The organism is Dyella sp. SG609 (genome assembly GCF_012275375.1).
GTDB lineage: Bacteria > Pseudomonadota > Gammaproteobacteria > Xanthomonadales > Rhodanobacteraceae > Dyella_D > Dyella_D marensis.
Genome location: NZ_JAAZQJ010000008.1, coordinates 171,817 through 229,487 on the forward strand (window position 1 = coordinate 171,817; position 57,671 = coordinate 229,487).

The window sequence follows — 57,671 nt, forward strand, 5'->3', positions numbered from 1 at the left end:
GGTCGTCGGCGGTGAGCGCGCCGTCGTTGTAGATCAGCTTGCGCACGATGCGCCGCGCATCCGTCGCGGCCAGGCCGAGCAGGTTGCGCACGATAGTGCGCGCGGCGTCGCCGTCCACTTCCACGCGGCGGCCGTGCTCGCGCTGCCAGGCCAGCGCCTCGGCGCGCAGGATCGCCGCCAGCTCCTTGATGTCCGGCAGCGACAGCGGCACGCGCATGCACAGCGCTTCCAGCTCCTCCGGCAGCTCGATGCGCGCGCCCACCAGCACCACCGTATGCGCCGCCGAGCGCTGGCGCTGCACGATCTCGCGCAGCTGGCGCAAGGTCATGGCGTAGCGCAGGAACGGGTGGAAATCGAACAGCAGGTAGATGCCGCGCTCGGGCGCGTCGCGGATGGCGTCCAGGGTCGCGTCCGCGTCCGGCGCGAAAGCCTCGCCGCCCTGGGCGAAGTCCAGCCGGTTCAAGCCGTCGGTCAGGGTCCAGCGCCACAGCGGCCGCAGCGACTGCGCAATGACGTGGCGGAAACACTCGATCACCCGCTGTTCGTCCACCGTCTCGATGACCAGCAGCGGCGTGGCCGCGCGCACCAGGGTGGTCAGGTCCTGCAGTTCGCTCATGGCTATGGGGGATCCCTTCTCAGCCGGCGCACGATATCAGAGCGGCAGAGGCAACTTCACGCGCGTCGGTATAGGCTTCGGGGCTCCGCCCACCCGGAGGTCACCCATGCGTCCGTTCCTCGCTCTCGCGCTCGGCCTGCTTGCTCTGCCGGCCCTGGCCGATCCCCAGCTGGACAAACTGACCCTGCCCAAGGGTTTCCATATCGCGGTCTATACCGACCAGACCCCCAATGCGCGCGAGATCGCGCTGGGCGCCAAGGGCACGGTGTTCGTCGGTTCGAACGATGCCGGCAAGGTCTATGCGCTGACCGACAGCACCGGCAGCGGCAAGGCCGACAAGGTGCGCGTGATCGCCACCGGCCTGCAGCTGCCGGTGGGCGTGGCGTTCAAGGACGGCGACTTGTATGTGTCCGCCGTGAGCAAGATCGTGGTGCTGCGCGATATCGAGAACCACCTGGACAACCCCCCGAAGCCCGAGGTGGTGTACGACAAGTTCCCCACCGAGACGCACCACGGCTGGAAGTTCATCGCCTTCGGCCCCGACGGCAAGCTGTACGTGCCGATCGGCGCGCCCTGCAACATCTGCGACAAGGGCAAGGACTACGCCAAGCTCACCCGCCTCAACAAGGACGGCACCGGCCTGGAAGATGTCGCCTACGGCATCCGCAACACCGTCGGCTTCACCTGGCGCCCGGGCAGTAACGACCTGTGGTTCACCGAGAACGGCCGCGACCTGCTCGGCGACGACCTGCCCAGCGACGAGCTCAACCGCCTCACCCGCGTGGGCGAGCATTTCGGCTATCCCTATTGCCACCAGGGCGACACGCTCGATCCGGAATTCGGCAAGGGCAAGAACTGCAAGGACTACACGCCGCCGGTGCTCAAGCTCGGCGCCCACGTAGCCTCGCTGGGCCTGCGCTTCTACGAGGGCAAGCAATTCCCCGCCGCCTACAAGGGTGCGCTGATCATCGCCGAGCACGGCTCGTGGAATCGCACCAAGAAATCCGGCTACCGCGTGATGACGGTGCGCCTCAACGGCAACAAGGTGGCCTCGTACGAGCCGCTGATCGAAGGCTTCATGCAGGACGAGAAAGCCTGGGGCCGCCCCGCCGACGTGCAGCCGCTGCCGGATGGCAGCCTGCTGGTGAGCGACGACCTGAGCGGCGCGGTGTACCGCGTCACCTACCAGGCAAAGTGATCAGCGACTACCGAGGAGACCGCCGTGCAACTTCGCAGTGACAGCTTCCAGGACGGCCAGCCGATTCCCGCGCGCTGCGCCTTCGGCAAGCCGGGCGATCCGGTCGCCCTGTCGGATAACCTGAGTCCGCAGCTGGCGTGGAAGGATGCGCCGCCGGCCACCCGTTCCTACGTGCTCACCTGCATCGACACCGACGTGCCCAGCCGCGGCGACGACGTCAATCAAGCCGGCCGCACGGTGCCGGCGGATCTTCCGCGCGTGGAGTTCGTGCACTGGCTGATGGCCGATATTCCGGTCGAGTACACCGAGCTGGCCGAAGGCGCCTGCAGCGACGGCATCGTCGCGCGCGGCAAGCGCGCGCCGTCCGGCCCGCCCGGCAGCGTGCAGGGCAAGAACGACTACACCGGCTGGTTCCATGGCGACAAGGACATGGGCGGCGAGTACCTCGGCTACGACGGCCCGTGTCCGCCATGGAACGACGAGCGTGTGCATCACTATCACTTCCGCGTGCATGCGCTGGACGTGGAAAAGCTCAACCTCGCCGACGGCTTCACCCTCGACGAGTTGCGCAAGGTGATGCACGGCCACGTGCTGGCGCAGGCGGAGCTCGTCGGCACCTATGCGATCTACGCGAAGGCGGCGGTGCACGCTTAGATCCATTCAAGCGAAAACGCGTGTGCCGCAACGATGTGGTGGCGGCGTGGAGGCTGCGGCGCGCAGCCTTCACGCTCGCGAGGCGCGTGCTATGGATGAATGCGCACCAGGGGTTCCCGTTCGCTGATATCAGAGGAATCGCGCCATGCTTCACTACGCCCTGGTCTTTCTGGTCATCGCCATCATCGCGGCCCTGCTGGGCTTCACCGGAATCGCAGGCACGGCCGCGGGCATCGCCAAGATCCTGTTCATCGTTTTCCTGATCCTTGCCGTGATTGCCTTCTTCCGGCGGGCCAGCTGAACAGACGCGCCGCACGGCGCCCATCCGGGCGGGATTTTCGCTACAGTCGATAGCCCGCAGTCCACGATCCCGTCCCCAAGGAGAACGCCATGAACAAAGAAGTCCAGGCGAAGGAAACGGCTCCCGAGCAGGCCCTCGGCACGGGCGGCAGCCGCATCGAGGAAAGTGCCGAGCGCTTCAAGCGCGCCACCTCCGACGCGGTGGCCACGGCCAAGGACAAGGTCGACCACGTCGCCGACCGCGTCGAGGACGGCCTGCATCGCGCCACCGACAAGGCCGCCGATGCCGCCACCCGCGCCACCGAGAAAGCGGGCGAATACAGCGAGCGCGGCCGCGAAGCCTATGACGAGGCGATGGACCGCGCCGACGTATGGCTGGAACGCGCACGCGACTACGTGCGTGAGAAACCCGTGCAGTCGGTGGCCATCGCGCTCGGCGCGGGCTGGCTGCTCGGCCGCATCCTGCGTCGCTGATCCGGCAAAGAGTCCAGGCGGATGCATGATCCCGGCCGCGAGGGCGGCGGGCGCGAGGACACCGGTCCCGATCCCGCCCGTCCCGACCCACCGTCGCAGGGGCAGGCGTCCGCCGACGCGGACGCCGCCGCGCCGGGCATCCTCGACGATATCGGCCGCGCCGGGCGCGCGGCCAGGCACCTGTTCGGTGCGCAACTCTCCCTGCTGGTGGCGGAACTCGGGCTGGCGCGCAGCGCCGTCTCCTGGATGCTGCTGGCCGGTCTCGCCGCCACCGTGGCCGGCGTGGGCCTGGGTCTCACCCTGATGGCGCTGGCCGGCGTGCTGCTGGCTGCCTGGCTGCATTCCTGGCCGCTGGCGCTGGGCATACTCGGCGTGCTGCAGCTGCTGTTCCTCGGCGGCATGATCATGCTGTTCCGCCGCTGCATGCATTGGCTCACGCTGCCCGACTCCCGCAACGCATGGCGTGAGACCATACGGCAGGCGATGCGCCGCTCCGAAGGCGCAGCGCCGGATCCGGCCGCCGCGCGGCCGGGCGCGAACGGGGAGGAGAGCCTATGAGTCTGTTCAAGCATCTGCGCGCCGTGCGCGAAGCGCGCGGGCGGGTGGCCGATGCGCGCGAGGCGCTGGCGGAACCGGCCGGTGCCCTGCTTGCGCGCGGACGCCGGCATCCGCTGGGCACGGTAAGCGTCGCCGCGGGCCTGGGCTTCGTGCTTGGCCAGTTGAACGTGCATCCGCTGCGCATTCCCGGACTGGGCGCGCTGCTCAACGGCACCGTCGCCGAACTGGTCGCGCAGGGCGTGCGCCTGGTGGCCGAATTCAGCGAAGGCGGCTTCGACCCGTCATGAGCGCCATCGGTCCCCTCGTGCCGCCGCCGGAAGGCAGCGGCGAAATGGCGCCTGCACCGCTGCCGCCGGCCGACGAACCGCCAGCGCGCCATCGGCATCGACCGGCGGTGCGCTTCACCCAGCGGCATCTGCTGGGCATCCGCGCCGTGCTCAACCTGCTGCTGCTGCTGGCCCTGCTCTATACCGTCACGCTCGCCCGCGACCTGCTGATCCCGCTGGTGCTGGCCGGCTTCATCGGCCTGGCCTTCAATCCCATCGTCGCCTTCGCCGCGCGCCGGCGCGTGCCGCGCTGGCTCAGCGCCAGCTTCCTGGTCATCGCGCTGATTGCCGGCATCGGCAACGGCATCGCGCGCCTGACGCCGCCGGCGCTGGAATGGTTCCACGACGCGCCCAGCCTGGTGCGCAACTTCGTGCCCAAGCTGCGCACCATCATGCAGCCGCTGGAAGCGGCCAACCGGGCCACGCAGAGCCTGGTCGGCGGCCAGCTGTCGCGTCCGCCGCCGCGCGCCGCGCCGGTGACGATCGACGCCTGGGACGTGCTGGCCGGCACGCCCAAGGTGCTGGCCGCGGTGCTGACCGTGGTGCTGCTGGTGTTTTTCTTCCTGATCTACGGCGACACCTTACTGCGGCGCCTGGTCGAGATCGCGCCCAACTTCCGCTACAAGCGCCGTACGGTATCCATCGTGCGCAGCATCCAGGTGGAGGTGTCGCGCTACATCCTCACCACGGTGGTGATCAACGCGACGCTGGGCGTGGTCACCGCGACGATGCTGTGGGCCTATGCCGTGCCCGATCCGCTGCTGTGGGGTTCGGTGGCGATGATCGCCAACTTCATTCCCTACGTCGGCTCGATCACTACCACCGCCTTGCTGGCAGTGGTGGGCCTGATCCATTTCGACCAGCCCGGCCAGGCCTTGCTGCCCGCGCTGACCTTCGCCGGCATCACCGCGGTGGAAGGCAACCTGATCACGCCGCTGATCCAGGGGCGCCGCATGCGCCTGAGCCCGGTGGCGATCCTGCTGTGGCTGCTGGTGTGGGGCTGGCTGTGGGGCATTCCCGGCGCCTTGCTGGCGGTGCCCATGCTTACCAGCGTGAAGCTGATCGCGGAGAAGATCCGCGGCTGGCGCTGGTTCGCCATGGTGGTGCAGCGCTAGCGGATCACCAGGCGATCGGCGCGCGGTCGCGGAAGAAACCGCCGGTGATCGCGCCCTGCGAGGGCAGGCTGGCCGCCCACACGATGCCGGCCGCGCCGTCGGCGACGGGCCGACCGCCCGGACCGCCCATATCGGTGGCGACCCAGCCGGGGCAGACCGCATTGACCAGGATCCCGCTGCCTTTGAGCTCGGCGGCGAGCATGCGCGTATAGCTGTTGAGCGCGGCCTTGGACACCCGGTACGCGGGGCAGTCCTCGCCCTCGCTGTCGATCGCGCCGCAGCCGCTGGAGACATTGACGATGCGCCCGTAGGCATGGCGCCGCATGAAGGGAATGGCGGCTTCGCTGAGCCGCCAAGCCCCGAGCAGGTTGGTGTCCAGTGCGCCGCGCACGTAGGCCAGGTCCACCGAGGACGCGCGCTCGTCGAGATTGAAATACGCGCCCGCGTTGTTCACCAGCACGTCGAGCCGCCCGTAGTCGCGCCCGATGCGTTCGGCCAGCGCATCCACGTCCGCTTGCGCCGTCACGTCCAGCTGCACGGCGGTGACGTCGCCGCCTGCCCGCCGCAGCGCCTTCGCCGCCTTTTCGCCGGCGGCGAGCTGGCGGGCGCCGAGCAGCACGGTCATGCCGGCCGCGGCGAGCTGGCGCGACACCTCCAGCCCGAGTCCGCGGTTGGCGCCGCTCACCAGCGCCACGCGCTGGCTCGGTGGCGGTTCGGTGCCGAAGCGCTCGCGCGGCGCGCGGCGCGGAAACGGGACAGGAGGACTCATGGCGCTACACCCTCACGGCACCTGGGCAAGGTTGCTGCAGCTCTCGTCGCCGCAGGCTTCCCAGCCGCCGCCGATGGCCTTGTACACCGCCACGGCGCGCAGGTTGATCGCCGCTTCCGCTTCGGCCAGCGCGTCCTCGGCGGAAAGCTGCGTGCGCTCCGCATCGAGCAGCTGCAGGAAGTCCGCGGCGCCTTCGTTGTAGCGCACCCGCGCCAGGTCGGCGGCGCGGCGGCTCTGCGCCACCTGGTCGAACAGCTTCTGCACGCGCTCGCGCTGCAGATTGAAACCGACCAGGGAGTTGCTGACGTCTTCCACCGCCTGCAGCACGGTGCGCTGGTAGTTGGCCAGCGCCGCATCGGCGCGTGCTTCGCTCGCCTTCACGTTGTTGCGCACGCGCTGCACGTTCAGGCCCGGCCAGCTGATGCTCGGCGCGATCGACCAGGCGCGCGAGGACGGACCGCCGAAGTCGTTGCTGCGTCCGGCCAGGAAGCCCACGAAACCGCCCAGCGTGATGTGCGGGAACCAGTCGGCCTTGGCCACGCCGATGCGCGCATTGGCCGCGGCCAGTTCGCGTTCGGCGATGCGCACGTCGGCGCGGCGCGCCAGCACGTCGCCAGCGTTGCCGATCGGCAGCGCCACGTCGATCGGCTTGAAGCTGCCGGGCGACAGGTCGATGTCCAGTTCGCCCGGACGCTCGCCCAGCAGCACCGCCAGATGTGCTTCGTCCGCATGCGCCTGCGTTTCCAGCACCGGCAGCTGCGCTTCGGTGGAGGCCAGCCGGGCGTTGGCGCTGGCCACGTCCTGCTCCGAACCCGTGCCGATGTCGAAGCGTGCGCGGATCAGCCGCATGGTCTCGCGCTGGTTGTCGATGTCGCGCTTGGCTACGTCGATACGCAGCTGGGTGCCGCGCAGGTCGAAGTAATAACGCGCCACTTCGGCGAACAGCGTCACCTGCGCGTCCTGCAGCGAGGCCGCGCTGGCCTGCGCCTCGGCGCCGGCCGCCTCCACCGAGCGGCGCACGCCGCCGAACAGGTCCAGCTCCCAGCTGGCGTCGAAGCCGGCGCGGTAGCTTTCGGTGGTCACGCGGTCGGTGGTGAAGCCCGGCTGCTGCTGGCGGCTGCGCTGGTAGCCGATGTTGGTGTCGACGGTGGGCCACTGGTCGGCGCGGGTGACGCCGAGCAGGGCGCGCGATTCCTTCAGGTGCGCAATGGCGATCTTCAGGTCCGGCGCGTTCTTCGCCGCGCGCTGGATCAGTGCATCCAGCGCGGGGTCGTTGAACTGCTTCCACCACGCGGCCTGGAAGCCTTCGGCGGTTTCCTGCTTCGCATCGGCTTCCTGCAAGGTGAGCGGTTTCTCGTCGGGCCGGTGGTAATCCGGCCCGACGCTCACGCAACCTGCCAGCAGCAGGGCGGCGGCCATCGCACTCAGGCGTGCCTGCCTGGGCGCGCGGCGCGCGAACCAGCCCTGCACGGTTTCAATCAAGGTAAGCATCAGTGTTCCTCCAGCGCGGGCGTGTTGAGGCCCTTGGCAGCGCGGCGTTCGGCGCGGCGTTCGGCGGCGCGCTCGCTCCAGCCGCGGATGATCACGTAGAACAGCGGGGTGAAGATCAGGCCGAAGAAGGTGACGCCGAGCATGCCGGCGAACACCGCCACGCCCATGGCATGGCGCATTTCCGCGCCGGCGCCGTGCGAGGTGACCAGCGGCACCACGCCCATGATGAAAGCGATCGAGGTCATCAGGATCGGGCGCAGTCGCAGGCGGGCGGCTTCCAGCACGGCCTGCTTGCGGTCCATGCCTTCCAGGATCTGCGCTTCGCGGGCGAACTCCACGATCAGGATGGCGTTCTTGCAGGCCAGGCCCACCAGCACGATCAGGCCGATCTGGGTGAAGATGTTGTTGTCGCCGCCGGAGAGCCACACGCCGGAGATCGCGGACAGCAGCACCATCGGCACGATCAGGATCACCGCCAGCGGCAGGGTCAGGCTTTCGTACAGCGAAGCCAGCACCAGGAACACCAGCAGTACGCACAAGGGGAACACCAGTACCGCGGTATTGCCGGCCAGGATCTGCTGATACGTCAGCTCGGTCCATTCGAACGACATGCCGTTGGGCAGGTTCTCGCGCGCCAGCTTCTCCATCGCATCCTGCGCCTGGCCGGAGCTGAAGCCCGGGCCGGGGCCGCCGTTGATCTCGGCGGTGGGATAGCCGTTGTAGTGCTGCACGCGGTCCGGGCCCACGCCCTGGTGCACGGTCAGGAACGAACCGAGCGGGATCGCATCGCCGCGCGCATTGCGGGTGCGCAGCTGCAGCAGGTCTTCCGGTTCACGGCGGAAGTGCTGGTCGGCGGACACGTTCACCTGGTAGGTGCGGCCGAAGCGGTTGAAGTCGTTGACGTAGAGCGAGCCCATATAGGCCTGCATGGCCTGATACACGTCGGCCAGATCCACGCCTTCGGCCTTGGCCTTCTCGCGGTCCACGTTCGCGTCGATCTGCGGCACGCTCACCTGGTAGCTGGAGAACAGGCCGGCCAGGGTCGGCGTCTTGCGGCTTTCGGCGATCAGGTTCTGGGTCTGCTTGTACAGCTCCTCGAAGCCGACGTCGCCGCGGTCCTCGATCTGGATGCGGAAACCGCCGATCGTGCCCAGGCCCATCACCGGCGGCGGCGGGAACACCGCGATGTACGCGTCCTGGATACCGGCGAACTTCTGGTTCAGCGCCATCGAAATGGCACCGGCCGACAGCGAGGCGTCGCGGCGCTCCTCGAACGGTTTCAGCGTGGCGAACACGATGCCGGAGTTGGTGCTGTTGGTGAAGCCATTGATCGACAGGCCCGGGAAGGCCACCGCGCTCTGCACGCCCGGCTGCTTCAGCGCGATGTCGCTCATGCGGCGGATCACGTCTTCGGTGCGGTCCAGCGAGGCGGCATCGGGCAGCTGGGCGAACGCCACCAGGTACTGCTTGTCCTGCTGCGGCACGAAGCCGGTCGGCACGTGGGCAAAGCCCAGGAAGCCCAGCGCCACCAGGCCGCCGTACACCATCAGGGTGACGGTGCCGGCGCGCAGCACGCGCTTCACGCCGCCGACGTAGCGGTTGGCGCCGCTGCTGAACACGCGGTTGAACGGACGGAACACCCAGCCCAGGCTCTTGTCCATCCACACCGTGAGCTTGTCCTTCGGCGCGTCATGGTCGCGCAGCAGGATGGCGGCGAGCGCCGGGCTCAGGGTCAGCGAGTTGAACGCCGAGATCACCGTGGAGATGGCGATGGTCAGCGCGAACTGGCGGTAGAACTGGCCGGTCAGGCCGCTGATGAAGGCGGTCGGCACGAACACCGCGCACAGCACCAGGGCGGTGGCGACGATCGGGCCGGTCACTTCCTTCATCGCCTGGCGCGTGGCTTCCTTGGGCCGCATGCCGTGCTCGATGTGGCGCTCGACGTTTTCCACCACCACGATGGCGTCGTCCACCACGATGCCGATCGCCAGCACCAGGCCGAACAGCGACAGCGCGTTGAGCGAGAAGCCCGCCAGGTACATCACCGCGAACGTGCCGATCAGCGACACCGGCACCGCCACCAGCGGAATGATCGAGGCGCGCCAGGTCTGCAGGAACAGGATCACCACCAGCACCACCAGGGCGATGGCTTCGAACAGCGTATGCACCACCGCTTCGATCGAACCGCGCACGAACACGGTCGGGTCGTACACGATGTGATAGTCCACACCCTGCGGGAACTCCTTCTTCAGCTCCGCCATGGTGGCGCGCACTTCGTCGGAGATCTGGATGGCGTTGGAGCCCGGGCGGGCGAAGATCGGAATCGCCACTGCCGGCTGGTTGTCCAGCAGGCTGCGCAGCGCGTAGTTGTTGGAACCCAGTTCCACCCGGGCCACGTCGCGCAGATGCGTCACGCCGCCGTCGGCGGTGGTGCGCACGATGATGTTGAGGAAGTCTTCCTCGGTGACCAGGCGGCCCTGCGTATTGATGTTGAGCTGGAACGCGGCATTGCCGGGGCCGGGCGGCGCATTCAGCGCACCGGCGGCCACCGCCACGTTCTGCTCCTGGATGGAATGGACCACGTCGCCGGTGGTGAGCTGGCGCGAGGCCAGTTTCTCCGGATCCAGCCACACGCGCATGCTGTATTCGCCGGCGCCGAACAGCTGCACGTCGCCCACGCCGTTCAGGCGCGCCAGCTGGTCCTTGATGTGCAGGCGCGCGTAGTTCGACAGGTACAACATGTCGTAGCGGTTATCGGGCGAGGTGAGGTGCACGACCATGGTCAGGTCGGGCGAGCTCTTCTGCGTGGTCACGCCCAGGCGCTGCACTTCCTGCGGCAGCTTGGTCAGGGCCTGCGCCACGCGGTTCTGCACCTGAACCTGCGCGTTGTCCAGGTCGCTGCCCAGCGCGAAGGTCACCGTCAGCGTCATGGCGCCGTCGCTGGTGGACTGCGAGGAGGTATAGAGCATGCCTTCCACGCCGTTGATCTGTTCTTCCAGCGGCGTGGCGACGGTTTCGGCGATCACCTTGGGGTTGGCGCCGGGGTAGCTGGCGCGCACCACCACGGTGGGCGGCACCACTTCGGGATATTCGGAGATCGGCAGCTTGAACAGCGAAATGCCGCCCGCGATGACGATCAGTACGGAGAGGACGCCGGCCAGGATCGGCCTGTCCACGAAGAATTGGGCGATTTTCATCGGATCGGTCCTGAGAGTTCTTTAGGACAAGCCGGCCCCGAAGGCGCGTGTTCCACGCGCCTGGCGATGCCGTTCGTTCCATCCCCGCGCCGGGTTCGGCGCGGGGCCATGTCCATCGATTAGTGCTGCGCGGCAACCTTGTTGCTGCCGCCGCCGCCGAGGGCGAGCTGCTTGTCCGGGTCGAGGCTGCGGGTTTCCATCGCTACCTTGGTGGCGTTGACCTCGGCGCCGGGGCGCACGTGCTGCAGGCCGTTGACCACCACCACGTCGTCCTTGTTCAGGCCTTCCTCGACCACGCGCAGGCCGTCGAGCAGCGGGCCGGTGACGACGCGGCGGTATTCCACCTTGCGGTCCTTCAGCACCAGCACGTACTTGTTGCCGAGGTCCGAAGCCACCGCGCGGTCGTCGATCAGGGCGCGCGGGCGCTGGCTGTCGCTGCGCAGCTGCACGCGCACGTACAGGCCGGGGGTGTAGCTGCCGTCGGCGTTGTCGAACACCGCGCGCAGGCGGATCGTGCCGGAGCCGGCGCGCAGCTGGTTGTCGACGAAGTCGATGCGGCCGGCGTGCGGGAAGCCCTGCTCGTTGGACAGCGCCATGGCGACCTTCGGCGCCACGCCGCGCTCGCGGCGCAGCTGCTCGAGCTTCAGATAGCTGTGCTCGTCGACGTCGAAGTAGGCGTAGACCGGGTTCACGCTGACCACGCTGGTCAGCACGTCATTGCTGGTGACCAGGTTGCCGGGCGTGATCAGGGCATTGCTGACGCGGCCGTCGACCGGCGCGCGCACCTCGGTGAAGCCGAGGTTGAGCTTGGCGGCGTCCAGCGCGGCGCTGGTGGAGGCCAGCTGCGCCTTGGCGCTCTGCGCGGCCGTGCTGAGGCGGTCGCCTTCCTCGCGCGAAATGGCGTGCTGCTCCAGCAGGCGCTGGCCGCGGGCGGCATTGGCGTCGGCCAGGGTCAGCTCCGAACGGGCCTGGCTGAGATTGGCCTGCAGCCGGTCCACTTCGGCCTGGTAGGGGCGCGGGTCGATGCGGAACAGCAGCTGGCCCTTCTTGACCAGGGCGCCCTCGGTGAAATGCACCGAGTCCACATAGCCGCTCACGCGCGGCCGCAGCTGGATGGTGTCCACCGCCTGCAGGCGGCCGGTGAACTCGTTGGAATCGTTGACCGCGCGCACCAGCACCTGGGCGACGGTCACTTCCGGCGGCCCGCCGGCGGCGGCCTGGGCGTGGGTTTCGCCGCGGCTGCCGAGCACCGCCCAGCTGCCGGCCACGGCAACCACGGCGAGGGTGGCGAAGATCCATCGTTTCTTCATGATGCGCTCCGAGAATTAGTGAACCGATCGGTTCAAACCGTTCGAGGCGCGAGAGAATAGGTGTACCTTCCGGTTTAGAAAATCCCTCCCTTGTGCAATGCAGTAGTGACTGTCAGTCACGAATGGGCGCAGAATCGACGCTATGGAAGACTTTGCCGCAATATCCGCCTTCGTTCGCGTGGTCGAGGCCAAGAGCTTCGCCGCCGCCGCCTCCCAGCTCGGCATGACCCCCTCCGGCGTCAGCCGGGCGGTGTCCCGCCTGGAGGAGCGCCTCGGCGCCCGGCTGCTGTTCCGTTCGACCCGTTCGCTGCGGTTGACCGACGATGGCGCCGCGTTTCACGCACGTTGCAAGGAAATCCTTGCCGATCTGGCCGAAGCCACCGAGGCCCTGAACTATGCCACCCGCAAGCCCACCGGCCGCCTGCGCGTGGGTATTTCGCTGGCCGTCGGCCGCGCCGCCGTAATCCCCCGCCTGGACGAATTCGAGCGCCGCTACCCGGATATCCGCCTGGAACTGTCCATGAGCGACAGCCCGGCCGACCTCAACGAAGAAGGTATCGACTGCGCCATCCGCGTCGGCGAGCTGGAGGATTCCAGCCTGATCGCCCGCAAGATCGGCTACCTGCGCAACGTGGTCTGCGCCTCGCCCGAGTACCTGGCCAAGTACGGTGCGCCGCGCAGCATCGAGGACCTCAAGCAGCACCGCATCATCAACTACGTCTATCCCAACCGCCGCCCGCGCCAGTGGCAGTTCGACACGCCCAGCGGCCAGGTCGGCGTGGACGTCGATGCACACCTGCTGATCAATGACGGCGAGTCGGTGATCCAGGCCGCCGCCGCGGGCCTGGGCATCACCCAGGCCCCCCACATGCTGCTGTGCTGCATGCTCGACAAGGGCATGCTCGAGCTGGTCATGACCGACACCATCTCCACCGGCAAGCCGGTGTGGATCGTGTACCCGCAGAAGAAGCACCTGTCGGCGCGCGTGCAGGCCTTCATCGAATGGGTGCGCGAGCTGTTCGACCGCACCAACGAGCCGGGCTACAAGAAGGCGCCGGTAGCGGGGAAGGTGGAAGCGCCGGAACGCTTGAGCGCCGCCTAAGTCGTTGAAGCCCCGCGGCTTCATAAATCTTCATCCGGCCTTCCGGCGCTTCATTCGCCGCCGCGCTGGACTCCATGGGCACCTCAACCATGGAGTCCGACCATGCACCATCCCAGGCCTTACCTGCTCGCCGCCCTGCTCGCGGCCTGTTCGCTGTCCCTGTCCGCGGCCGGGTACCGCGCTCCTGACGCGCATGACGATGGCTGGCCCGTCGCCGATGCCCGCGCCGGACACATCGACACCACCCCGTTCGCCGCGCTTGAGGGCAAGATCGCCGACGGCAGCTTCAAGAACATCACCAGCGTCCTGGTCGCCCGCGACGGCAAGCTGGTCTATGAGCATTACTTCAACGGCAGCGACGCCGGGCATCTCAACGACGTGCGCTCGGCCAGCAAGAGCGTCACCGCGCTGCTGGCCGGCGCAGCCATCGATCGCGGCCTGATCCCCGGCGTGCAGGCCAAGGTCTACGGCTTCTTTCCGGACAAGCAGCCGGTGCAGCACGCCGACCCGCGCAAGCAGGCGATCACGCTGGAAGACCTGCTGACCATGAGTTCGCTGTGGGAATGCAACGACGAGAACGAGTTCTCCGCCGGCAACGAGGAGCGCATGTACGTCAGCGAAGACTGGCTGCAGTTCGCGCTGGACCTGCCCATCAAGGGCTTCGCGCCATGGATGGCCAAGCCGGCAGACAGCCCGCACGGCCGCGCGTTCTCCTACTGCACGGCTGGCGCCTTCGTCTCCGGCGCGGTGGTGGAGCGCGCCGCGCGCATGCCGCTGTCGCGCTTCGCCGCCGACGCGCTGGAAAAGCCGCTGGGCATCGAGCACGTGCAATGGAATGCCTCGCCGCTGGGCATCGGCATGGGCGGCGGCGGCACCCGCTACCGCAGCCGCGACCTGGCCAAGCTCGGCCAGCTGGCCTTGGATGACGGGCGCTGGCACGGCAGGCAGGTCATCTCCGCGGCGTGGATCCACGCCATGCTGACCGTGCATGCGCAAGCGCGCGACGACGCCGACTACGGCTACCTGTGGTGGTGCTTCCGCAAGCCGGTCACCGGCATCGACGAACCGGTATGGGCAATGAGCGGCAATGGCGGCAACTACGTGTTCGTGGTGCCGTCGCGGCGGCTGGTCGCGGTGGTCACCAGCACGGCCTACAACCAGCGCTATGCGCATCCGCAGTCGCAGGAAATCCTGCGCGAATATCTGCTGAAGGCGGTGTCCGGCGCACGCTGACGCGCACACCCGGGTTACTGAAAAGTAACCAATTTACAGCGTGCTCCGGCGCGCTCAGACTGATGCCTCGCTTATCGACGGAATCTTCCCGGTGGCTCCTTCAGGAGCCGCCGACGTCGATTCACACCCACCAGGAGGCACGCATCATGACGACCCGAAAGACCGCATTTGCCCTGGCGCTCGGCGCGGGCCTCGCCCTCGGCGGGCTGGCGGCGGCACAGGCCGCGGAGCAGGATCACTGGCCGGCCAGCAAGAACGGCCAGGCGGTGCCGAAGGTGGCCGGCATGCCGGCCGAACTGGCGAAGAACCTGGCCAACTTCGACGACCTGGATTTCCGCGTCTATACCAGCCAGCAGTGGGAAAACCTGCACAAGAGCCATGGCCAGGACATCGTCGTGCACTACCCCGACGGCCACACCACCAAGGGCATCCCGGACCACATCAAGGAACTGCAATTCATGTGGACCTGGGCGCCGGACAACCGCATCACCGAACACCCGGTGCGCTTCGGCACCGCCGATGCGCAATGGACGGCGGTGATGGGCTTCCTCGATGGCACTTTCACCAAGCCGATGGTGCTGGCCGACGGCACCGTGATCCAGCCGACCGGCAAGGCCTACCACCTGCCGATGGCAACGCTGGGGCACTGGAACAAGCAGGGCACGATGGACGAGGAATATCTGTTCTGGGACAACGCAACCCTGCTGAAGCAGATCGGCGTGGGCAAGTAATCCCGTCGACATTCGTACGGGCCGGCGATTGGCGCCAGCCCGGCGAGCTTCCATACTCGCGCTCATGGCCACCGACCCTTTGAACATCTGCGCCGCCGAAGTGGTGCTGCGCGTTCTGCGCGGACGCTGGGCCATGACCATCCTGATGACGCTGGCCGAACGCGGCCCCGTGCATTTCGGCGCGATGGAGCGCTCGATCAAGGGCGTCTCCGCCAAGGTGCTGTCGGAACAGCTGCGCTATCTGCGGAATGCGGGTGTGGTAAGCCGCAGTTCGTCCGCGCAGCGGCGCGAGGTCTATTACGAACTCACGCCGCGCGGCCAGGAACTGACACTCGCGCTCGATGCGATCAACGACCTGGCGCGCCGCTGGCCCGACCTGTAGCGCTCAATGCGTGTCGTGCAGGTCCGCCGGGCGCCAGTCCGCAGCCAATACCTGGGCGCGCTGCGCGGCGACGCGCCGGCTCAGCGTGTCGATCGAGGCGGCGTAGGCCGGATCGCTGGCAAGGCCGCGCCATAGGGGCGAAGTCTGCAGATAGGCGCGGTCGCTGTAGCCGCCCTGCACGGCCGCATCCACCGAACGCAGCGCGTCGGCATGCCGTCCGCGCGCATCCTGCAGCAGGGCCAGTTCGAGATAGTCGCCGGGATAGCTCGCGCCGCCCAGGAACTGGCGCTGCATCTGCGCGATGCGCTCGTCCAGCCACGCCGGCGCGGGCGATGCCGCGCCATACAACGCCGTCAGCGTGATGGGCAGGCTCATCTGCGGACGCAGCTGCCGTGCCTGCTCGAAGGCGTGGCGGGCACCGTCGCGGTCGCCGCGCAGCAAGGCGAGTTCGCCGCCAAGCACATAAAGATCGACGTGTGGGGTATTGCGCGCGAGCGCCTGATCCAGCGCTTCCTGCGCCTCCTTGAAGCGCCCCTGCAAGAACAGATGCCGCGGCCAGGCGATATTGGAGAACACATTGTCCGGATAGAGCTGGAAGCTCTCGCGATAGCGCCGCTCCGCCGCGTCGGTGAAGCCCAGCAGCTCCAGCTCGCGCGCCACCTGCACGTCGCGGAAGCGCACGCGCGCCGGATCGCCGTGCATCTGCAGGTTGGCATGCAGCGCTTCGGCCAGTCGCCCCTGTTCCTGGTAGAGGTAGGCGGCCGAGGCGCGCGTTGCATCGTCGCCCGGATCGAGCGCCAGCGCTTTTTCATAGGCGCGCAAGGCGGCGGCGAGTTCTCCCGCGCAGTCGTGCGCATAGGCGAGCGCGGACCACGCGGCACTGTTGTCCTGCTGCGTTTTCAGCACCAGCTCCGCTTCAGCGCGCGCCTGTTGCGTCCATTCGTAAGGGAAGTTGTAAAGGCAGACCCGCGCGCTGTAGGCGCGGCTCAGGCCGATATGCGCAACCGCGCTGGCCGGGTCGCGCGCCAGCACCTGCTGATAGAGCAGGATCGCGCGCTCGTTGTTGTCCTTCTGGCCGATGCCGGCGTAGTAGGACGCGCGAACGGTCAGCGTTTGCGCCGGATCGATGCGGCCGTGCTCGATGGATGAGCGATACCACCACGTGCCGGCCAGCCCCAGCGCGGCAAGCACACCGAAGCCGATCGACCATGGGCGCAAAATCCGCTGCCGCATCACCGGCTCGTCGGCGATCAAGGCCTCTGCCGTCCGCGGCGCTTCGCACAACTGATAACCCCGCCCGCGCACCGAGCGGATATAGCGCGGATTGCGCCCGTCATCGCCCAGCGCCTGGCGCAGCAGCTTCACGCGCTGGGTGACGGTCTCCTCGTTCACCACCGCGGGCGCCCACACTTCGGCCATCAGCGTGTCGAAACCCACCACCGCATCGCCATGCCGCAACAGGCAGGCCAGCAGCTGGAAGTTCAGGCCCTGCACGTCGAGCGCGCCGCCGTCGCGCGTCACGCGCTGGCGCGCGAGGTCGATATGCAGGTCGAGCAGGCGGTAGTGGGATGACGGTTCCATGGCGCGCGGAACTATGTCATGGAACGTAGGTTGGGGTGAGCCATAAGGCGAACCCCAACATGGCCAGGCGCATGGAGCTGGCGTTGTTGGGGTTCGCCTGGCGGCTCACCCCAACCTGCGAAGTGTGCCCTCAGGCGCCGGCCGGCATCAGCAACAGCAGGGCGATGCCCAGCGCGATGCGGTAGAGCGCGAACGGCGTGAAGCGGTGCGTGCGGATATAGCCCAGCAGCCACTTCACCGCGATAAAGGCGACGATGGCCGAGACCACGAAGCCGACGATCAGCGCGCTCCAGTCCTCGTGCGCCACGCCGCCGCTCTTCACCACCTTCAGCAGCTCATAGCCGGTGGCGGCGTACATGGTGGGAATGCCCACCAGGAAGGCGAACTCCGTCGCCGCCGCGCGATTGCTGGTACCGGCCAGCATGGCGGCGAAGATGGTGGCGCCCGAACGCGAGGTGCCGGGAAACACGCCGGCCACGATCTGCGCGATGCCGACCAGGATCGCCACCGTCCAGGTCACTTCGGTGCGGTCGGCCTGGCGCGCCGCCATCTGCTCGGCGCCGATCATCCACAGGCCGCCGATCACCAGCGCCCAGGCGATCGGAGTCACCGCCTCGGGCAGCTTGAAGCCCATGTGGGTGACGATGAAACCCAGCACCGCGGTGATCATGAAGGCCACGAACAGCTTCAGCACGTAGTCGCGGTTGGCCGGATCGCGCCACTGCGTGAGCAGGCCCCAGATGCGCTTCCAGTAGATGAAGGTGACCGCGAGGATGGCGCCGGCCTGGATGCCCACGTTGAACAGGTCCGAGCGCTCGCCCAGGCCCAGCTTCTCAGCGATCAGCAGGTGGCCGGTGCTGGAGATGGGCAGGAACTCGGTGATGCCTTCGATGATGCCGAGCAGGACGACTTTGATCAGATCGCTCACGTGCGGGACTCCGGGCCACTGCAAAGCGCCATAGCTTAAGCGCTAGCCCCTTCCTTGGGGCACGCTCATGCCGCTACTTGCTGACCGCTGGTTCATGCGGAGCTTCTTGCGATACCGCCGGCCAGGCACGCATCGGCGGCAGGGCGGGATCGATGCGCGTGGCATCCATGCGCATGCGCAACCAGCGCGAGACCTTGTCCAGCGGACATCGGTCGGCGGCGGGGCAGGGTGCGAGCCTCAGCGTCTTGCGCACCAGCGCATCCGCTGCCGCGTAGTTGGCGCTGCGCAAACTTGCGAGGGTGGGCATCGCGGTGGATACGCTCACGCTGTACTTGCCATGCGTCTGCCATAGATCGAACACCAGTGCGCCACCGGGCGGATAGTCGTCCGGGTGCGCGGCGTCGTGCCAGTCGGCATCGAGCAGGCCGGCGAGCTGCGCGAGATTGGTGTCGTGGCCCACCACCAGCACGGCGCGCGTGGACGCTGCCGTCAGCGGCGCGATCGGCGTCTTCTCGCCGCCGGCCTGCTGCAGGCTGGCCAGCACGTGCGCCAGCAGGTTGGTACCACCGCGCGCCGCGGCCGGCATGGCCTTCTTGCTCAGCGCGAACTGCAGGTTGTGCAAGGTGACGAGACGGCCGATGGTCGCTTCGTCGCCCTGGCCCCAGGCTACGTTCGCGGCGGGGAAACCTTGCGCGTACTCCAGCATCAGGTTTTCGCTGAGGCTGCCGGCGGTCTTCAGCGCCTTGGCGCGTTCGCCGTCGTCCTGCGCGTCGAGCAGCGTCTTGCGGCCATCCGCATGCGCCTTGGCCAGGCAGGCCGAACCTTCGCAGCCGAGCAGCACGCGCTGCAGCTGCGCCAGTTCGGCCGGCGGCCAGGTGGCGGGCAAGGCGGGCTTATCGTCGTCGTCCTTGTCGTCGTCCTTGGCGCCGAAATGGAACAGCGGGTTGTTCCGGTCGGTGGGCAGGGCGAGATACGTGGGTTGGCAATCCGCCGCCAATCCCTGCGCCAGCGCCGCGCCGCTGGCGTGATTGCGCGGCGTGCTGTCGGCAATCACCACCACGTCGTTCACGCGGTCGCAGGCGCCGGACCACAGTCCATCCGCCGCGAACAGGCGGCGATAGCTTTCGCCCAGCGCGCGCATGCCTTCGCTGCCATGCGGCGTGAGCTGCCCCGGTGCGACCGGCCACGCGGCCCATGGCCGGCTGGCATAAGGCGCCAGCGCCTCCGGCGCCTTGGTCGGCGCACGCACGCCATGGCGCAGCACCACCACGCGCAGGCGCAGCGTGGCCGCGCCGGCCTGCGCCAGCAGCGGCGCGCACAGCGCCGCGCCGAGCAGGGCCGCGCGAACGAAGGCGCGCGCCCTCACAGCTTCACCGACAGGTCGAGGAACACTCCGCGGCCCGGCAGTCCGAAGTACAGCGGCGTGCCGCTGACCGACTGCGTGCCCGCATAGCCGGCCAGCTTGTGCACATTGAACAGGTTGTTGACGTCCACGCTCACCGAATAACCCTTGCCGCCCAAGGGACCATGATCGCCGCGGAAACCGAAGGCCGCATCCCAGGACATGTAGCCGGCCAGGCGCGCGCCGTTGGCGAAGACGTCCTTGCCGCTGGCGTCGGTGGCGTTGTCCAGGCCGTACTGGTGGCCCACGAACTTGCCCATCAAGGAACCGAACCAGCCCTGCCGGCTGCTGTAGAGCAGGCCCAGCGCTGCCGTCACCTTCGGCGTGGCGGCGACCTGCACGCTGCTGCCCTTGTAGGTGGCCTTGTTGTAGCTGGCGTTGCCGTACAGGCTGAGCGTGGGCGTCAGCGCATAGGTCGCTTCCGCCTCGGCGCCCTGGTAGACCGCGCCGCCGCCGTTGACGTAGGCGCTCTCGTTGCCGTTGGCGGTCTTCACCTCGGTCTGCGCGATCAGGTTCTTGAAGTCGATGTAGTACAGGTTGGCGCCGAAGGTGAGTCCGCGCGTCGCATACGCCGTGCCCACCTGATAGTTGGTGGTCAGTTCCGGAGCCAGCGCGCGCGTGCCGTTCAATTCGATCACGTCGATCGGCGGCGCCAGGAAGCCGCGGGCCACCTGCGCATACGCGCTCCACTCGTCGCTCAGGCGGTCGTGCAGGCTGAGCGAGGGCAGGGTCGCGCTGTAGGTGGCCTCGGCGTGCGCGGGCACCGGCGGCGAGATCTTGTTGAGCGTGGCATCGAGGCTGCGCGTGACGGAGGAGTAGCGCAGGCCCGGGCTCAGCGTGAGCTGGTCGGTGAGGCGCCAGTCGTACTGCACGAAGGGCTGCGCGGTGTCGGTGCGGTCCTTCAACTGATAGTTGTAGACGGGGCCGTACTTGGTACCGCTGCGCTGGCCGGTCGTCATGTCCAGCGGCACCTGATAGCGCTGATCGAGATTGCGTTCCAGCCAGACGCCGGTCTGCAAGCTGCCCGGACCCAGCTCGCGGCCCAGGCGCAGCACGTCGCCGAAGGCGCGGAAGCCGTTGTCGGCCTGCTTGCCCGGCACGTCGGTGGCGGACTTGCCCACCTTCTTGCCCTTGGCGTCGTAGAAGGTCACGCCGTTGTCGGCCGCATGGTTGTCGGTGGCGTCGCTGGTCTTGAGCGACCAGTGGTCGAAGCTGTTGTAGTAGACCTTGTTGTCCACGTCCCACTCGCCCAGCCGCGTGACCAGGCCGACATAGGTGAAGCTGGAGTAGTACGCGGCCCGGTTGTAGCCCTGGTACGACTGCAGGCGCGGGTCGTCGCGCAGGCCATAGCGCCAGCCGTACTGCGCGATTTCGCCCAGCGTCGCGCCCTGCACCGTGTTCTGGTGTTCCTGGTTGTAGCTGGTGACGAAGGTGAGCGTAGTGGCGGCGCCGAGGTCGCTCACCGTCTTGATGAAGGCATGCTCGCGGCGGTCGTCGGTGCCCTTGAGATAGGTGTCGCTGGCTTCCTTGGAGAGATCGGCGAACAGCCTGGTGTGCGCGCCGATCTGCTCGTCCGCGGCGACGCCGCCGGCGCGCGTGTTCCAGCTGCCCACGGTGAGGTAGGGCGTGACGCCCGGCACGTCGCTCGGGTCGCGCGAACGCAAGCCCACCGTGCCGCCGAACGTCGCATTGCCGATGGTGGAGCCGCCGCCGGGGCCGCGGTCGATCTCGGCCTGGCCCAGCACGTGGTTGTTGAAGTAGGCCGAGGTGGTGTGGTGCAGGTCGCTGGCGTCGCCGAACGGAATGCCGTCGAAGGTGATGTTGAACTGGCCGTCCTGGAAGCCGCGGATGCTGATGCCTTCGTTCTTGCCCAGGCCCGGGCCTTCCGGCGAGGTGACGGTGACGCTGGGCGCGTACTTGATGATGTCGTCGAAGTTGGAGTTGAAGCGCAGGCCGTCGCGGATAAAGCGCTCGTCGATCACCGAGGTCGGCTGCACCGCATCCAGCGGCGCGGCGCTCGGCGCCAGCGTATCCACCGCGTTGGCGTGCACGCTGATCGGCGCCAGTTCGCGCGTGGCGTTGTCAGTGTCCACCGGCGGCAGGCCGCGCGACGCCGTCGCGTCCGCGGCCGGTGCGTTTCCCGCGCGCGCGGCCGGCACGATGGTCACCGTGGTGGGTGTGACGAAGCGGTAATCCAGGCCGGTGCCGGCCAGCAGCTGGCGCAGCTGCTCGCGCGGTTCGCCGGCGGCGGCACCGCGGCTTTTCACGCTTTCGGCGACGTCGGCCGCATACACCAGCTGCAAGCCGCTGCGGCTGGCGACCAGATCCAGCGCCTGGGCCAGCGGCATCGGTGCGATCGCCGGCGCGGCGGTGTGATCCTGCGCATGCAGGGCAAGGGAGAGCGTGCCGCCGAGCAGCAGCGCGATATGGAGGGCGAGCGTCTTGCGCATGGAGCGAGCCTTGGGGCGAGAGGGAGAACAAAGGCGGCGAAGCGCACACGCATCGCCGCCGCATGATCTCTACGAGTGCCCCGCGCGCCCGTCGGGTACCGCCGATTCGATGAATTTTTTCTTACAGCTTGCGTGTAATGCGGATGTCATCCGCGCCGCGCTGTACACGTACGCCAGGCAGAGTGCCCAGGTAGGCCACGAAAGCTTCCGGGTCGCGCGCATGGAAACGGCCGCTGATGCGCGTGGCGGCCAGCGCCGCATCGTCGATATGCAGCGGCGTGCCGCCGTAGATCGCGAAACGCCGCGCCACTTCGGCCACGGTGCTGTGTTCGAAATGGATGTCCGCGGGCAGCCAGGCGGTGTGCTGCGCCAAGTCCGCGCGGCGCTCCAGCGCGGCCAGGCGGCCGCCTGCCACTTCCGCGTACTGGCCCGCGCGCAGGTCGGCCAGCGCTTCCGCTTGCGTGGCGGCGGGCTCGCCCGTCCAGATGCGGACCTCGCCGCTCACCACCGCGACGCTGGCGCCGTCCGCGCGGCGATGCGCGTCGAACACGGTGCCGACGTCCTCCAGCACCTGCTCGCCCACGCCCACGCGCAGCGGCCGCGCCGGGTCCCTGCCCACGTCGAACAGCGCGCCGCCGCGCAGCAGTTCGAAGCGGCGTTGTGCCTGGCCGTAGCGCACCGCCACCGCGCTGGCGCGGTCCAGCTGCAGCAGGGTGCCGTCGTCCAGCGCGACGTCGCGTACCTCGCCGGCGGAGGTATAGACGTCCATCGGCGCCGGTGCCTCGTGCAGGAAGGCCGCGCCGCCGATCAAGGCGACGGCCACGGCGGCGATGGCCTGCTGCCACCATGGCGTGCCGGCGCGGCGCACCGGTGCGGCGGAAGGCGCACGCGGCAGCAGCGGACGCAGCTGCACCACCGCACGCTCGGTGGCGGCGAGGTCGGCCAGCCCGGCGGTATCCAGGGCATCGAGCGCGGCGGCGGCGCCCAGGTCGCCGTGCAGGCGCGCCATGCCGATGTACTCGGATACATGCAGCGGCGATTGCCGCAGCCAGGCGAGGAAACGCGCGCGCTGCGCGGCATCCAGCCCTTCGCGCTGGTCCAGGTACCACTCGGCCGCCTGCTCGGCGGCGCGGCGCAGCAGGCGCGGGTCGATGGCGTCAGTCATAGCGCGCCATCCCGACGCGGCACGCGGCCAGCGCCTTGACGATGTATTTCTTGACCATGTTCGAGGAGACGCCCAGGCGCTCGCCGATCTCGCGGTAGCCCAGCTCGTCGCGGTAATGCATCACCAGCACCGCGCGGCAGCGCGGGGTGAGGCGGGCGATCAGTTCGCCGAGCCGGCGGCGGCGCAGCTCGCGGTCCACGCCGGCGGCGGCCTCGCAGGGCGTGGCCAGGCGTTCCAGCACGTCTTCCAGGGCATCGCCGTTGACCGGTGCGCGCTGGCGCAGGGCGGCGTGCTCGCGCAGCAGGTTGGAGGCGATGGTGAACAGGTAGGCCTCGGGATTGCGGATGTCCTGCGCCCCGTGCCGGTCCGCGCGCAGCAGGCGCAGGTAGACCTCCTGCACCAGGTCCTGCGCATCCCAGGCATGCGCGGTGCGCCTGAGGAAATAGCGGTTGAGGGTGTCGCGCTGTTCCTCGAACAGGCGCGACAGCCCGGCGGCGGGGTCGGTCACGGGCGCTCGCGGCGCGGAGTGTGGACGCGGGACGCTAGTGCGTGGGAGTGACGATTGTGTGACGACGCATGGGCGGGCAGATGAGGGGCGGGCTCGCCAAGACGTAGCGACAGGGCGGGGCTTGCTTACTGCTTCTGCTTCATCGCTCCGCCCGCCCCTCACCCCAGCCCTCTCCCCGGAGGGGAGAGGGGGTTGGCTGTGTGGGCCCGGAGGGTCACGTGCCCGAATGAGGGATGACGGGCTAGGATGGCGGGCGTTGTTCGCGGGCGATGGATGAAGCGCATTGTTGGTGCAAAATCGCGATTGATTTAGCGCCTTAAAGGTGCAAAGCGACCATCGCCATTCACGCAATCCTTACGCAAGTAACTGATCCGGCTTGGCTCCTTCCGCTGGCATGGAGCTTGCCAAAGAGCAAGTTGTTTCCACGTCCCCATCTATTCGAGGTTCGTCATGTCCGCCCAGAAAGTGCTCGACCTGATCCAGGAACACGACGTCGAGTTCGTCGACCTGCGTTTCGCCGACATGCTCGGCAAGCATCACCACGTCACGTTCCCGGCGCACACCATCGACGAGTCGACCTTCGAGGACGGCAAGATGTTCGACGGTTCCTCGATCGCCGGCTGGAAGGGCATCAACGAGTCGGACATGATCCTGCTGCCCGACCCGGACACCGCCTACCTCGACCCGTTCAGCGGCCACACCCAGCTGGTCCTGCACTGCGACGTGCTGGAGCCCAGCACCATGCAGGCCTACGGCCGCGACCCGCGCTCGATCGCCAAGCGCGGCGAGGCGTTCCTGAAGTCCACCGGCATCGCCGACACCGCCTTCTTCGGTCCGGAGCCGGAATTCTTCATCTTCGATTCCGTGCGCTGGCAGAACGACATGGGCCGCGTGTTCTACGAAATCGGCTCCGAAGAAGCCGCCTGGTCGTCGCGCTACAAGTACGAGGACAACAACACCGGCCACCGTCCGGGCGTGAAGGGCGGCTACTTCCCGGTCAGCCCGGTGGATTCGCTCGGCGACCTGCGCGCCGACATGTGCAAGGTGCTGGAGTCGCTGGGCCAGGTGGTGGAAGTGCACCACCATGAAGTGGCCAATGCCGGCCAGTGCGAGATCGGCGTGAAGTTCAACACGCTGGTGCAGAAGGCCGACGAACTGATGACCATGAAGTACGTCATCAAGAACGTGGCGCACCAGAACGGCAAGACCGCCACCTTCATGCCCAAGCCGATCGTCGGCGACAACGGCAGCGGCATGCACGTGCACCAGTCGCTGGCGAAGGACGGCAAGAACCTGTTCGCCGGCGACCTGTACGGTGGCCTGAGCCAGACGGCGCTGTGGTACATCGGCGGCATCTTCAAGCACGCCAAGGCGATCAACGCCTTCGCCAACTCCACCACCAACAGCTACAAGCGCCTGGTGCCGGGCTTCGAAGCGCCGGTGATGCTGGCGTACTCCGCGCGCAACCGCTCGGCGAGCTGCCGCATCCCGTACGTGTCCAACCCGAAGGGCCGCCGCATCGAAGTGCGCTTCCCCGACCCGATGAACTCCGGCTACCTGGTGTTCACCGCGCTGATGATGGCCGGCCTCGACGGCATCATCAACAAGATCGACCCGGGCGCGCCGGCCGACAAGGACCTGTACGACCTGCCGCCGGAAGAAGAGAAGAACATCCCGCAGGTGTGCTCCAGCCTCGACCAGGCGCTGGATGCGCTGGACAAGGACCGCGACTTCCTCAAGGCCGGCGGCGTGTTCACCGACGACTTCATCGACGCCTACATCGCGCTGAAGATGCAGGAAGTCACCCGCTACCGCGCCAGCACGCATCCGCTGGAGTTCCAGATGTACTACGCGCTCTGACTGGCGCAGAAATCTTTGCAGGCATGGAACGGGCGCTTCGGCGCCCGTTCTGTTTTCAGGACGCGGCGGTTGCCGTGGCGCGGAAGCGCATGACCACAATCGCCACCGCGCCGAACAGCACCACCGCGCTGCCCGCGAACACGCCGCGCGCACCGCCCGCGTCGAAGATCACGCCGCCGATCGCCGCGCCCAGGCTGATCGCCAGCTGCACCGCCGCCACGATCAGGCCGCCGCCGCTTTCGGCCTGGTCCGGCACCGTGCGCGTGATCCAGGTGGACCACGCCACCGGCACGCCGCCGAAGGCCATGCCCCACAGCGCGATCAGCGCGGCGTGCGCCGCCGGCACGCGGCCCAGCGTGACCAGGCCGATGGCGATGAGGCCCATCAGCAGCGGCATGCCCAGCAGCATCGCGCGCAGGTTGCGTTCCAGCACCAGGCCGGCCAGCGAAGTGCCGACGAAGTTGGCGATGCCGAAGCCGAGCAGGATCGCGGACAAGCCGCCCACGCCGACGCCGGTGACGGTTTCCACAAACGGCCGCAGATAGGTGAAGAACGCGAAGTGGCCGGTGAACACCAGGGTGCAGGCGAGCATGCCGCGGCTCATGCCGGGGCGCTGCAGCACCTCGACCAGGGTGCGCAGGCGCGTGGTACCGGTGGGCGCCATCCGCGGCAGCGTCACCAGCTGCCACACCAGCGCGAGCAAGCCCAGCAGCACGGCCAGCAGGAACACGTTGCGCCAGCCGATCAGCGCGCCGAAATAACTGCCCATCGGCGCCGCCGCGATGGTGGCCAGCGACACGCCGCTGAACATCAGCGACAGCGCGCGCGGCACCAGGTGCTCGGGCACCAGGCGCATGGCGGTGGCCGCCGACATGGTCCAGAAGCCGCCGATGGCGATGCCCAGCAACACGCGGCCGGCCAGCACCGCGGCGAGGTTGGGCGCGTAGGCCACCAGCAGGTTGGAAACGATCAGCAGCACCGAGAACGACACCAGCACCCAGCGCCGGTCGATGTTCCGCGTGGCGGCCGAAATCAGCAGGCTGGTGATCATCGCCACCACCGCGGTGGCGGTTACCGCCTGGCCGGCCACGCCTTCGGTAATGCCCAGGCTGGCGGCCATCGGCGTCAGCAGGCTGGCCGGCAGGAATTCCGCCGTGACCAGGCCGAACACGCCCAGGGTGAGTGAGAACACCGCGCCCCAGGCGGGCTGTTCGCGCGTCTCGCCGCGGGTGGTCAACTGTATGCCTCCGTCCATCGTGCGTTCCGTTCTCGGGTATGGGGGAGGCACAGCGTAGGAAAGTACAGCCGGACGGTCTATGATGATGAATCTTTCGATCTTGATCGATCGTCCGGATCGCCATGGATATCCAGCCTTCCACCATTCCTCACGACCTGGCCAGCGAACTGCTGCTGGGCATGCGCCTGGTCGGCGTGCAGTACCGCCGTATCGAGGTGTCGCCGCCGTTCGGGCTGGCCTTCGGCGAGGAGCCGGAGCGGGCGCAGTTCCATTTCGTGGCGCGCGGGCCGGTGTTCCTGCGCAGCCCCGGCGGGGTCATCCATCGGCTGGATACCAGCGCCGCGGTGCTGCTGCCGCGCGGCGGCGCGCACCAGTTGCTGTCGAGCGCGCAGCCGGAACAGCCGTGCAGGGACATCGCCACCCTCAGCGCCACCGAGCTGTGCCCGACCGTGCGTGGCTGCGCCGACGCCGGCGTCTGCCAGGGCGAGCGCACCCTGGTCTTCAGCGGCTGCATGGAATTCGATCTCGGCGGCATGCAATCGCTGGTGGCTGCGATGCCCGAGGTGATGCTGGTCGGCACCCTGCTGAACAGCAACCCGGAACTGCGCGCGATGCTCGACGCGATGGAGCGCGAATCGCTGGCGCCGCGCGCGGGTTCGGCCGGCATCCTGGCGCGGCTGGCCGACGTGGTATCGGCTTTTATCGTGCGCGGCTGGGTGGAGTGCGGCTGCGGCGACGCCAGCGGCTGGGTGGAAGCGCTGCGCGATCCGCGCCTGGGCAAGGTGCTGGTGGCGCTGCACCGCGACCCGGGCCGCCAGTGGACGGTGGCGGAACTGGCCGCGCAGATGGACAGCTCGCGCTCGGTGTTCGCCGAACGCTTTCTCGCCGTCACCGGCATGACCCCGCTGCGCTATCTCACCGAACTGCGCATGCGCCTTGCCGCGCAGTGGCTGGCGCGCGACCGCGAGCCGATCGAGAGCGTGGCCTACAAGCTGGGCTATGGTTCGCTGGCCGCCTTCAGCCGCGCCTTCAAGCGCGTGGTGGGCCGGCCGCCCGGCGCGCTGCGCGCGCATGCGCCGGGGGAATCCAGGAACGCCAAGGAGTCCACCGCATGACACGCACCGCCATCGCCATACGCCACGTGGCTTTCGAGGATCTTGGCCTGCTGGCGCCGATGCTGGCAGAGCGCGGCTATGCGGTGCGTTATCTGGAGGCGGGCGTCGATGCGATCGACGCCGGCGTGCTGGATGCGGCCGATCTGGTGGTGGTGCTGGGCGGGCCGATCGGTGTGTATGAAGTCGACCGCTATCCCTTTCTTGCCGGTGAGCGTGCGGCGATCGCCTCGCGGCTGGCCTTACGTAAACCGACGCTTGGCATCTGCCTCGGCGCGCAGCTGATCGCGCAGGCGCTGGGTGCGGAGGTGGCATCCACGGGAAAGGTGGAGATCGGTTTCGGTCCGCTCACGTTGACCGACGAAGGCCGCGCTTCCGTGCTCAAGGGGATCGGCACGGTGCCCGTGCTGCATTGGCACGGCGATCAGTTCGCGATCCCGGCCGGCGCGCAGCGCCTGGCGCAGACGCCGGGTTTTCCCCACCAGGCCTTCGCCATCGACCGGCACGTGCTCGGCCTGCAGTTCCATCTGGAAGTGGAAGCCACGCAGTTGGAGCGCTGGCTGATCGGGCATGCGCATGAGCTGGCCGCGCATCGGATCGATCCGAATTCGTTGCGTCGCGATGCAGCGACGCACGGCGCTGAACTCACCCATGCAGCACGCGGCATCTTCGCCGCCTGGCTCGACGGCCTGTGATGATTTCCGCCAATGCCTTGATGATTTTCCCCAGGGCAGCGGCAAGCTCGACGGACAACTAAGCGCCCGGCGTGCATACTCCGGCTCCTCGGCCATCGCACCGCGGCGATGCCATTGCGGAGGACTGAAGGATGAAACGCAAAGCCGGCAATGCACTGCGCTGCGCCATCGTGTTGGGACTGGCCGGCTGGATGGGCCTCGCCATGGCGCAACAGGCGCCCGCCGCGCATCCATGGAGCGATGCGAAACTCTCGCCGGACCAGCGCGCCGACCTGCTGCTGAAGCAGCTCACGCAGGACGACAAGTTCCATTTGATCCGCAGCTACTTTGCCGGCCCGCGCAAGCCGGAAGACAAGCCGGTGCCGCCGGGCTATATCGGCTCCGCTGGCTATATCCCTGCGATCGAACGCTTAGGTATTCCCGCCATCCAGGAAAGCGATGCGGGCCTGGGCGTAGCCAGCTCCGAGCGCATGCGGCCCGGCGACTACGCCACGCCGCTGCCTGCCGGCCCCGTCACCGCCGCCACCTGGGATCCGAAAGCCGCCTTCCGCGGCGGCGCCATGATCGGCGGCGAAGCGCATGCCAAGGGCTTCAACGTGCTGCTGGCCGGCGGCACCAACCTGATGCGCGAGCCGCGCAACGGCCGCAACTTCGAATACGCCGGCGAAGACCCGCTGCTGGCCGGCACCATGGTCGGCGAAGCGATCCGCGGCATCGAAAGCCAGCATGTGGTGTCCACCATCAAGCACTTTGCCTTGAACGACCAAGAGACCGGGCGCACCACGGTGGACGTGCGCATCGGCGAGCAGGCCATGCGCGAATCCGACCTGCTGGCTTTCGAGCTGGCGATCGAGCGCGGCAAGCCCGGCTCGGTGATGTGCTCGTACAACAAGCTCAATGGCGACTGGGCCTGCGAGAACGACTATCTGCTCAACCAGGTGCTGAAGCGCGACTGGAAGTATCCCGGCTTCGTGATGTCCGACTGGGGTGGCGTGCACAGCGCGGCGAAGGCGGTGAATGCGGGGCTGGATCAGGAATCGGCCGCCGAGATCTTCGACAAGCAGATCTACTTCGACGCACCGCTGCGCGACGCACTGGCGAAGGGCGAGGTAAAGCAATCGCGCGTCGACGATATGACGCGGCGCATCCTGCGCAGCTTCTTCGCGGCGGGCGTGTTCGAGCATCCGGCGAAGAAGGCCCCGATCGACGAGAAGGCCAACCTTGCCGTGGCGCGCGAGACGCTGGAGGCGGGCGCGGTGCTGCTGCGCAACCAGAACGCCTTGCTGCCACTCGATGTCGCCAAGCTGGAATCGGTGGCGGTGATCGGCGCGCACGCCGACAAGGGCGTGCTGGCCGGCGGCGGTTCGTCGCTGGTGACGGCCAAGGGCGGCAATGCGGTGCCGGGTTTGAAGCCGACCGATTGGCCGGGCCCCGTGACGTACCACCCGTATGCGCCGCTGAAGGCGCTGCAGTCGATGGCGCCGCAGGCGAAGGTGCAGTTTGCCGGCGGTGAGGACGTTGCCGCCGCAGCGGCGCTGGCGGCGAAGTCGCAGGTGGCCGTGGTGTTCGTGCAGAAATGGGCGGGCGAAGATTTCGACGCGCGCGACCTGTCGCTGCCCGATGGCCAGGACGCCCTGGTCGCCGCGGTTGCCAAAGCCAACCCGCGCACCATCGTGGTGCTGGAGAACGGCAGCCCCGTCGCCATGCCGTGGCTGGAGCAGGCCGGCGCGGTGCTGGAGGTGTGGTATCCCGGCGGCGATGCAGGCAACGGCATTGCCAATATCCTCTCCGGCAAGGTCAATCCCTCCGGCCGCCTGCCGCTGAGCTGGCCCCGCGATGTATCGCAGCTGCCGCGTCCGGAGCTGCCGGGTGCAGGCGGCGGTACGCCGCCGGAGAGCGTGGATTACGCGATCGAAGGTGCGAACGTCGGTTATCGCTGGTACCAGTCGAAGAACATCCAGCCGCTGTTCCCGTTCGGCTATGGGCTGTCGTACACCACGTTCGAGCATGGTGGGCTGAAGGTGGATGCGAAGGGTGGCAAGGTCACTGCCACGGTGACGGTACAAAACACCGGCAAGCGTGCGGGTGCCGATGTGGCCCAGGTCTATGTGCAGGTGCCGGGGACGAAGGTGCGGCGGCTTGCCGGGTTTGCCAAGGTGTTCCTGAAGCCGGGGGAGCAGCGGGTGTTGAGTATTCCCCTGGAGCGGAAGCTGCTGGCGGATTTCGATACGGTGAAGCATGGGTGGGTGGTGCGTGGGGGGGAGTATGTTGTGAGTGAGGGGCGGTCCTCCGCGGATTTGGGCGCACCGGTCGCGACCCAGCTCGCGGGCGATGGCACCAAATAACCAGCGACATGCGGACTGCCTGAATACGCCATGGGCATATTTATCCCGGAGATAACGCCTTTCGACCGCCGGAAGGCGTACCCGCACGAGGCTGCGCGGAAAATTTGAACCCCTCCATTCGGGACTCTTGACCGAATCAGCGCCGCGCTCGCCAAACCGAAATAAATTTCGTTGCGAAGCTTCTTGCGGTCTGCTACTAAATCGTCGCTGCCTCGTCACTCCCGTGAAGCGGCAAAGGGGAAAGGTCATCGCGTCACTCCGTCGTGCCTGAAAAGGTGCGCGATAGACCGTTGCGTCTTGTTGCAGCCATTGCGTCAAGGTGAAGGGGAAAGGGATGACGAGTCGCGATTGGCGCAAGCCGCGCCGCGTTCTGCTGGCTTTTGCTCTGGCTATTTGTTCGTTCCCGGCCTGGTCGCAATCAGCGGCAGTGAAGCCGGAGGACGAGTACAAGAAGAAGATCAAAGTCACTGAAGACATCCAGCCTCTCGGGGAAAACCCCTTTGGCGAAAGCATCAGCCTGTACAACGGTTCGCTTTCCTTCATGCAGACGGACGTGAGTGCGGCAGGCATCGGGCCCTTGCTGCAGCTCAGTCGCTCTTTCCATATCGCCGACGTCGATCCCACCTATTCCTATCAGGAATTCCTGAACAACACATTGGTGGACTGGGGCCTCGATGTTCCGCGCATCGAGACCCTATCGGCCAACTACAAGTGGAGCGACACCGGTGGCCAGCTCCATACGGGCTGGTTCTTTCGCGACAACACGCAGCGATGCTCGATATTGGCCACCGCGCCAGACATTGTCGTTGACACCAAGGCCGGTTTCGAACCGGTGACTTACAGCAGTTCGGACTGGTGGCATGGCTATCAGATGATCATGCCGGGTAGTTCGCAAGATCTGATGAAGCGCGATGCAGGCAATACGCTCGCGCCACAGATGACGGTGCCGGGCACCAGCAGCACATCCTTTCCCATCGTCACCAAGGATCATTGGTCGATCGGCTGTCTGGCACAGACTGCAAATGGGCAACCGGGAGAAGGCTTCTTCGCTGTCTCGCCCGACGGCACGAAATACTGGTTCGACTGGTTCGCATACAAGATCGGCGAATCGATGGTGAGGAATGGCGGCGGCTCGCTGCATCGGCAAGTCGATACGATGCTGGTATCGCGTATCGAGGACCGCTTCGGCAACAGCCTCAGCTATTCCTACGATGCGAATGGCAATCTGACCCAGATTCTCGGTAGCGATGGCCGCAAGCTCACACTCAGCTATGAAGTGTGGCAGCGGCCGGAGAAAGATCCGTTCGGCAATTACTATGCACCGCCTTCTTATCGTCTTCACTCGGCGACGCTGCAGCCAGATTCTCCGAACGCGCGAATCTGGAATTACTCGTACAGCTCAGACCCGCATATTCCCAGGCTGACGGCGGTCACCCAGCCGGACGGATCCAACTGGTCGTTCAATCTTGGCGGGTTCCGTGCGCCCAGCCTCGACAACCTTGCCGGTAGTCCCGAGGTTGGCGGTTGCTTCAGCGTCAACGCATATACGGGGGCGTCCTCGCAAGGCAGCATCACGCATCCGTCGGGGCTCACCGGCACGTTCACCGTGATGAGCCGCGTGCGTGGGCGTTCGTATACACCCAATGTATGCATTCAGAGTCCTTCCGGCGATTTCACGCTGGTGCCCGATGCTTATGTGGTTGCCGCCCTGAGTCAAAAGAAATTCTCTGGCGCAGGAATGGCCGACCAGGTGTGGACCTACGGCTACTCGCCTGCGAATGAGAGCAAGATCGAAGATTGCTCGGCGGGCTGCGCATCGTCGGTATGGACAGACGTCACCGATCCGGCGGGTAAAGGGGTGCGCTACACCTTCAGCAACAAGTACGACTTCACTGATAGCCAGCTGCAGCGGACGGATTTCTATGCGCAGGGCATCGGATCGAACGTGCTGCGGTCGGAGGTGAACACGTATGCGATGTACTCCTCCGGGCCATGGCCCGTGCGCTTTGGCGATGACCCGCAACGGCGACTCAATGACGACCAGCTGGAAACGCAATCGCCGTTGAGCCGGCGAGATATCCAGCAGGATGGAGATACATATACCTGGCTGGCGATCAGCTTCAATGAATATGCCCAGGCCACCACGGTAAAGCGCTTCAACAGCTTCAGCAGCTTCAATATCGATCATCCCGTCCAGGAGCAGACCACCTACCTCAACGACCTTCCGCACTGGGTGCTGGGCCTGCCGGCACAGGTGGACATCACCTATGACGGCAAGACCGAGACCACCGACAAGTACGACTACGACCCGGGCAGCGTGACGCTGTCGCAGCGCTATCGTTTCGGCCAGGCGGTGATGAGTTACACGTTCAACGCCCAGGGCCAGCTGGCGAGCTTTACCGACGGCAACCATCACTCCACCACGCTGGGCAATTACAAGCGGGGTATCCCGCAGTCGATCGGTTATCCGGACAGCACCACGCAGAGCCTGGTGGTGGATGACTTCGGCCAGATCGCCAGCATCACCGACCAGGCGGGCAGCACCACCAGCTACGCCTACGACGCCATCGGGCGCATCCACCGCATCGACTACCCGTCCGGCGACGAAGTGGCTTGGCTGCCCAAGACCTTCGACTACGCCTTCGTCGGCGCCGCGGAGCAGGGCGTGCCGGCGAATCACTGGAGGCGCACCAGCACCAAGGGTAGTGCGGTTACCACCACGTACTTCGACGCGATGCTGCGCCCGGTGCTGAGCCGCACGGCGATCGCCGGCACCAGCATCAATGCGCGAACGGACTACGACTGGAAGGGACAGAAGACCTTTGTGTCCTATCCGGTGAACGGCACGCCGGATCTCGGCACGATCACCGCGGGCACCACCAGCACCTACGACGCCCTGGGCCGCTTGACCCAGACCCAGCAGACCTCCGAGCTGGGCACGCTGACCGCGCTCACGGCGTATCTCTCCGGCGCGCGCAAGCAGGTTACCGATCCCAAGAACAACGTCATCATCACCAGCTACCAGGTGTTCGACCAGCCCGGTTACGACGCGGTGATCCAGGTGCAGGCGCCGGAAGGAATCAACCAGGCCATTACCCGCGACGTGTATGGCAACCCGCTGGCGATCCACCAGTGGGGCAGCGCCAACGGCTTCAGCAACGATGCCACCAAGACACTGGCGTACGACAGCTACCACCGCCTGTGCCGCACCTCGGAGCCGGAGAGCGGCAGCGAGGTGACGGCGTACGACGATGCCAACAATGTGGCGTGGACGGCCGCGGGCCTGAGCATCAGCGGCGATGGCTGCGGTACTGAGCAGGTGGCCGTCGCCGCCCAGACCAAGCGCAGCTACGACACAATGAACCGTGTGTTGAGATTAGACCCACCGGCCGGGACGCAGAACACCGTCTATTCCTACGATCTGCTGGGCAACCTGCAGACCGCCAACTCCGGCGTGACGTACTGGACCGGCTACCGCAACAAACTGGGCCTGCTCACCGGCGAGTCGCTGCAAGTGGCTGGCCAGGACCTGTGGCGCATGGGCTATGCCCACGATGCCTATGGCGCCATCAGCACCATCCAATACCCGGATGGCGAGGCCATCAGCTACGCGCCGGATGCATTGGGCCGGGCTACCCAGGTGGGCAGCTATGCCACCGGCGTGAGTTACTACCCGGATGGCGACGTGGCGTCCTTCACCTTCGGCAATGGCGATTCGTATGCGGTGCAGAAGAACGCGCGCCTGCTGCTGAGCAACTTCACCTATGGCAACGGCGGCACGCTGAAGCTCAGCGAGGACTATGCCTACGACAACAATGGCAACATCACCGCCATCACCGACCTGACCGACGGCACGCGCACCAAGAGCTTCGGCTACGACGCGCTGAACCGCCTGACCCAGGCGCAGGCCAGCCACTTGTGGGGCAGCGAGAGCTACGGCTACGACCCGCTCAACAACATCGCGAGCCGGATCAGCAGCGGCCAGACCTTCACCTACAACTACGACGGCAGCAAGCGCCTGGCCAGCATCACTCAGGGCGGCAGCAACGTCATCACGCTGGGCTACGACAACCGCGGCAACGTCAACAACCGCAACGGCGTGACGCTGAACTTCGACCAGAAGAACCAGCTCACCGATATCCCGGGCTACGACAGCTACCAGTACGACGCCTCCGGGCGGCGCGTGGTGAAGAACCCGACCAGTGGTACCGGCGCGACGTACTACTTCTACACGCAGGCGGGACAGCTCGTGTACGCCTTCGATGCGGGCACGTCCAAGGCCACCAACTATGTGTACCTGGGCAAGAAGCTGATCGCGCGCAACGAGTCGTTGAAGCTCAGCAATCCCGCCGGCATCAGTTTCAGCGCCAACCCCAATGCCGGCAACTACACGGTGAGCTGGACGGCCGTGCCTGGGGCGACGGGTTACAACCTGCAGGTGAGCGCCGATGGCGGCACGACCTGGAATGTCGCCGGCAGTGGCATGTTGACGACCACCAGCCTGGCCGTGATCAACCAGGATGGCGGCAGCTATCTGTACCGCGTGCAGGCCTGTGCCGCGAGCGGCTGCGTCGGCGGATGGACGGTCTCGCAGAACCTGGGCGTAACGCCGGCGGCGCCGGTGATCACGGTGCCGGGCAGCATCGTCAACGGCAACTACACAGTGAGCTGGACGGCGCCGATCTCGGCGACGAGCTACGACGTGCAGGAAGCAGTGAACGGCGGGGCGTGGACATCGATCGCCACCGGCACCACGGCCACCTCGATCAGCCGTCCGGGTACCAGCAGCGGCAGCTACACCTATCAGGTGCAGGCCAAGAACAGCTATGGCACCCGCGGCTGGGTGACGTCCAACGCAGTCACCGTCGACACCACCTACGGCGTGGTGCCGCCGGCACCGGCGAGCCTCACCGTGCCGGCTGCGAGCGCCGACGGCAACGTGAGCTTGAGCTGGGCGGCGGTCAGTCAGATCACGCATTACGTGGTGCAGCAGAGCAGCGACGGTGGCACCAATTGGAGCGGCATCTACGACGGCACCGCCACGACCACATCGCTGAGCGGTCTGGCCAATGGCAGTTACCAGTACCGCGTCGAGGCCTGCAACGCCTACAACTGCAGCGCCTGGCAGAACGGCAGCAATGCCCTGGTGGTGACGCATCCGCCGACCGGCGTGCCAACGCTCACTGCCCCTGCCAACAGCACCAATGGCAGCTTCACCATCAGCTGGACGGCAGTGAGCACGGCCACCAGCTACACGCTGCAGGAGAGCGTCAACGGCGGCGGCACCTGGACGCAGGTGCAGGCCAACGGCAATACCAGCTGGCCGACCAGCGGCCGCGGCAACGGCAATTACAGCTATCGCGTGCAGGCCTGCAACGTGGGCGGTTGTGCGAGCGGATGGAGCAGTACGGGCACGACCACGGTGCTGTTGCCTCCACCTACGCCTACGGGAATTACCGTGCCGGCGACGAGCAACGGCCCCATTCCGGTCAGCTGGAATGCCAGCCCGACCGCAACGCGTTACGACCTGTATCAGAACATCAACAATGCCGGCTGGACGCTGGCGGCCAGCGTCTCTTCCACAAGCGTCACTGTGACGGCGACCACCTCCGGCACTTATCTGTTCTTCGTTGCCGCCTACAACGCCAGCGGCTGGAACGGCGCGGTCAATAACAGCTCCCAGGTCACCGTTACGATTCCGCCCAGCGCTGCACCGAACTTAAGCACGCCCGGAAGCAGCAGCACGGGCAGCTACACGGTGAGTTGGTCCGCCGTGAGCGGTGCGACCTCGTACAACCTGCAGGAGCAGTTGAACGGCGGCGGCTGGACGCAGGTGCAGGCCAGTGGCGCGAGCAGTTGGGGTGCGTCAGGTAGGGGCAATGGCACCTGGGGTTATCGAGTCCAGGGTTGCAACGCAGGCGGTTGCGGTCCGTGGAGCGCTACTGCCAATACGGTGGTCACGCTGATTCCGCCGACACCAACCGGTTTGACGCTCAGCACGTCGGGCGCAGTCAACAAGCCGGTCGTGCATGTGTCGTGGAATGCTTCGACTGGAGCCACTGTTTACAACGTGGAGGAAACCCATCCGCAGGATGGCGTGTTCATTCTGTACAGCGGGCCGAATACGAATACGGGCTCCCAGATCACCGCCGATGGCAGCGTGAAGTTCCGTGTACAGGCTTGTAACTCATCGGGCTGCTCCGCTTGGAGCAACTACGCCAGCGTGTGGCTTGCTTCGGGGGCGTGAGGGAAAAGCGCATGAAAAAAATCTGCCTGATGGCCGCACTATGGATATCGCTGAGTCTCTGCGCTCAAGCAACCACAGTCACGTATATCTATACAGATCCACAGGGCACCCCGTTGGCCGAAGCCGACGCCAGTGGAAATGTCACCGCGACATTCGACTACAGGCCTTATGGCTTGCAAGCACAGGGGGCACCTGCCAATGGGCCGGGCTACACAGGCCACGTAAGTGATCCCGATACGGGATTCATCTACATGCAGGCCCGATTTTATGACGCCTACTCTGGTCGGTTCCTGAGCGTGGATCCTCTCCCAACACAGCCGGGAAACAGCTACTCATTCAATAGGTATCTGTATGCGAACGGGAATCCGCTCCTGTATCTCGATCCGAATGGACGAGCGCCACAACAGTCGCCTCTCATTGAGCTGGACTGGTTTCATAAGTTTTTGAATAAGGCGGTCAACGATGACATCAAGACGCCATTGCGGCCGGCCTATGAAGCAGGCAGCGCGGTTTACGATCACGTGGATAGCGTTGTAGCCATCACCGTCTCAGTGGAGGGCGGTCATAACGTTGGTGGCGGTTACGAATTGAACGTGCTTCATCCGAAGCAGTCGACGGCAAGTCTTTATCCTGTAGCAGTTGGAAGAAATGTAAGCATTGATATCGCCCCCAAAGAGGGCTTCAAATTCAATCTTGTGCAGAATCCGCAGGAGACTACGCCAAAGGTGACGTACAGCGTGGAAGGAGGCGAGTTCCTTCATGGAGGCCTCAGTTTCACGCTGAATCCTGGTGGAACCCTTGAGGTCACCCCAAAAGTTGGACTTGGGGTTGGCACAATGGTTAAGGGGCCCGGGTACACTTTCGATATTTTCAAAGATAAGACCGATAACACGACGAGACAGTAAAATGCCTGGCTCAGATGAAAAGGCGCGGACGTATGGCATTCAAATTGGTGGCGCTCATCATGGCAATTTATATATTGTCGCAACATGCTTTCACCATATTTGTCGCCCGCAGGATGAGCAGGTATGACCCGAATTATTTTAAGGATGTGGACTTTTCGAGCCTGGGGATACGGTTGTCTTTCCGCTTGACAAGGATGCTGTTTGACCCTCACCTTCCGGCCGAAAATTATTCCGCGGGAATGAAAGGGCTTTTGTTGGCGGCAAGAATTGTTTATGCGGGCATAATTCCGCTATTTGTCGTGCTGATGACTATATAGCTCACGAATTGCACTTCTCGCTTATCATCATCACCTATCGAAACTCTCTCCGCTCCGGGGAGAAGATGCCGGCAGGCAGATGAGGGGCGCGTGCTTGCGGTGGTGTTTCTACGCAGGGAAGAAAAGCTTTGGCGCTTGTAATGGCCCTCTGCCTGTCGCTCCGCCCGGCCCCTCACCCCGGCCCTCTCCCCGGAGGGGAGAGGGGGATTGAGAGGGTGTGGCTAGGTTCGTTCTAGGAAGCGTCGCGCTCGTCGTCGGTGATCGAGCACTCTTCACTTCGCACCTGAAATAGCTGCATGCGCAAATGCGCCTGCGTCGCGCAGCGCGCGCCCATTTCGATAAACGCCGCGATGCTTTCCAGCATGGTCGGCAACCGCTGCGCGTTCACGCTGCCACGCTCATCGACGAGTTCCGCCAGAAGCCGGATCGCGTTGTGTGCGTAATGCAGCCACTCGGTCGCATCGTTCAACAACGCATCCGGCCCCGCCTCCGGATCGGAAAAATACTCCACGTGGCGTGTGAGCCACGCTTCGCCATAGATATCCATAAGCAACTCCTTGCCATGCGCCGCCCTCGTCCCGAGAACGGCACGCCGCCGGACAGCACGGCGTGCCGCGACCATACGGACTCGAGGCTGACCGATCACCTGGAACACAGGCGCCGGGCGGCTTGATTGAGGAAGTGGAATGCGGCTTCAGGTGCTTTCGCCGTTGCACGAGGCAACGCGCCGGGTTTCACGGCTAGGAATCATTACCTGCGAAAACTCTTAGGCCGCGGCTCTTCAACCGTGTCCGCGAAGATGGCGGACAGCCCGATTAGTCGGCGGATGTGTCGCCCGGGGGATCGGTGAGCGTACGAGTGACGTATGATCTGGCACAGCCATGATCAACTCCTGCTTAGTTGGTGATGGTCAGCGGGTCAGGGGTGTTAGTCGCACCCTTGGCCCGCGCTCTCACGACATTGCTGCCATGGTTGCCCGCGCCGCGCATCGAAACCACAGCGCGGGCAACGAGAATCACGCTAGCAGAGCAACCCAAGGCTGTCTGTAGGGGGATTCTTAATTACGCGAAGTATCAGAACGAATACTTCGCCGTCAGCAGAGTAGTCATCCCCGAATCCACCACATCGGAAATCGCCAGGCTGTTGCGGCCCACGTGCGACCAGTACGTGTAGTTCCTGGTGAGGTTCGAAATCGACAGATCCACCTGGAAGCCATGCGCAAACGCGTAGCCGGCATGCAGGTCGACGCGCGCCACCGGGCGGATCCACAGATTGTCCCAAGGCTGGTTCTGGCCGAAGTAATCGTAGGTCGACACGTACGAACCGGCGTAGTGATAGCTCAGATTCACCGAGAACCCGTTCTTCTCGTAGAACAGCTCCGCATTCGCCATCAGCTCCGGCGCGTTCTGGATGCGCTGGTGGTGGAAACCATCCAGGCCCAGATCCACCGACGTCCACTGCCGCGTGGCATTGAAGCCCACACCGAAACCATCGAACGGCGCCGGCATGTCCTGGAACTTCTGCCGCAGCGCCGTTTCCACGCCATAGACCTTGCCGTCGCCACCGTTCTGCGGACGCACGTACTGGATCGAGCCGGCGTCGGTGGTGCCCGCATTCACCGGATTGCTGCCCGATTCGTAGATATAGTTGGACAGGCTCTTGTAGAACAGCGCAGCCATCGCATGGCCGCCGTGCTGATTGCCCCATTCGCCGGAGAGGTCGAAGTTCAGCGACTTGATCGGCTTCAGGTTCGGGTTGCCCTCGGTAATCGTGGTCAGGCCGTCGGCCGACACGCTAACCTGCGAGCCGCCGCCCAGCTGGACGAAGGCCGGACGCGTATAGCTGGTCCAGATCGAGCCGCGGTACACCGCGTTGTCGCCGTCGCGGTAGTTGACGAACAGGCTCGGCAGCGGCTCGTCGTAGTGGGTGAAGTTGCGCGCGAAGTGGCCCGGCTGCTCGGTGCCGGCGTCGCGCGGCGTGCTCCAGAAGGTGTTGCGGATGTCGGTATGCTCGAAGCGCAGGCCGGGGATCACTTCCAGGTCGCCCCACTTGAAGCTGGCCATGGCGTAAGCGGCGCTCACCGTTTCGCGCGCGCGCTGGGTGTTGCAGTTCCAGTTGTTGATGTACAGGTTGCTGCAGGTGTCGAGGTTGGCGTCGGTCACGTTCGCGGCGATCAGGCGCTTGAGCGCGGCCTGGTCGATGGTGGGCACGTCGTAGCCGTACACGCCGGGGAATACCGACGAATAGCCGCCGTCGATCAGGCCGAGCGAGCCGAAGCTGCGGCCGTCGGTGTACTTGGCGGTGGTCCAGTCGCGGTTGGTGAACTCGCGGTGGGCGTCGCTGTACTTCACGCCGAACTGCAGGCTGCGCAGCGCGCCGTCTTCGAAGTCGTAGCGCGCGTCGAACTTCGCGCCACCCTTCTCCTGGCCGCTGTAGGACTTGGTCAACTGGCCCGAGCGGCGCGCATACAGGGTGGCCACGCTGTTGAGCTGCGCATTCATGGCCGGCGTCAGCATGGGGTAGGGCAGGTGGTCGGCGCCGTAGCTCATCACCGTGCCCGCGCCATAGGGGAAGTTGGCGGAGCTGTACTGGTCGTTGCGCGCGGAGATCTCCACGTGGTCCGGGCGGTCGTTGTCGCCGAAGCTGTAGAACAGGCTGGGCGACAGGGTCCAGCCGCCGAGGGTCTTGTCGCCGCCGACCTGGAAGGTGGCCAGATCCGCCTTCTCCGGGTTGGTCTCGTACCAGAAGCGGGTGGCGATGCGGCCGATCACCGGCTGATACAGGCCGGTGCTGCCGATCGGCGCATAGCTGACATTGGCGGGGATGATCTGCAGATACGTGGTGTCCTGCTCGGTCTGCGCATAGCCGTAGGTGGCGCGCGCGTAGGCGGTGAGCGTGTCGTCCACCTTCCAGTCCAGCGACACGTTGCCGCCGTAGCGCTTGGTATGGCCGGAGGAGGTGCCGATGTTCATGCCGGTGCTGAGCAGGTTGCGCACGGGGTCTAAGCCCGGCGCGTTGTCGCCCTTGGCGGTGGTGCGCGCGAATTCCCAGGAACCGTCGTTCAAGGCGGACGAAGCGGCGGCCGCTTCGCTGTTCACGTAGTTGCGCTTGTCGTAATAGGCGCTGGCATAGATGCCGAACTGCTTTTCTTGCCCGAACTTGCTCTGGAACTCGCCGGCCAGGCCGCCGCCCAGGCCGTTGTCGCCGTAGTCGCGGGCGCGGCTTTCCATGCGGCCGCTGGCGGTGACGCTGCCGCTGGTCGGCGCGCTGAAGTCGAAGGCGGTGGGCGTGCGGAAATCGATGGTGCCGCCGATCGCGTCGCCGTCCATATCGGCGGTAGAGGTCTTGTTCAATACGATGGTCTGCAGGCCCGAGGGCGGCAGCAGGCTGAGCTGCACGCCGCGGCTGTACGCCATGCCCTGCGCCACGTTCACGCCGTTGATCAGGTTGACGTTGTACTCGGCATTGAGGCCGCGCACCGAGGTGAACATGCCTTCGCCGCGCGAGGCGCCGTCGATGCCGCCGAAGTACGACTGCCCGGTATTGAACACGTTGACGCCCGGCAGCAGGCCCAGTGCCTCGGCCACGTTGTGCACGGCGGTGTACTTCAAGTCATCGGCCGACAGCACGTTAACCGTATTTACCGCATCCATCTGCAGCTGGCTGGCGTCGTAGCGGTTGGCGGCCACGGTGATCTTGCCCAGCGTGGTGGCGGCGGCAGGGGCAGTGGTGCTGTCCTGCGGGGCGGCGGGTGCGTCGCCGGCGCAAGCCACGGTGGCAAAGCCAGCGGTGACGATGGCCGCCGCGATCGCGCGCGCCAGCAGGTGATGTTTGGTCGAACGCATGCAGTACAACTCCGGAGTGGGGATAAAGCCCGGCCACGGGAGGTGGCCGAAGGGAAGCCGGCCAAACTAGAGAGCATGCGTGAAAATTCCGTGGCGCCCGGATGAAAAACCCACACCAAGCTGACGCGTCCAGACGTCTAAATGAAATATGCGCGGACGGCTTCGCGCGTCATACGCACGACATATAGGTCAGCAAAAATGCCCTGGAAAGATCGATCTAAATCGATTTCCCGGATCAGGCGACCTTGGCGTCGGTTGCGGCGTCGCCGTCGGCCACGACGCGATTGCGGCCACTGCGCTTGGCGCGGTACAGCGCTGCGTCCGCATCGCGGCACAGCGGCTGCATCGCATAGCCGGAAGTGGTAGTCACCGCCATGCCGATGCTGGCGGACAGCGCCACCACCTGGTCGCCGGCGCCCGCCGGCGTGGCCTCGATCGTGCGGCGCACGCGTTCGGCCAGCATCAGGCCCTGCTCGCGGCCGCAGTCCAGCAGCAGGATGCCGAACTCCTCGCCGCCGAGGCGGCCGAACAGGTCGGAGGAACGCAGCAGCGGCTGGCACAGCGAGACGACGTGCTTGAGCATGTCGTCGCCCACCGCATGGCCGTGCGTGTCGTTGATCTGCTTGAAGTGATCGAGGTCGATGAACATCAGGCAGGCCGTGCCGTGCTTCTTGTCCAGCAAGTGCAACGCGCGGTCGGCGTCGGCGATGAAGGTCTGGTGGTTGAGGATGCCGGTGAGGCCATCCACGCAGGAGAGTTTCTTGAAGCGCAGCTGCGAGCGCTTGATGCGGAACAGCCAGAACACGATCGACACCAGCAGGAGCAGCAGCATGGCGATATACAGGCGGCTGGTTTCCACCGCCTTGGTGTTCAAGGCCTGCTGCAGGCGCAGGATGCTGTTCTGCTTGGCCAGCGACTCGGTTTCCAGCCGCTGCACGTGCAGATGCTGCTGGGCCATCTCGTAGGCCAGCGTGCGTGCGCTGACGTCGTTGAGATAGCCCTTGTCCTGCGCGGCGTATTGCTCGTGGTAGGCCAGCGCGGCGGCGGCGTGGCCCTGGCGCTTTTCCACCTGGTACAGCACTTCGTAGGCCACCATCAGCCATTCGCTGATCTCGCCCTGGTGCGCCATGGCGATGGCGGCGAGGCCGGCTTTGCGCGCTTCGCCGTCGTTGCCCAGCATGGCCTGCGCCTGCGCGCGCTCGGCCTGCGCGGACAGCATGTGCGGATAGAAGCGATTGAGTTCGATGGTGGGCGCGACATGGTCGAGCAGGGCCATCGCCTTGGCCGGCTGCTTCTCGTCGATAAACAGGCTGCCCAGCACCAGGCGGATGCTGTTGGTGGCCACCGGTTGCTGCGCGTCGGTGCAGGCGTCGATGCCGGCCTGCACCTCGGGGCTGGCCGAATGCAGGCGCTTGCCGTTGTACAGCGCGGCCACCAGCAGGTTGAGCGGCAGGCAGCGGTTCTCGCCGGACGGGATGGCTTCGTCCATCATCCGCGCGTACTTGATCGCCAGGTCGGTCTGGCCGGCCAGGTCGAGCATCTGCGAGAGATTCATCAGCACCAGGAACCGGGTCATCGGGTCCTTGATCGCCGGCAGCTCGGAAGCCAGCCGGTTGGCCAGGGTGAAGGCCTCTTCGTAGCGCTGGTTCCAGCCCAGGTTCATCAGCAGCAGCGAGGAAGCGCGCAGGCGGATCGCGTCGTCGCCCGCGTGCTCGATGATGTCGTGCAGTTCCTGTTCCGACTTGGCGTAGTTGCCCTGGAACATCACTTCCCACGCATCGAGATAGCGCAGGCGCCAGGCATCGCGCGGCGTCAGCGGCGGGGCCTCGCGGTGCAGGCGCGCCAGCATCTGCACGAAGCGCGGATGGTCCTTGCGCTGCAGGTTCTCGGCCTGGTCGAGGAAGGCCGTGGCGTCGCCGATGGTGGACGCCGCGGCGGGTTCGGCCGCGATGGCGCCGGGCATGTCGGCATGGCCGGGCTGCGCAAGCGCGCCCAAGGCCAGGACCGCGAGCGCGGTCCAGGTCTTCAGGCGGTCTGGCAGCCGGGCCATGGCGGCGTCGATTCCGACGCGGGCGCCGTACTTATTCTTCTTCTTCGGGAGACAGCGGCTTCGGCAGATCCTCGGGGAGGTCTTCCTCCTCGGTGCCCGGAGCCTGCGTGACCTGCGGCGGTTCGGATTTCTGCGCGCCGAGTTCGACGATCAGCGGCGCGCTGTCGCCGGTGCTGGCGGCCGTCTTCAGCGCCTCGGAAGCCTGCGCTTCCAGCTGTTTCGCCAGTTCGTCGCCCGGTAGGTGGCGCAACGACGCATCGCTGCCAATGGCCTCGAGCAAATCGATGGTGTCCATCATGGTTCTCCCCTCAGTCCCCTGTTTACGTTCGTTATGGTGCGGCTGCTTGGTGTCGCACGCCGGCGCGATGGATGCACCGGTCGGTTTCCTGGCCGTTCGCCGCGCCCCGAAGCGCGGCGTACCGCCGGATCACGCGGGGCGATGAGCCCCCAAAAGCATAAGCGCGCGCCGTGCCGGCATCATGCCAGCGCGCTCTCCTTGTCCAAGGCTTCCAGTCGTTCCCGCATGGCCAGGTTGAGTTGCAAGGCCCGTGCCGGCGGCAGCACCACCGTCTCCTCGGAGGTGACGGACACCTGCGGCAGCTCGCCCAGGGTCACGCGGCGGATGCGCGGCTTCTCGATCGGCAGCGTCGCGCCGCGATAGATGATGACTTCGTGGTCGAGCGGGTAGTCGCGGTGGAGCAGTTCCACCAGCAGCTCGCGGTACTTCGGGCCGGTGGCGAAGCGGCCGAGCGAGCGGTCGCCGACCAGGCCCACCTGCCACAGCACCAGATAACCGGCGTTGTCGATGCGGCGCTCGTAGAACAGCAGCTGGCTGGCTTCGAAATGCTGGCAGCCGTAGCGGCCGGGGTCGATGCCTAAGTCCGCGTAGAGGCAATCCTCGGCGGAAATGCCCGGCTCCATATGCGCCTGGAAGCCTTCCGCGCGCGCCGTTTCGATCACCTTGTGCGGCGACCACGCGAAGATGCCCGGATGCCCGTAGAACACGCCGCATACCCGCTTGCCGGCGCGCACCTCGGTCATCATCAGCTCGACCCATTCGCGATAGGTCTTCATGCGCGACTTGCCTTCGCGGTAGTACGGCTGAAGGCTGCGCACGTCCGAGTGCATGCGCTGCAGCCACAGCTCCACCACGCCGTCGGAAAGCCCGGCGAACACCACGTCGGCCTGCTGGATATGGCTGCGCGCGAGCGGCGTGAGATGCGACCCGAGGGTCATCCCCAGGCCGACGCAGGCGAGGCTGCCGCGGCGCGGTTCGGGTTCGTTGGCGAGTGGTGAAGGCGAGGTCGGCATCGCGTGATAGTAGGGCAGTTTTGTGAGCGCACGCACATCTTCATTTGTGAAAAATGAGGCCTGGCTGTCGGCACGCTGTCGCTCCGTTGGCACAGAAGATGCCAAGCAGCGCTGTCATACAGGACGGCGCGATCACGACAGCGCTGCCTATGCCGGCTCAGCCGACGGTTCGCACTGCACTGCGGTATGCCTTGGGCGATTGCCCGGTCATGCGTTTGAAGGCGCTGCTGAAAGCGCTTTCGGAGGTATAGCCCAGCGCCCGGGCGATGCCCGCTACCGGCGTGCTGTGCTCGCGCAGGCTGCGCTCGGCCAGGCGCATCCGCCATTCGGCGAGATAGGCCAGCGGGGTGATGCCGGCCACCGTGCGGAAATGCAGCGCGAAGCTGGTGCGCGACATGGCGCAGGCCGCGGCCAGCTCGTCCAGGTGCCAGTCGCGCGCGGGTTCGCCGTGCATCAGGCGCACGGCCGGGGCGATGCGCGGATCGCCCAGCGCGCGCAGCCAGCCTGCCGGCATGGGGCGCGATGTCTTCAGATGCGCCCGCAATATCTGGATGAAGAGCAACTGCGCCAGATGCTTCGATACCAGCTGCGTGCCCGGCTGGTCGAGCGCACGTTCTTCCATCAGCTGGTCGAGCAGCCAGCGGAAGTTGCTGGCATGCGGCGACGCGGCCGGCACGTGGATCCACGGCGGCAGCACGTCCGCCAGCAGCTTGCCGCTGGCCGGGTCGAGCAGCACATGGCCGCCGATATGCGCGAAGTCGCGGCCGTCGCCCAGCTGCGCGGTGCCGTTGGTGCCGGCAAACACGGCCATCGCATCGATGGGCTCCACGCCGGGTTCGCTGGCCAGCACGAAGGAGCGCGGCGCCGCTATCAGCCCGACGTCGCCCGTGTCGAAGCGCAGCGGCGCAGGCTCGCCGTCGATCAGCACCCAGCCATGGCCGCGCACCACGGCGAAGAACTTGATCTTCTCCGGCGCCGGAAAGCGGATGGCCCAGGCGCCGCCGGCGGTGAAGCCGCCGGTCAGCAGCGATTCGGCGCTGGTGAACTTGAGGATCTCGGAGAAGGGGTCGGTGCTCATGTCCGTACTGTCGCGACAGAAACTCGCACTTTCAAGCATTCAAAGTGCGGCGGGGCGCACCTAGGCTTATCCGCCCAGGCAACGCCATTCCTCAGGATTCGAGATGAACAACGAAACGGTATTGGTCACCGGCGGCACCGGCTTCATCGCGCAGCACTGCATGCTCGCCCTGCTGCGCCAGGGCTACCGGGTGCGCACCACGGTGCGCTCGCTGGCACGCGAGGCGGAGGTGCGGGCGCAGCTCAAGGTGGGCGGCGCCGAGCCGGGCGAGCGGCTGTCGTTCGTGCGCGCCGACCTGGTCGACGACGCGGGCTGGGCCGCCGCCGCGGCCGGCTGCCGCTACGTGCTGCACGGTGCCTCGCCCACGCCCTCGGGCGAGCAGCGCCATGAAGACGACTGGGTGCGGCCCGCCGTCGACGGCAACCTGCGCGTGCTGCGCGCCGCAAGGGACGCCGGGGTGAAGCGCGTGGTGCTGACCTCGGCCTTCGGCGCGATCTGCGCGGGACACAAAGATATGAAGCGGCCGTTCGACGAATCGGATTGGAGCGACCTGTCGGGCGAGGTGTGGCTTTACCAGAAGTCGAAGACGCTGGCCGAGCGCGCCGCCTGGGACTTCATCGCCAAGGAAGGGCGCGGGCTGGAACTGTCCGCGGTGAATCCGGTGGGCGTGCTCGGCCCGGTGCTCGGCGCCGATTACTCGCACTCGATCCGCCTGATCAAGAACCTGCTCGACGGCCAGTTCGCCACGGCGAAGATCAACTGCGGCTTCGTCGACGCCCGCGACGTCGCCGACCTGCACCTGCTCGCCATGGCCCACCCCGCCGCCAGGGGCGAGCGCTTCCTCGCCACCGGGGGCGAGAGCATGTGGATGGTCGACGTGGCCAAGGTGCTGCGCCGGCGCATGGGCGCCGCCGCCGGCAAGGTCTCCACCCGGGTGCTGCCGAACTGGGTCATCCGCCTGGGCGCCCTGCGCGACCCGGTCATGCGCGGCATCGTTCCCTTGCTGGGCGTGACCATGAACGCCACCAGCCAGAAGGCCATCCGCCTGCTCCAGTGGGCGCCGCGCAGCCAGGAGGAGGCAATTGTGGCGACGGCGGAGAGCCTGGTGCGGTTGGGGTTGGTGGGGCAGTAGAAGCCCCTCGCACCCGGAAAGTGGATCGATCGCGCCTCGATTGATGGTAACCTATTAGTTACCATGTTGGCATATGCCCCGAGGAAGCACTGAATGATCGAGCCACCTCACGATGAAACACTTACCAGGATCCACAGCCAGCGAGGCGTAATGCCATGGCACTGACCGTCGACTACCGCGAGACCATCGCGAACCGCATCCAAAACGACCCGGCATTTGCGCGCGCGCTGCTGGACGAGGCCACCTCCATGCTGCTCAACGGCGAGACGGAAGCGGCCCGCCTTCTGATGCGCGACCTGACGCACGGCCTGATGGGCTTCGAGGGCCTTTCCAAAGCCACCGGCACACCATCCAAGAGCCTGCATCGCATGCTTTCCAAAGCCGGCAACCCCGGCATGGATGCGTTGGGCGCGATCTTTCGCCAGCTCACCCGCGCGGTGCTCGATGCCCCGGCAGCAGTGGCACACGTGCAGCCCGCCGAGGCCCTTTCGGCCTGAGCGCATCGCCGCCATTTGCACCAGACCAAGGCATTGTCCATGATGGTGCAATGGACACGGCATCCTGGCGGGCCTGGGCGGAACCGATGTCGACCGGGCTGGCCCTGGTCGACGCGGGGCTGCGGGTGCTGTGGATCAATCCCGCGCTGGCGGAGTGGCTGGATACCGGGCCGCGCAGCGCGGCCGGGCAGCCGCTGGGTTTGTTGCTGCATGAGCCGGACTGGTTCGCCCAGGCCGGGCGCGCGCTGACCGAACAACGGGCGGTGCAGTTGCGTGGCGTGGCGCTGCGCACGGCGCGCGGGCGCGAATGGCCGGCCGACGTGGCGCTGCAGCCGGTGGACGGCGGGCTGCTGCTCGAAGTGCATGTGCTGGCGCCGGCCGCACCGGCTTCGTCGCCGCTGTCGGCGACGCTGCGCGGCTTTGCGCACGAAGTGAAGAACCCGCTCGCCGGCCTGCGCGGCGCGGCGCAGCTGCTGCAGCGGCGGGTGGCGGATGAGGACCTCAAGGCGCTGGCGGGACTGGTGATCGCCGAGGCTGACCGCCTCGCCTCGCTGGCCAACCGCCTGCTGCATCACGACGGCGCGCCGCGGCTGGGCCCGGTGAATATCCACGAGCAGCTCGAATGGCTGGCGGATCTGCTGCAGGCCGAGCCCGAGCCGCCGCAGCTGCGCCACGACTACGACCCCAGCCTGCCCGACGTGAAAGGCGACGCCGAGCGCCTGCAGCAAGTGCTGCTGAACCTGGCGCGCAATGCGGTGGAAGCCGGCGCGCGCACGCTCACCTTGCGCACGCGCGTGGAGCACGGCCTGCGCGTGGGCGAGCGCATGCTGCGCACCGCGCTGCGCGTGGACGTGGCCGACGACGGCCCGGGCGTGCCCGCCGCGCTGCGCGACACCTTGTTCGAACCGCTGGTCTCCGGGCGCGCCGACGGCAGCGGCCTGGGGCTGGCCCTGGCGCGCGAGATCGCGCGCGAGCACGGCGGCGAGCTGCGCTACGCCAGCCGGCCGGGCGAGACGGTGTTTTCGCTGTACCTGCCGCTGGAGCGCACGCATGAGTGAGGAAATCTGGATCGCCGACGACGACCGCGGCGTGCGCTTCGTGCTGGCCGAGGCGCTGCGCGACGCGGGCCTGGCGGTGCGCGAGTTCGGCGATGCGGAATCGGTGCGCGACGCCTTGCGCGATGCGCGCCCGGCCCTGCTGGTCACCGACGTGCGCATGCCGGGCGAGGACGGGCTGGCGCTGATCAACGATCTGAAGGCGCGCGGCATCGGACCGGTGATCGTGATGAGCGCCTTTACCGACGTGGCGACGACGGCCGCGGCGTATCGCGCGGGCGCCGCCGACTACCTGGCCAAGCCGTTCGATCTCGATCAGGCCGTGGCCGCGGTGCAGCGCGCGCTGGCCGACGTACCGGCCAGCGCGGCGCCGCCGCCGGCGCCGATGGCTCCCGCCCACGCGCTGCTCGGTGAAAGCCCGGCGATGCGCGAAGTGTTCCGCCTGATCGGCCGCATCGCGGCGAGCGAACTCAATGTGCTGATCACCGGCGAGACCGGCACCGGCAAGGAACTGGTGGCGCGCGCGCTGCACGAGGAAAGCGCGCGGCGCGATCGGCCCTTCGTCGCGCTCAACACGGCGGCGATTCCCAGCGAGCTGCTGGAAAGCGAACTGTTCGGCCACGAAGCCGGCGCCTTCACCGGCGCCACGCGCCGCTACGCCGGCCGCTTCGAACAGGCCGAAGGCGGTACGCTGTTCCTGGACGAGATCGGCGACATGCCGCTGGCGCTGCAGACGCGCCTTCTGCGCGTGCTGGCCGGCGGCGAGTTCTATCGCGTGGGCGGGCGCGAGCTGATCCGCGGCAACGTGCGCATCGTGGCGGCCACGCATCAGGATCTGGATGCGCGCGTCGCGGCCGGCCTGTTCCGCGCGGACCTCAAGCATCGCCTGGACGTGGTGCGCATCGAGCTGCCGCCGCTGCGCCAGCGCCGCGCGGATATTCCGCTGCTGGCGCAGCATTTCCTCGCCGCGGCGGCGCGCGAACTGAAGCTGCCGCCGAAGCGTTTTGCCAAGGCCGCGCTGAAAGCGGTGGCGCAGCGCGATTTCCCGGGCAATGTGCGCGAGCTGGAAAACCTGTGCCGCCGCCTGGCGGTCATCGCGCCCGGCGCGGAAATCCTGCCGGCCGATCTGGGCGGCGCGCCTGCCGTGCCCGCGCTGGGCGACTGGACGGATGCGCTGCGCGAATGGGCCGCGCAGGCGCTGGCCGATGGCGAGAGCGACATCCACGCGCGCGCCCGCGATGCGATGGATCACACCTTGATGCAGGCCGCGCTGGCCGTGCACGGTGGCCATCGCCAGAACGCGGCGGCCGCACTCGGCGTCGGCCGCAATACCTTGACGCGCAAGCTCGGCGCCTCGCGCACGCGGCGGCCGTCGCGGCCTTGAGCATTCACGATCACAGCGGAGTTCCAGCCATGTCGCTCACCGTCCGGGCCGCCCAGCGCGGCGATATCCATCACATCGCCAGCTGGAACCAGGCGATGGCCTGGGAGACCGAAAGCAAGCGGCTGGACCCCGAGGTATTGGCGCGCGGCGTGGCGGCGGTGTTCGACGAACCGCGGCGCGGCTTCTACCTGGTGGCCGAGCGCGACGGCGAGCCGGTGGGTTGCCTGCTGGTCACCTATGAATGGAGCGACTGGCGCTGCGGGGATTTCTTCTGGATCCAGAGCGTGTACGTGACCGCATCCGCGCGGCGCGGAGGCGTGTTCCGTGCGATGTACGAAGCGGTGGTGGCACGTGCGCGCGAGGCTCGCGCGGTGGGTGTGCGGCTCTATGTGGAGACGGAGAACGAGCGTGCGCAGCGGACGTATGCGGGGTTGGGGATGGAGCGGTGCCATTACTTCATGTACGAGGCGGGCTTCTGAAAGCTCGTCATTCCGGCGCAGGCCGGAATCCAGTGGCGACGGTGTCCGATTTTCGCGAAAGCGGCTGAGCAGGCTCTTCGCGAAAACCCGGCGATACCGTTACTGGATTCCGGCCTGCGCCGGAATGACGAGCTAATGCAGCGGCGTAGGTTGGGGTGAGCCGCAGGCGAACCCCAACACAGCCAGGCCGGAGCGCACCGCATCGTTGGGGTTCGCCCAGGGCTCACCCCAACCTGCATCGGTCTTCGGGTTTCAGGCCGGCACCAGCAAGCGTTCGAACTCCACCGCCGGCATCGGCGCGCCGTACAGGAAACCCTGCAGCAGCCGGCAGCCGGCCTGGCGCAGATAATCCGCCTGCTCCGGCGTTTCCACGCCTTCGGCCACCACGCTCATCTCCAGGCTTTGCGCCATGGTGATGATGGCGTCGGCGATCGCCGCGCTGTCGGTATCCGTCGCCACGTCGCGCACGAACGCGCGCGGGATCTTCAGTACGTCGATGGGAAAGTGCTTGAGGTAGGACAGGCTGCTGTAGCCCGTGCCGAAATCGTCCAGCGCCAGGCTCACGCCCAGCTCCTTCAGCTGCTGCATCAGCGCGCGGCTGTGGTCGCCGCCGGCCATCACCATGCGCTCGGTCAGTTCCAGCTCGATCATGCCGGGCGGCAGGCCGCTCTCGCGCAGGATCTCGCGCAGCACGTCGTGGAAGCCCGGCTGCAGGAACTGCGGCGGCGCCACGTTCACCGCGATCGACACACTGCGGCCGGAACGGTGCCAGGCGGCCGCCTGCTGGCAGGCCTGCTGCAGTGCCCAGCGGCCGAGCGGGCCGATCAGGCCGCTTTCCTCGGCCACCGGCACGAACTGGTCGGGGCGGTAGACGTCGTGGCCGTCCACCTGCCAGCGCAGCAGCGCCTCGGCACCGACCACCACGCCGGTGAGCGCGTCCACCTTCGGCTGGTAATGCAGCTGCAGGTCGCCGCGGCGCATGGCGGTGCGCAGGTCGCGCTCGATGCGCATCTGCGCCGCGGGGCGCTCGGTCATCGCCGCGGTGAACAGCCGGTAGCTGTTGCGGCCCTGCATCTTGGCTTCGTACATGGCGGTGTCGGCGTGGCGGATCAGCGCCTCGGCGTCGTCCGCATCGTCCGGATACAGGCTGATGCCGGCGCTGAAGCCCAGCGCCAGCTCGGCCAGCTCGTGCGGCGGGTGCTCGTGCCAGCGGCGCATCAGCAGCTCGCAGGTCTTGGCCGCGTCGCCGGCGCTGTCCACGTGCGGCAGCACCACCATGAACTCGTCGCCGGCGGTGCGGCTGACGATATGGTCGCCGCCGAGCAGGCCGCGCAGGTGCGCGGCGAACAGGCGCAGCAGCTGGTCGCCGGTCTGGTGGCCGAGCGAATCGTTGATGTGCTTGAAGTGATCCAGGTTGATGAAGATCAGCGCGGCGCGCCCGTGGCGGCGGCGCGCCGCGGCGATCACCTGGGCCAGCCGCGCCTGCAGCAGGTGCCGGTTCGGCAGGCCGGTCAGCGTGTCGTGCTGGGCCATGTGCGCCATCTTCAACACCAGCGCTCGGGTGGCGCTGACGTCGTGGAACACCAGCACGCCGCCGATCACGTTGCCCGCGTGGTCGTGGATGGACGCGGCCGAATCCTCGATCGGCGTGCGGAAGCCGTTGCGGTGCACCAGCATGGCGTTGCCGCGCAGCTCGACGATGGTGTCGCGGCCGATCGCCTCGCGCAGCGGGTTGCGCAGCAGTTCGCCGCTGTCGCCGTCGAGCAGGCGGAACACGTCTTCGATCGCGCGGCCCAGCGCCTCGGCGTGGCTCCAGCCGGTCATCGCCTCGGCGATGGGGTTGAGCGAGGTGACGCGCAGCTGCAGGTCGGTGGTGATCACCGCATCGCCGATCGAGCGCAGGGTGACCTCGGCCAGTTCGCGCTCGCGGAACAGCGCTTCCTCGTAGGCCTTGCGCTGGCTGATGTCCTGGATCTGCGCCACCGCGTGGAACGGCGTGCCGTCCGGCGCACGCACCAGCGACACGGTCAGCAGCACGTGCACCACGTGGCCGTCGCGGTGGAAGTAGCGCTTCTCCAGCTGGTAGGAATCGCGCTTGCCTTCCATCAGCTCGGTGGCCAGCTGGAAGCTCTTGGCCACGTCGTCGGGGTGGGTGATGTCGCGGATATTGAGCTGCAGCAGTTCCGGCTCGCGGTAGCCCAGCATGTGGCACAGCGCGGCGTTGACGCGCAGCAGGCGGCCATCCGGCGCGACCAGGCCCATGCCGATGGCGGCATGCTGGAAGGCGCCGAAGAAGCGCTGCTCGCTCTCGCGCAGGCGGGTTTCCAGTGCGTGGCGCTCGGTGATGTCGATCAGCACGGTGAAGATGCCGCAGACGGCGCCGTCGGCGTCGTAGTCCGGCTGGAAGCTGCCGTGCACGTAGCAGCGCGACTGGCCAGCGAACATCTCGCCTTCGTAGACGGAAGCGTGGCCGCGCAGGGCTTCTTCCAGGCAGGGGCCGGCGCGCTGCAGGCTGGCTTCGTCCAGCACTTCGGCCACGTGGCGGCCCTGCAGTTGCGCCGGGTCCACGCCCAGCCAGGACTGGTGCGCGGCGTTGGCGAAGCGGATGCGCAGCTCGCGGTCGATGTAGGCGATCAGCGCCGGCGCGCCGTGCACGACACGAGCGGCCCAATCGGGCTCGGACGACGCCGGCCCGGTCGGTCGATCGGGTTCGATCCGCTGCATGCCCATACCGCCCGTCCATCCACCCCTGTAGGACGCTAGAGATCGCATGATGCGCCAAGTCGCAGCGGGTGGGCAGTAGGCGGCGACCCCGATAAGGTGAAGGAAATGTCTAAGCCGCCGTACTTTTCTGAAGTGTGCCTTGCGGGCCTCAGTGCAGCGGTTCGGCCGGCGCGCCCAGGCGGCCGGACTCATCCAGCACGATGCGCCCCAGGGCGTGCAGCTCGGTGGCGATGCCGCTGCGCTCGGCCAGCGCGGCGACCAGCGGACCCAGTGCGCGCGGCTGCAGCGGATAGCCATTGGCCAGCACGCGTGCGCGGCCGTTCTCGCCGCGCTGGGCCAGGGTCACCGCGATCACGCCCAGGCCCGGCGCCTCATGCGCATGCAGGCGCGCCTCGCCGTAGGCCGGGTCGAGCGCACCGAACACTTCCAGCAGATAACCGGGCTCGGCCGCGGTGGCGGTGGCGTCGATCGATTCGAGCGCTTGCGGAATGCGATGGGCATCGAGCAGGGCCACGTACTGGCGCAGCTCGAACACGATGCCGGCCAGCTCATGCGCGCGCTGTGCCGGCTCGATCGCCTGCGCCGCGGCCCAGTCGGCCGGCGACTGGATCCACACCTTGCCCTCGGCATAGCGCAGCGCCAGGCCGCGGGCGGTGAGGGTGGTTTCCTCGCGGTAGGGCGTGAGCAGCGCGCATTCCAGCAGCGACCACAGCGCGGCGAGGTTGACGTGCTCGTACTGCACGCAGGTCATCGCCAGCAGGTCGTTGCGGCTGAGGTACCGCGCATGTTCCAGGCGCACACCCAGCGTGCGCATCAGCCAGTCCGAGCTGCGCGCGCCGGCTTCGCCGCGGCCGACCAGTTCCACTTCCAGGCGCTCGGCCAGTTCCTCGGCCAGCGCCTCGGGGGCGAGCAGGCTCAGCGGCAGCAGGCGCATCGGGCCGTCGGCGTAGCCGCGTTCCGGCTCCAGCGGCTGGGCCGGCATGCGGCCGTCGTGGGTGCCGAAGGCGACCACGTTGTCCAGGTGGCCGCGCGGCACGCGGCGGGCCAGCTCGTCCAGCGTGGCCCAGACGGGAAAGCCGGGGCGCAGCAGTTCCACCGCGTCGAACAGCGCCCCGGCCACGGCTAGGCGGCACTGCTCCACCTGCGGCACCAGCGCGTGCAGGTCGGCGGCGGCCAGGGCGGCCAGTTCGGCGGCCTCGTCGCGGCTCAGCGTGAGGCGGTCCGGCGTCTCGCCGGGCGACAGCTCCAGCGCGAGCACGATGGGCAGGGCGACCAGCGACGAGGCTTCCACGTGGGCGAATCCGAACGGCAAAGAACCGGGAGTCTAGCATTCACTTAACACGGGCTTTCGCGCGCTGGCGGGGCGCGCTAGCCTTGAACGCTCGGCCCGGCAGGAACCTTCTAGGACATGGACAACACCTCCAAGCGCGTCGGTGTGATCGGCGGCATCCGCATTCCCTTCTGCCGCAACAACACCGCGTATGCCGACGTCGGCAATTTCGGCATGTCGGTCAAGGTGCTCGGCGCCCTGGTCGAACGCTTCCGCCTGCATGGCGAGGAGCTGGGCGAAGTGGCGATGGGCGCGGTGATCAAGCATTCCTCGGAATGGAACCTGGCGCGCGAGGCGGTGCTGTCCTCGGGACTGGCGCCGACCACCCCCGGCATCACCACGGCGCGCGCCTGCGGCACCTCGCTGGACAACGCCATCATCATCGCCAACAAGATCGCCACCGGGCAGATCGAGGCCGGCATCGCCGGCGGCTCGGACACCACCAGCGACGTGCCGATCGTGCTGGGCGAGCGCTTCCGCAAGCGCCTGCTGGCGATCAACCGCGCCAAGGGCTGGCAGGACAAGATGGCCGCCTTCACCCGCGGCTTCTCGCTGAAGGAACTCAAGCCCTCCTTTCCCGGCGTGGCCGAGCCGCGCACCGGCATGTCGATGGGCGACCACTGCGAGCGCATGGCCAAGGAATGGCATATCGGCCGCGAGCCGCAGGACCGCCTGGCGCTGGAAAGCCACCAGAAGCTGGCCGCCGCCTACGAGGCCGGTTTCTTCGACGACCTGGTGGTGCCGTTCCGCGGCCTGAAGCGCGACGGCTTCCTGCGTCCGGACTCCACCATGGAGAAGCTCGGTACGCTCAAGCCCGCGTTCGACAAGATCTCCGGCCACGGCACGCTCACCGCCGGCAATTCCACCGGCCTTTCCGACGGCGCCGCCGCGGTGCTGCTGGGCAACGACGAATGGGCGGCCAGGCGCGGCCTGAAGGTGCAGGCGTATTTCCTCGACGCGGAAGTGGCGGCGGTGGACTTCGTGCACGGCGAGGGCCTGCTGATGGCGCCCACCGTGGCGGTGCCGCGCATGCTGGCGCGCCATGGGCTGAGCCTGCAGGACTTCGACTTCTACGAGATCCACGAAGCCTTCGCCGCCCAGGTGCTGTGCACGCTGCGCGCGTGGGAGAGCGAAACCTACTGCCGCAACCGCCTCGGGCTGGACCAGCCGCTGGGCAGCATCGACCCGGCCAAGCTCAACGTGCACGGCTCCAGCCTCGCCGTGGGCCACCCGTTCGCCGCCACCGGCGCGCGCATCATCGCCACCCTGGCCAAGCTGCTGGAAGAGAAGGGTTCGGGCCGCGGCCTGATCTCGATCTGCACCGCCGGCGGCATGGGCGTCACCGCCATCCTCGAGCGCTGAGGCACCGCCATGTTCCGCCTGCGCACCACCACCGCCCTGAGCCTGCTGGCACTGGCCGTGGGCGTGGCCGGTACCGCATGGCTGAGCGAACAGACCGCAGGCTGGAAGGGGCCGGAGCGGATCGCCGCCAGGCGCTCCGCCGCACCGGCCGAGCCGGCGCATCCACGCCTGGCTGCCGTGCCGCGGCGTCCCGCCCATGCCGTGCATCTGCCGCCGGTGGATGCCGAGCAGGCTATCGCCGCACCGGCGGCCGTAGACACGCCGACGCTGACGCCCATCGAGATGCCGCAGGCGCCCAGCTCGATCTTCAGCCGCCGCGTCGCGCGCGCCGGCCTGGTGGTGCTGCATCTCTCGGTCGACGGCCAGGGCCATGTCACGCACGCCGCGGTGGACCAGTCCAGCGGCGATCCGGCCCTGGACCAGGAGGCCGTGCAGACCGTGCAGGGCTGGCGCTTCGCCGTGCCGGCCGACCACCCCGAAGGCCTCAGCGGCAACCTGCCGATGCGCTTCGCCGCGGACGACCGCCAGGCCTGATCCGGCCTCGGCCGATCAAAGAATCCCGTTGGCCCCGGCGCCGAACGCCGTCAGCAGGCGCGTATAGATCAGCTTGGGCGGGCTGGCCACTTCCGGGAAATCGCCCACCGCCTCGTAGCAGCTGAAGAAGTTCGGGTCGCTCGGCCGCATCGGCGTGCAGCCCTGCTTGAGCTGATAGCTGGTGGCGTAGCGGTACGGCCAGAAATCGAACAGCGGCAGGGCGGCGGAGATGTCGCCGATGGCGGCGCTCAGGTCCGACAGCAACGGAATGGAGCGCTGGCGCGGTCCGATCACCCAGGCGTTCTCCGGCTCGGTCTCGCGCATGATCGCCGTGCGCAGCTGCTGTGCGAAGGCGGCGTCGTACACGATCACGCCGGCCTCGGTGTTGTAGTGGTCCGAGCGCGGGTCGAAGTTGTGCGAGCCGACCATGGCGAAGCGGTCGTCCACCACGATGGACTTGGCATGCAGGCCGAAGCGCCGGCCCGCGCTGAGCAGCGGCGCCGGCCGGTTGCGCTTGCCGCCGCGGCCGAGCAGGGTGCGCGCCTCCACGCCCACGTAGCGGCGCTTGCTGGCTGGCTTGCCGGCGGTGGGTCTGGCATCGCTGGCGGTGTCGTCGTCGGGGCCGTCGTCCGAGCTGGCCCAGGCGTTGTCCTGCGCGGGGCCGAGCGCGCGCGGCTTCAGT

The 57,671-nt window shown here is 67.2% G+C and carries 46 protein-coding genes (2 of these 46 only partly in view); 25 read left to right on the forward strand and 21 right to left on the reverse strand.

Annotated features, from left to right (window positions below; translation table 11 throughout):
• A protein-coding gene (locus tag FHW85_RS15460; RefSeq protein ID WP_167252830.1) for an AAA family ATPase crosses the window boundary here: on the reverse strand, positions 1-616 show its start. Its footprint begins 860 nt before the window's first position; the window shows 616 of its 1,476 coding nt (coding positions 1-616); its start codon is at positions 614-616; the stop codon falls past the left edge of the window.
• Positions 617-722: 106 nt separating this feature from the next.
• Between FHW85_RS15460 and FHW85_RS15465 the strand changes: the two genes are divergently transcribed.
• From FHW85_RS15465 to FHW85_RS15495, 7 genes are all read left to right on the forward strand, one after another.
• Complete coding sequence (locus FHW85_RS15465; protein WP_167252829.1) at positions 723-1,814, forward strand: PQQ-dependent sugar dehydrogenase; 1,092 nt, start codon at positions 723-725, stop codon at positions 1,812-1,814.
• A gap of 24 nt (positions 1,815-1,838) precedes the next feature.
• The gene (locus FHW85_RS15470) at positions 1,839-2,468 is read left to right on the forward strand and encodes a YbhB/YbcL family Raf kinase inhibitor-like protein (protein WP_168648848.1); all 630 of its coding nucleotides are present in this window, start codon (positions 1,839-1,841) and stop codon (positions 2,466-2,468) included.
• A 145-nt stretch (positions 2,469-2,613) separates the two neighbouring features.
• On the forward strand, positions 2,614-2,769 hold the full coding sequence (locus FHW85_RS15475) for a DUF1328 domain-containing protein (protein WP_167252827.1): 156 nt from the start codon (positions 2,614-2,616) through the stop codon (positions 2,767-2,769).
• Between the two features lie 89 nt (positions 2,770-2,858).
• On the forward strand, positions 2,859-3,242 hold the full coding sequence (locus FHW85_RS15480) for a DUF883 family protein (protein WP_167252826.1): 384 nt from the start codon (positions 2,859-2,861) through the stop codon (positions 3,240-3,242).
• A 21-nt stretch (positions 3,243-3,263) separates the two neighbouring features.
• The gene (locus tag FHW85_RS15485) at positions 3,264-3,800 is read left to right on the forward strand and encodes an ABC transporter ATP-binding protein (RefSeq protein ID WP_243867873.1); all 537 of its coding nucleotides are present in this window, start codon (positions 3,264-3,266) and stop codon (positions 3,798-3,800) included.
• Positions 3,797-4,087: a hypothetical protein gene (locus FHW85_RS15490; protein WP_167252825.1), complete on the forward strand. Its 291-nt coding sequence runs from the start codon at positions 3,797-3,799 to the stop codon at positions 4,085-4,087. Before FHW85_RS15485 ends, FHW85_RS15490 begins: the two co-directional genes overlap by 4 nt.
• A complete protein-coding gene (locus FHW85_RS15495) occupies positions 4,084-5,241 on the forward strand; it encodes an AI-2E family transporter (RefSeq protein WP_167252824.1) in 1,158 nt (385 codons plus the stop codon). The genes FHW85_RS15490 and FHW85_RS15495 overlap by 4 nt, the downstream gene beginning before the upstream one ends.
• Before the next feature lie 4 nt (positions 5,242-5,245).
• On the opposite strand, the gene FHW85_RS15500 is transcribed toward FHW85_RS15495, so the two are convergent.
• The 4 genes from FHW85_RS15500 to FHW85_RS15515 all read right to left on the reverse strand — a co-directional run bounded on the left by FHW85_RS15500 (position 5,246) and on the right by FHW85_RS15515 (position 12,008).
• Positions 5,246-6,010 carry an SDR family NAD(P)-dependent oxidoreductase gene (locus FHW85_RS15500; RefSeq protein WP_168648849.1) on the reverse strand — a complete coding sequence of 255 codons (765 nt, stop codon included), beginning with the start codon at positions 6,008-6,010 and terminating at the stop codon, positions 5,246-5,248.
• Positions 6,011-6,022: 12 nt separating this feature from the next.
• The gene (locus tag FHW85_RS15505) at positions 6,023-7,501 is read right to left on the reverse strand and encodes a TolC family protein (RefSeq protein ID WP_168648850.1); all 1,479 of its coding nucleotides are present in this window, start codon (positions 7,499-7,501) and stop codon (positions 6,023-6,025) included.
• The gene (locus FHW85_RS15510; RefSeq protein WP_168648851.1) at positions 7,501-10,698 is read right to left on the reverse strand and encodes a multidrug efflux RND transporter permease subunit; all 3,198 of its coding nucleotides are present in this window, start codon (positions 10,696-10,698) and stop codon (positions 7,501-7,503) included. The genes FHW85_RS15505 and FHW85_RS15510 overlap by 1 nt, the downstream gene beginning before the upstream one ends.
• Positions 10,699-10,817: 119 nt before the next feature.
• A complete protein-coding gene (locus tag FHW85_RS15515; RefSeq protein ID WP_167252820.1) occupies positions 10,818-12,008 on the reverse strand; it encodes an efflux RND transporter periplasmic adaptor subunit in 1,191 nt (396 codons plus the stop codon).
• A 142-nt stretch (positions 12,009-12,150) separates the two neighbouring features.
• Between FHW85_RS15515 and FHW85_RS15520 the strand changes: the two genes are divergently transcribed.
• From FHW85_RS15520 to FHW85_RS15535, 4 genes are all read left to right on the forward strand, one after another.
• Positions 12,151-13,110, forward strand: a complete 960-nt coding sequence (locus tag FHW85_RS15520; protein ID WP_167252819.1) for a LysR family transcriptional regulator — start codon at positions 12,151-12,153, stop codon at positions 13,108-13,110.
• A gap of 102 nt (positions 13,111-13,212) precedes the next feature.
• The gene (locus FHW85_RS15525; protein WP_168648852.1) at positions 13,213-14,343 is read left to right on the forward strand and encodes a serine hydrolase; all 1,131 of its coding nucleotides are present in this window, start codon (positions 13,213-13,215) and stop codon (positions 14,341-14,343) included.
• A 146-nt stretch (positions 14,344-14,489) separates the two neighbouring features.
• Entirely contained in the window at positions 14,490-15,074 is a 585-nt protein-coding gene (locus tag FHW85_RS15530; protein WP_168648853.1) for an ester cyclase, read from the forward strand.
• 64 nt (positions 15,075-15,138) lie between these two features.
• A complete protein-coding gene (locus tag FHW85_RS15535) occupies positions 15,139-15,456 on the forward strand; it encodes a helix-turn-helix domain-containing protein (protein ID WP_167252816.1) in 318 nt (105 codons plus the stop codon).
• Between the two features lie 3 nt (positions 15,457-15,459).
• Here FHW85_RS15535 and FHW85_RS15540 read toward each other — a convergent pair whose 3' ends face one another.
• From FHW85_RS15540 to FHW85_RS15565, 6 genes are all read right to left on the reverse strand, one after another.
• Entirely contained in the window at positions 15,460-17,037 is a 1,578-nt protein-coding gene (locus tag FHW85_RS15540) for a winged helix-turn-helix transcriptional regulator (RefSeq protein ID WP_168648854.1), read from the reverse strand.
• Between the two features lie 130 nt (positions 17,038-17,167).
• A complete protein-coding gene (locus FHW85_RS15545; RefSeq protein ID WP_168648855.1) occupies positions 17,168-17,965 on the reverse strand; it encodes an undecaprenyl-diphosphate phosphatase in 798 nt (265 codons plus the stop codon).
• 73 nt (positions 17,966-18,038) lie between these two features.
• The gene (locus FHW85_RS15550; RefSeq protein ID WP_168648856.1) at positions 18,039-19,331 is read right to left on the reverse strand and encodes a histidine-type phosphatase; all 1,293 of its coding nucleotides are present in this window, start codon (positions 19,329-19,331) and stop codon (positions 18,039-18,041) included.
• A complete protein-coding gene (locus tag FHW85_RS15555) occupies positions 19,328-21,817 on the reverse strand; it encodes a TonB-dependent receptor (protein ID WP_168648857.1) in 2,490 nt (829 codons plus the stop codon). Before FHW85_RS15555 ends, FHW85_RS15550 begins: the two co-directional genes overlap by 4 nt.
• A 121-nt stretch (positions 21,818-21,938) precedes the next feature.
• Positions 21,939-22,982 (reverse strand): FecR domain-containing protein, encoded by a 1,044-nt coding sequence (locus FHW85_RS15560; RefSeq protein ID WP_168648858.1) that lies wholly within the window; start codon positions 22,980-22,982, stop codon positions 21,939-21,941.
• On the reverse strand, positions 22,975-23,490 hold the full coding sequence (locus FHW85_RS15565; RefSeq protein ID WP_343203559.1) for an RNA polymerase sigma factor: 516 nt from the start codon (positions 23,488-23,490) through the stop codon (positions 22,975-22,977). The genes FHW85_RS15560 and FHW85_RS15565 overlap by 8 nt, the downstream gene beginning before the upstream one ends.
• 450 nt (positions 23,491-23,940) lie before the next feature.
• Between FHW85_RS15565 and glnA the strand changes: the two genes are divergently transcribed.
• A complete protein-coding gene (glnA, locus tag FHW85_RS15570; RefSeq protein WP_167252810.1) occupies positions 23,941-25,350 on the forward strand; it encodes a type I glutamate--ammonia ligase in 1,410 nt (469 codons plus the stop codon).
• A 55-nt stretch (positions 25,351-25,405) separates the two neighbouring features.
• Here glnA and FHW85_RS15575 read toward each other — a convergent pair whose 3' ends face one another.
• Complete coding sequence (locus FHW85_RS15575; protein ID WP_168648859.1) at positions 25,406-26,605, reverse strand: MFS transporter; 1,200 nt, start codon at positions 26,603-26,605, stop codon at positions 25,406-25,408.
• Between the two features lie 104 nt (positions 26,606-26,709).
• Between FHW85_RS15575 and FHW85_RS15580 the strand changes: the two genes are divergently transcribed.
• The 6 genes from FHW85_RS15580 (at position 26,710) to FHW85_RS15605 (ending at position 38,208) form a co-directional block, all read left to right on the forward strand.
• Positions 26,710-27,702 carry an AraC family transcriptional regulator gene (locus FHW85_RS15580; RefSeq protein WP_168648860.1) on the forward strand — a complete coding sequence of 331 codons (993 nt, stop codon included), beginning with the start codon at positions 26,710-26,712 and terminating at the stop codon, positions 27,700-27,702.
• Positions 27,699-28,394, forward strand: coding sequence for a glutamine amidotransferase (locus FHW85_RS15585; RefSeq protein ID WP_168648861.1), 696 nt, complete (start codon positions 27,699-27,701; stop codon positions 28,392-28,394). Before FHW85_RS15580 ends, FHW85_RS15585 begins: the two co-directional genes overlap by 4 nt.
• Before the next feature lie 131 nt (positions 28,395-28,525).
• Positions 28,526-30,739 (forward strand): glycoside hydrolase family 3 C-terminal domain-containing protein, encoded by a 2,214-nt coding sequence (locus FHW85_RS15590; protein WP_168648862.1) that lies wholly within the window; start codon positions 28,526-28,528, stop codon positions 30,737-30,739.
• 334 nt (positions 30,740-31,073) lie between these two features.
• Positions 31,074-36,986, forward strand: coding sequence for a hypothetical protein (locus FHW85_RS15595; RefSeq protein ID WP_167252805.1), 5,913 nt, complete (start codon positions 31,074-31,076; stop codon positions 36,984-36,986).
• 11 nt (positions 36,987-36,997) lie between these two features.
• Positions 36,998-37,891, forward strand: coding sequence for an RHS repeat-associated core domain-containing protein (locus FHW85_RS15600; protein ID WP_167252804.1), 894 nt, complete (start codon positions 36,998-37,000; stop codon positions 37,889-37,891).
• 32 nt (positions 37,892-37,923) lie between these two features.
• Positions 37,924-38,208 (forward strand): hypothetical protein, encoded by a 285-nt coding sequence (locus FHW85_RS15605; RefSeq protein ID WP_167252803.1) that lies wholly within the window; start codon positions 37,924-37,926, stop codon positions 38,206-38,208.
• 232 nt (positions 38,209-38,440) lie between these two features.
• Here FHW85_RS15605 and FHW85_RS15610 read toward each other — a convergent pair whose 3' ends face one another.
• The 6 genes from FHW85_RS15610 to FHW85_RS15635 form a co-directional block, all read right to left on the reverse strand.
• The gene (locus FHW85_RS15610) at positions 38,441-38,755 is read right to left on the reverse strand and encodes a hypothetical protein (protein WP_167252802.1); all 315 of its coding nucleotides are present in this window, start codon (positions 38,753-38,755) and stop codon (positions 38,441-38,443) included.
• A 526-nt stretch (positions 38,756-39,281) separates the two neighbouring features.
• Positions 39,282-42,053 carry a TonB-dependent receptor gene (locus FHW85_RS15615; RefSeq protein WP_168648863.1) on the reverse strand — a complete coding sequence of 924 codons (2,772 nt, stop codon included), beginning with the start codon at positions 42,051-42,053 and terminating at the stop codon, positions 39,282-39,284.
• 235 nt (positions 42,054-42,288) lie between these two features.
• Positions 42,289-44,103, reverse strand: a complete 1,815-nt coding sequence (locus tag FHW85_RS15620; protein WP_246866785.1) for a GGDEF domain-containing protein — start codon at positions 44,101-44,103, stop codon at positions 42,289-42,291.
• Positions 44,104-44,134: 31 nt separating this feature from the next.
• Positions 44,135-44,398, reverse strand: a complete 264-nt coding sequence (locus FHW85_RS15625) for a hypothetical protein (RefSeq protein ID WP_246866786.1) — start codon at positions 44,396-44,398, stop codon at positions 44,135-44,137.
• 182 nt (positions 44,399-44,580) lie between these two features.
• Positions 44,581-45,414, reverse strand: coding sequence for an SAM-dependent methyltransferase (locus FHW85_RS15630; protein WP_168648887.1), 834 nt, complete (start codon positions 45,412-45,414; stop codon positions 44,581-44,583).
• A gap of 157 nt (positions 45,415-45,571) precedes the next feature.
• On the reverse strand, positions 45,572-46,492 hold the full coding sequence (locus tag FHW85_RS15635) for an AraC family transcriptional regulator (protein ID WP_210427819.1): 921 nt from the start codon (positions 46,490-46,492) through the stop codon (positions 45,572-45,574).
• 103 nt (positions 46,493-46,595) lie between these two features.
• Here FHW85_RS15635 and FHW85_RS15640 point away from each other — a divergent pair, with 103 nt between their 5' ends.
• The 5 genes from FHW85_RS15640 (at position 46,596) to FHW85_RS15660 (ending at position 51,039) form a co-directional block, all read left to right on the forward strand.
• A complete protein-coding gene (locus FHW85_RS15640) occupies positions 46,596-47,624 on the forward strand; it encodes an aldehyde reductase (protein ID WP_167252798.1) in 1,029 nt (342 codons plus the stop codon).
• Between the two features lie 155 nt (positions 47,625-47,779).
• Positions 47,780-48,121: a transcriptional regulator gene (locus tag FHW85_RS15645; RefSeq protein ID WP_168648865.1), complete on the forward strand. Its 342-nt coding sequence runs from the start codon at positions 47,780-47,782 to the stop codon at positions 48,119-48,121.
• Between the two features lie 50 nt (positions 48,122-48,171).
• Positions 48,172-49,179 carry an ATP-binding protein gene (locus tag FHW85_RS15650; protein WP_167252796.1) on the forward strand — a complete coding sequence of 336 codons (1,008 nt, stop codon included), beginning with the start codon at positions 48,172-48,174 and terminating at the stop codon, positions 49,177-49,179.
• Entirely contained in the window at positions 49,172-50,560 is a 1,389-nt protein-coding gene (gene ntrC / locus FHW85_RS15655; RefSeq protein ID WP_168648866.1) for a nitrogen regulation protein NR(I), read from the forward strand. Before FHW85_RS15650 ends, ntrC begins: the two co-directional genes overlap by 8 nt.
• A 29-nt stretch (positions 50,561-50,589) precedes the next feature.
• Positions 50,590-51,039: a GNAT family N-acetyltransferase gene (locus FHW85_RS15660; RefSeq protein WP_167252794.1), complete on the forward strand. Its 450-nt coding sequence runs from the start codon at positions 50,590-50,592 to the stop codon at positions 51,037-51,039.
• Positions 51,040-51,291: 252 nt separating this feature from the next.
• Here the strand turns inward: FHW85_RS15660 and FHW85_RS15665 are convergent, their stop codons facing one another.
• Together FHW85_RS15665 and FHW85_RS15670 are read right to left on the reverse strand one after the other, a co-directional pair.
• Positions 51,292-53,763, reverse strand: a complete 2,472-nt coding sequence (locus tag FHW85_RS15665) for a GGDEF and EAL domain-containing protein (protein ID WP_167252793.1) — start codon at positions 53,761-53,763, stop codon at positions 51,292-51,294.
• 148 nt (positions 53,764-53,911) lie between these two features.
• On the reverse strand, positions 53,912-55,054 hold the full coding sequence (locus FHW85_RS15670; RefSeq protein WP_168648867.1) for a hypothetical protein: 1,143 nt from the start codon (positions 55,052-55,054) through the stop codon (positions 53,912-53,914).
• Between the two features lie 117 nt (positions 55,055-55,171).
• On the opposite strand from FHW85_RS15670, the gene FHW85_RS15675 reads away from it, so the two are divergent.
• A complete protein-coding gene (locus FHW85_RS15675; RefSeq protein ID WP_168648868.1) occupies positions 55,172-56,455 on the forward strand; it encodes an acetyl-CoA C-acetyltransferase in 1,284 nt (427 codons plus the stop codon).
• 9 nt (positions 56,456-56,464) lie between these two features.
• Positions 56,465-56,989, forward strand: a complete 525-nt coding sequence (locus FHW85_RS15680; protein WP_168648869.1) for an energy transducer TonB — start codon at positions 56,465-56,467, stop codon at positions 56,987-56,989.
• Between the two features lie 15 nt (positions 56,990-57,004).
• On the opposite strand, the gene FHW85_RS15685 is transcribed toward FHW85_RS15680, so the two are convergent.
• On the reverse strand, positions 57,005-57,671 hold the 3' end of the coding sequence (locus tag FHW85_RS15685; RefSeq protein WP_168648870.1) for a phospholipase D family protein. The gene runs 1,238 nt beyond the window's last position; only the last 667 of its 1,905 coding nucleotides appear in the window; the start codon falls outside the window, past its right edge; it ends in the stop codon at positions 57,005-57,007.

Bases quoted from the DNA above. Each gene is read 5' to 3' on its own strand.
- FHW85_RS15465 (WP_167252829.1), top strand. From the start codon at position 723: ATGCGTCCGTTCCTCGCTCTCGCGCTCGGCCTGCTTGCTCTGCCGGCC.
- FHW85_RS15475 (WP_167252827.1), top strand. From the start codon at position 2,614: ATGCTTCACTACGCCCTGGTCTTTCTGGTCATCGCCATCATCGCGGCC.
- FHW85_RS15480 (WP_167252826.1), top strand. From the start codon at position 2,859: ATGAACAAAGAAGTCCAGGCGAAGGAAACGGCTCCCGAGCAGGCCCTC.
- FHW85_RS15485 (WP_243867873.1), top strand. From the start codon at position 3,264: ATGCATGATCCCGGCCGCGAGGGCGGCGGGCGCGAGGACACCGGTCCC.
- FHW85_RS15490 (WP_167252825.1), top strand. From the start codon at position 3,797: ATGAGTCTGTTCAAGCATCTGCGCGCCGTGCGCGAAGCGCGCGGGCGG.
- FHW85_RS15495 (WP_167252824.1), top strand. From the start codon at position 4,084: ATGAGCGCCATCGGTCCCCTCGTGCCGCCGCCGGAAGGCAGCGGCGAA.
- FHW85_RS15500 (WP_168648849.1), bottom strand. From the start codon at position 6,010: ATGAGTCCTCCTGTCCCGTTTCCGCGCCGCGCGCCGCGCGAGCGCTTC.
- FHW85_RS15505 (WP_168648850.1), bottom strand. From the start codon at position 7,501: ATGCTTACCTTGATTGAAACCGTGCAGGGCTGGTTCGCGCGCCGCGCG.
- FHW85_RS15510 (WP_168648851.1), bottom strand. From the start codon at position 10,698: ATGAAAATCGCCCAATTCTTCGTGGACAGGCCGATCCTGGCCGGCGTC.
- FHW85_RS15515 (WP_167252820.1), bottom strand. From the start codon at position 12,008: ATGAAGAAACGATGGATCTTCGCCACCCTCGCCGTGGTTGCCGTGGCC.
- FHW85_RS15520 (WP_167252819.1), top strand. From the start codon at position 12,151: ATGGAAGACTTTGCCGCAATATCCGCCTTCGTTCGCGTGGTCGAGGCC.
- FHW85_RS15525 (WP_168648852.1), top strand. From the start codon at position 13,213: ATGCACCATCCCAGGCCTTACCTGCTCGCCGCCCTGCTCGCGGCCTGT.
- FHW85_RS15530 (WP_168648853.1), top strand. From the start codon at position 14,490: ATGACGACCCGAAAGACCGCATTTGCCCTGGCGCTCGGCGCGGGCCTC.
- FHW85_RS15535 (WP_167252816.1), top strand. From the start codon at position 15,139: ATGGCCACCGACCCTTTGAACATCTGCGCCGCCGAAGTGGTGCTGCGC.
- FHW85_RS15540 (WP_168648854.1), bottom strand. From the start codon at position 17,037: ATGGAACCGTCATCCCACTACCGCCTGCTCGACCTGCATATCGACCTC.
- FHW85_RS15555 (WP_168648857.1), bottom strand. From the start codon at position 21,817: ATGCGCAAGACGCTCGCCCTCCATATCGCGCTGCTGCTCGGCGGCACG.
- FHW85_RS15560 (WP_168648858.1), bottom strand. From the start codon at position 22,982: ATGACTGACGCCATCGACCCGCGCCTGCTGCGCCGCGCCGCCGAGCAG.
- glnA (WP_167252810.1), top strand. From the start codon at position 23,941: ATGTCCGCCCAGAAAGTGCTCGACCTGATCCAGGAACACGACGTCGAG.
- FHW85_RS15575 (WP_168648859.1), bottom strand. From the start codon at position 26,605: ATGGACGGAGGCATACAGTTGACCACCCGCGGCGAGACGCGCGAACAG.
- FHW85_RS15580 (WP_168648860.1), top strand. From the start codon at position 26,710: ATGGATATCCAGCCTTCCACCATTCCTCACGACCTGGCCAGCGAACTG.
- FHW85_RS15585 (WP_168648861.1), top strand. From the start codon at position 27,699: ATGACACGCACCGCCATCGCCATACGCCACGTGGCTTTCGAGGATCTT.
- FHW85_RS15590 (WP_168648862.1), top strand. From the start codon at position 28,526: ATGAAACGCAAAGCCGGCAATGCACTGCGCTGCGCCATCGTGTTGGGA.
- FHW85_RS15595 (WP_167252805.1), top strand. From the start codon at position 31,074: ATGACGAGTCGCGATTGGCGCAAGCCGCGCCGCGTTCTGCTGGCTTTT.
- FHW85_RS15600 (WP_167252804.1), top strand. From the start codon at position 36,998: ATGAAAAAAATCTGCCTGATGGCCGCACTATGGATATCGCTGAGTCTC.
- FHW85_RS15605 (WP_167252803.1), top strand. From the start codon at position 37,924: ATGGCATTCAAATTGGTGGCGCTCATCATGGCAATTTATATATTGTCG.
- FHW85_RS15610 (WP_167252802.1), bottom strand. From the start codon at position 38,755: ATGGATATCTATGGCGAAGCGTGGCTCACACGCCACGTGGAGTATTTT.
- FHW85_RS15615 (WP_168648863.1), bottom strand. From the start codon at position 42,053: ATGCGTTCGACCAAACATCACCTGCTGGCGCGCGCGATCGCGGCGGCC.
- FHW85_RS15620 (WP_246866785.1), bottom strand. From the start codon at position 44,103: ATGGCCCGGCTGCCAGACCGCCTGAAGACCTGGACCGCGCTCGCGGTC.
- FHW85_RS15625 (WP_246866786.1), bottom strand. From the start codon at position 44,398: ATGGACACCATCGATTTGCTCGAGGCCATTGGCAGCGATGCGTCGTTG.
- FHW85_RS15630 (WP_168648887.1), bottom strand. From the start codon at position 45,414: ATGCCGACCTCGCCTTCACCACTCGCCAACGAACCCGAACCGCGCCGC.
- FHW85_RS15635 (WP_210427819.1), bottom strand. From the start codon at position 46,492: ATGAGCACCGACCCCTTCTCCGAGATCCTCAAGTTCACCAGCGCCGAA.
- FHW85_RS15640 (WP_167252798.1), top strand. From the start codon at position 46,596: ATGAACAACGAAACGGTATTGGTCACCGGCGGCACCGGCTTCATCGCG.
- FHW85_RS15645 (WP_168648865.1), top strand. From the start codon at position 47,780: ATGGCACTGACCGTCGACTACCGCGAGACCATCGCGAACCGCATCCAA.
- FHW85_RS15650 (WP_167252796.1), top strand. From the start codon at position 48,172: ATGGACACGGCATCCTGGCGGGCCTGGGCGGAACCGATGTCGACCGGG.
- ntrC (WP_168648866.1), top strand. From the start codon at position 49,172: ATGAGTGAGGAAATCTGGATCGCCGACGACGACCGCGGCGTGCGCTTC.
- FHW85_RS15660 (WP_167252794.1), top strand. From the start codon at position 50,590: ATGTCGCTCACCGTCCGGGCCGCCCAGCGCGGCGATATCCATCACATC.
- FHW85_RS15665 (WP_167252793.1), bottom strand. From the start codon at position 53,763: ATGCAGCGGATCGAACCCGATCGACCGACCGGGCCGGCGTCGTCCGAG.
- FHW85_RS15675 (WP_168648868.1), top strand. From the start codon at position 55,172: ATGGACAACACCTCCAAGCGCGTCGGTGTGATCGGCGGCATCCGCATT.
- FHW85_RS15680 (WP_168648869.1), top strand. From the start codon at position 56,465: ATGTTCCGCCTGCGCACCACCACCGCCCTGAGCCTGCTGGCACTGGCC.